We start from the raw sequence: 57,671 nt of genomic DNA on the forward strand, positions 1-57,671 counted from the left end.
AGAGAATATTAGGAGAACGAGCCGAGAATATTGAATTAGCGATCGCTGCTTATAATCAAGCACTGGCTATATATACCCGCAGCGCCTTTCCTGAAAATTGGGCAGGTACGCAAAATAATCTGGGGATTGCTTACGATCAGAGAATATTAGGAGAACGAGCCGAGAATATTGAATTAGCGATCGCTGCTTATAATCAAGCACTGGCTATATATACCCGCAGCGCCTTTCCTGAAGATTGGGCAATGACGCAAAATAATCTGGGGATTGCTTACGATAAGAGAATATTCGGGGAACGAGCCGAGAATATTGAATTAGCGATCGCTGCTTATAATCAAGCACTGTCTGTTAGAACCCGCAGCACCTTTCCTGTTGATTGGGCAACGACGCAAAATAATCTGGGGGCTGCTTACAAAAACAGAATTTTAGGAGAACGAGCCGAGAATATTGAATTGGCGATCGCTGCTTATTCTGCTGCACTCGGAGTTAGAACCCACAGCGCCTTTCCCCAATATCATGCAGAAGTTTTGTTCAATCTCGGCAGCTTATACCAAGACGAAAAACTATTTTACTCAGCTTATAATATCTTTGTTTCTGCCATTGTGACAGTCGAAGCTTTGCGGACAGATATTGTTTCTGGTGAAGAAGCCAAGCGTAAACAAGCAGAAGAATGGAATCAACTTTATAGAAGCATAGTGGAAGTTTGCCTGGAATTAAAAAGAGATACCGAGGCAATAGAATATATTGAGCGTAGCAAAACCCGCAATTTGGTAGAACTGTTAACCAAAGCAAAATTAACAACTCCAGAAAATTTGCCTTTAGTTGGTAGCAGCATCCACTTTGGAGAAATTCAAAAGCTCTTAGACAACAAAACTGCAATTATCCAGTGGTACATTTTTAATGATTGTTTTCGAGCTTTCATCATCACCAGTCACAACGATAAACCAGCAATCTGGCATTCTAGTAAAGAAAATTTAGATGCCTTGAGCGATTGGAAAAATAAATATCTAGATGACTACTACAACCTGGAAGACCAAGATAAAATTCAATGGCAGAATCAGCTAGAAGAACGTCTGAAAAAGTTAGCAGAAATTCTGCATCTTGAGGAAGTCTTAGACCAAGTACCCAAACAATGCGACAGATTAATCTTTATTCCTCATCGCTACTTACACCTGTTTCCTCTCCATGCTTTATCTGTCAAAGAATCATACCTAATTGACTTATTCCCCAACGGCGTAGGCTATGCACCCAGTTGTCAACTTCTGCAACAAGTTCAACTGCGTCAACGTCCTGATTTTCAATCTTTCTTTGCCATCCAAAACCCTACAGAAGATTTATATCAAGGCTACGAAAAAGATTTAGGAGCCGTTGGAGCCATCAAGAAACAGTTTGCTGATGCTCATATTTTGAAGCAAGACCAAGCCAACAAGTCAGCAATTCTGCTCGGCATTAATGAAAATATTCACAATGTTACACTAAATGAAAAATTGCTGAAAGCTAACTGTGCTTTTTTCTTCTGTCATGGATACTTTAACTTTGCTTCTCCCCAAGATTCTGGATTACAGTTAGCTGATGGAAACCTGACTTTAGCAGATATTATTACTCACTTCAAACTAGAAAACTGTCGCCTAGTCACTCTCTCTGCTTGCGAAACTGGTGTTACAGATTCCACAAGCACGAGTGATGAATACATTGGTTTACCCAGTGGATTTTTGTTAGCTGGTAGCACCAATGTAGTCAGTAGCCTTTGGACTGTCAGTGCTACAGCTACAGCTTTATTGATGATTAAATTTCACGAAGAACTACAGCAGCAAAGTAATATTGTATTAGCTTTAAATACAGCACAACGTTGGTTAAGGGATACGACAGTCAAAGGCTTTCAAGATTGGCTGATTAACTCCTCACTAACTTGGGGTTACAAGATATATTTAAAGAAATACTTTGCTGCTAATCATGAAAATGACTTAACCAAACCGTTTGAATCACCTTTTTATTGGGCTGCTTTTTGTAATATAGGTAAAGGAGTTTAGAAAATGTCAATTTCTAGAAATAGCATCGAAGCTTTTATTCAAGTGCTTGACTCTCAATCAAATTTGATTCCGACTCAAGACTGGAATGAATTGCAGCAACTATCGAGTCAGTTACCAGAAGACAATGAGGAAATTGTAGAAATCCTAGAAAATTGGTTGCAATCAGAATCCCGTAATCAAGTTCTAGAAGCTTACAAGCAAAACCTGGAATCAATCACTGACAAATTACCTATTAATGTAAGTGCAAACATAGGAATAGCTAATAGTAAATCACAGACTCCAGCCAATCAACCTAGTGAATCATCAAAGGAACTTGTAGATAACGCCATAAAAAACAATTCTCCTTTGTCTGACGATAAAAAACCACAACCAAAACCATGAAAAATTTTAGTAGCTTTGCTTAGAGGTTGTTTGAAAAGTAGTATGTTGTGATTTTAATCGAATTATTACCCCCCTTAATCCCCCCTTATAAAGGGGGGAAACAATAAAATCTAGTTCCCTCCCCTTTATAAGGGGAGGGTTAGGGTGGGGTAAAAAAATTTTATACATCAATCATGACTTTTCAAACATCCTCTTAACCCAAGCTACAATTTACAATAAAAATCTTAGCCAAAATAGTGAAGAATTTCAGCCTCAGCCTCTATGCTTTTCATCTCCGCCACACCCTAACTGAACTTCCCGGTGAAGTTGTGACAGATGCTAATCTCTTGTGGGAAAATCTGGTGAAAGTGGGTGAAGGTTCGCTAACTTTTGTTGGGTTGAAAGATTTACGCTCAAAGTTAATTTGTTATCAAAATGGTAAATACGACCCCAAGCGGGAAATAGGAAGAATACCAGAACGGTTAATTGATGCTCAAGATTTAGATTTGGGTAGTCTCCCCACACCAGAAGGCTTTAAAATTAATGCTAATCTTCAGCCTTTCTTGCTTAATGATACCTACGCAGTTGATTTAACTCTGGTTCCAGAACCATCAGACACCCCCATAGACATACCACAACTGCAACATTTTAAACCAAGTTCCCTACTACCATCTAATATTCAAGCATCTTTAGGACAAACATTATGGATTTATGGAGAAGTAGAGCCAACTGAAGATTGTGATACACTAGCTGAAAAATTAGCCATAGCCTTAGTAGCTGGCACAAATCTAAATCCTGTAAGAACACAACAAGGAAAACTGTTTGGTAGTCTTTTATTTGAATACCAAGCACTTGACCCAGATGAACCAGATAATCCTGCCAAACAATGCAATATTTTAATAGTCATTAATAATAGTCAAGCTGCAACAGCAACACTTGCAACAAAAGCTTATGAGTGGTTGCTAAATTTATTATGTAGCTACCATAAAATCCTTTATATTTATCAACAAGCTCGTCAACGCTATCGAGAAGCGAGAACAATTTATAGTAATTTAGAAAATAAAATTCAGGAATTTAACAGCCTGATATCTGAAAATCAAACACAATTATCTGGCTTAAAAAGCTTAATGGGAGAAATCCCCAAAAAAAGCTTTGATTACACCAGATGTTTGCAAGATTTACAAACGCACCACACAGCAATTACTACTAATATTACTAATTACAAAATTTGTTTAGACAAGATTCAAACTATTGATGGCGGAAATAGCCCGCAATCATGGCAAGATTTTATTAACAAAGACTGTAAAAAATGGCAAGAACAAATACAAACATATATTAACTATCTGACTCCAGGTAAAGAATTGTTTGGACAATTCGTTGATACAATTCGCGGTATAGTAGAAACAGAACAAACCGAGAGCGATCGCTCCCTAGAAAACACCATCCAAATACTAGGTATCGGCTTTGGCGGTGGTGCGATCGCCTCTGGTATAGTCACAACACATATTGATAAAATTAATCTCCCGTTAATACCAAAACATCCCCTTTACGCATCGTTAACTTTAAGCATCATTGCTACCTTGATATTTATCGCTTTAGGTTGGCTGATTACCAAACGAAAATAAAGTAAATTCTTCAAATAAACGATGCAAATAAAAGACATGGCCACAGAACAGTTACAAAACTCGATCCGTAATCTCCCGATAAATTGGGGGATTTTAAGAGCTTTTTGCCTTCCTTTTTAAAGGGGGTTGGGGGGATCAAAAGCCTGTAGGGCAACTCTAGAAGACTTGTGTATACACCGTAGCTCCGACTAGGAAAGGGACGGTTTTGCGTAGTAAAACCAGGGAGAGGTTTCTAGGCAATTAGGAGAATAACCAGGAATTTTGTGGATATTAAGAGTTAATCAACAGAAAGTAGTATACTCTTATGGGTTTGCGTAAAGCTATCCAAAAGTTTCGTCTAAAAACCAAGAATTTTGGGGTTGCTCTAAATGTTAAGTCCTGTAATCACAGTCAGTATATTTCAAAAACAACCCGACCCTAAAGTATTTTCAGCAGGCCAAGTCATCTTTGAAGAAGGACAGTCTGGTGATGAGATGTATGGAATTCTCGAAGGAGAGGTAGATATATTAGTCAATGGCAAGGTTGTAGAAACCATTGAAACAGGCGAAGTTTTTGGTGCTGGGGTACTTGTAGGAGTAAAAAGTAGAACTTACGCAGCTATTGCCAAGGTGGATACCAAACTGGGTTTCCTTGATGAGAAAGGGTTTCTTTTTGCCGTTCAGGAAACACCTGTGTTTGCTCTACAGGTGATGAAAAGTTACTCAGAGCGTCTGAGTCGCTTGCAACGTATGGTGTAAGGCAAGGGGCAGGAGGATGCAGTAAATAGCAAGGTCTTTTTCCAAGTAGCTTCTCTAACTTCTGCCTTTTTAGTGTCAAGATGCAAGATTTACCGGAGTTAGCAATGGCGCGTAAACGGTTGATTATCGAAATGGGGATGGGAATAGATCAGCATGGACAAGAACCGACAGTAGCAGCATCTAGGGCAGTACGAAATGCGATCGCTCACAATGCTTTACCTGGTGTTTGGGAAGTTGCAGGTTTAAGTCACCCCAATGAAATGATTATAGAGGTTCAGGTAGCAGTTCCATACCCAGAGCAAGTTAGGGAAGAAGAGGTACTCGCTGTATTACCATTTGGTCGAAAAACTTTGACCGTAGAATCTGGGGGGATGATAGTTCAAGGGCGGGCGATTCCCGAACTCAATGATAAAAATGACGAAATGTTGATTGCGATCGCTGCTGTTACAGTTCTAATCGAAAATGAGTAATTAAGGTCAATACCTAAAATCGGGACTTTAACAAAAAAAGAGTTCCCTGTTCCCTTTAATTTAATAAAATGACGCATCTCCAAGAGCAACACTGGGAAAAATTATTTGCATTCCTGACCATAGAAGGCCAGTCTATGTATGGTATATGGACTGTTTACTCCCCAGAAATGGAAGTCATTAAGTCTTCTCAAGGTATCAGGAATTTGCGTCCCAATGCCGATAAAACGATAATTACTCACACAAATCACTTCCCTTCCCCAGACGGGGGTACGTTAGAAAAACAATGGCAAATTGAGAAGGAAACTTGTAATCAGCCTGATGGATTATTGCATCCAGCAGACCCATCTAAAAGGGGATTAGCTCTGGTTGATTATGGTTCTAGTTCTTGGCTTCCTAGAAAACTCGAATCGGGGCGTAGTTTCTCAGTTGAGTTATTTTTTAAGCATAAAGATTGGAATACTAGCATAGCTAGTATCTATACAGAGAATGGTGATTTAGAGAAAATTCTACATCTGCGCGAACATTTAAATAGTTTTCCTAGCAGCAAGACAAGCGAGGAAATAACCAATCTGTCAGGAAATTGGATTGGCACAAAAGAATCTATTACCTCTGATTTAAAAAATTCTGATGCCGAAGAAATTCGCGAGATTATTTTAGACCCGACCAATGGCAAAAATGACACTTTCTACTTACCCGATGGTGTCGTTGTGAATATTCCTAGAAAATTGCGTGTAGGAGAGGCATTTGAGATAGTAGCCGGGAAGCTGGTTGCAGAAAATGAGTATAAACGCCTCACCGCAAAATACGATGATTCAGGTGCATTTAGATTGTTGATTTCTGAAGTGTTTCGCTTGCAAGATTAGCAGCTAAAATAGTTGGCTAGATAATTACCAGGCTTTACATTTTTTTGACATATTAGGATTAGTTTGAAAATCATAAAACTTAGAACCCCGAATTCTGTAATAATTTGGAAATATCGAAAATATAGTTATTTATAAATGATTTATAGCTGCTACCTTTACATCAGTTAGATTTAAAAAGTTGCTATTAAAAAATAATTTTTCTGTGGAGTAAATTAGGGTATATATCCTAATTTTTTACAATGCGGTATTCACTAATATAATGTATCTGACTTGACCAGTTTTACTTGAGAAATATTCTATCTTTAGGATTAAAGATTTGCTAATACAAAGGGATAAAATTATAGAACTATAGGGTTAGCGATCGCTCTAGCTGCTGTAGCGATACTTGCAGATGATTATAGAATTAGAATCGCAGCAATATCGCTTTCTGTAGCAGCAGTTGCAATCTCCGTTATGGCTCAAATACTCAAAACTCATTTTGAGCGTTCTTATACTCGTCACTAAAATAGGTACTGGGGACTGGGGACTGGAATCTTAATTATTTCCAACACTTAATCCCTAATCTATAATTTTAGTCACGATCGAGTTAGCGGCTCTGCGCTAAAGTAAAAATATTGGGATCAAAATCTCTGGCAGTAAGTTCAATACACCACTAATCCTTACCACTGCGGCGATAATGTCTCAAGAGCATAACGAATCACTCCAAATTCAGGAGATCACCAAACTAAAACCGAAACACTTTGCTGATTTAGTCAGATCGGCACAATTGGTTTTTGACCCCACAGCAGGAGTTTCGGGGAGAAATATCACAGTTGACTGGGAACAATTTGGAATTCCCCGTAATGTGGCGGACAATCTCAGATCGCTTGGTCAGCAGTACCAATATGCATCTCCTCACATCCCTGTTGAAGACATTTGGAGTAAATTAACTCCAGAAACTCGTATTTGGTTCGTTGAAAATAAAGATAGGTTGTGGCAGCTTGAAGAAGCTTTCCCAGCCCTTGACGAAGATTAAACGGCTGAACCATTGAAAGGAATACAAATTATTTTTAGGGGTACAACAATCGTTGTGCCCCTATCCTCTCTCTATAGGCATTTTTGTTTGAAGACAACACGCGGTAAATTTAACCTAGTACACTGTGGCGTCAGTTTGCCTACCTTTAACAAGGCGATTTTGCCCCTTGTACTAGTCTGGTTAATTGAGATGGTAGCTAGATTTACGCCCGCTGTAATAGTTATCTTGTGCGATCGCATTAGCTTGGGTACATAAGTTAAATTAATAAAAAAGCCTATATAGATGAATCAAAGCCTAAGTGTTGCTCCCAGCCTGGAAGAACACACTCATGAAGATCCTGTTGTTACCAAACAACAGCGATTTACGAAGCAACTAATTGTTCTTGTCTTGGAAATGCTTCTGGCATTACCTCTGGGTTTACTTCTGGCAAAGTTCCAAATTGGCAGGATTGCCTGGATATTTGGCGGGATTGCTGCTGGTACAGTGGTTCTTCAAGGGTGTCGAATTTTTTATCAATATTCCCCCCAACCTAACCGCACTGCGAGAAAAGTAGGAATGGCACTTGTAGGCTTAACTGTCGGCGCTTCTAACGCCCACGGTAATCTAGCTAGTGTTGCTTCTGGTATTCCCATATTTATTTTTCTTACCTTGTTTCTGCTGCTGACTGGAAGTTGTATTGGTTATATTTACTCGCGCCTTAGCAAAACCAACCTAATGACAGCAATGCTGGCTACAGTTCCCGGTGGTGTAGGAATTATGGCAGCGATCGCCGCCGATTACAACAAAAATGTTAGTTTGGTTGCCTTAGTTCAGGCAATTCGCGTCACCTCAGTAGTTATTCTAATTCCCTTCATCGCTAAGACATCAACTGGTAATTACTATCCACAAACACTTCCAATTAACACTGCTTGGCTCAATTTCGATCCATCTCAACTAGAATTACTTTTGTTAGTACTGGTAATTACTGGATTAGTAGTTTATCCAGCTATATTATTTAAAATTCCGGCTGGCGATTTCTTTGGTGCATTGTTGATTGGTATCGGGTTTAATCCTTTGCTACATTCGCTGCCTTTTGTGGGTGATATTAGCTTTAGTCCGCCGCCAATCATAAACTTATTGGGACAAATGCTCCTGGGAATTACTATTGGTGAGTATTGGGGAGACAAACCCAACTTTAGGAAGCGGACTGTCGGCTATGCCTTAATGTCTGTGGCGATGACCCTCATAGCCGGAGCGATCGCTGCTATACTGGCGATGCAATTAACCTCTTGGGACTGGTTAACCTGTCTTTTAGTCACAGCACCAGGAGGATCGGCAGAAATGATTCTGGTTTCCCTAACATTAAATCATAATGTTGAAATTGTCACAACTGGTCATTTAGTGCGGCTAATTGCGATTAATAGTTCTCTACCTCTTTGGGTGTTTTTGTTTCGCCGTCTGGATGAGCAACTTTCTGAACCAGTTTAATTATTTAAAGGGATTGGGGATTGGGGATTGGGGATTGGGGAGCAGGGGGAGCAGGGGGAGCAGGGGGAGCAGAGGAGGCAGGGGAAGCAGAGGAGGCAAGGGAGGCAGGGGAAGAAGAACTATTTATTGATTATTGACTAATGACCAATGACTAATGACTAATGACTAATGACTAATGACTAATGACTAATGACTAATGACTAATGACAAAGATGCAACTTGGATGCTGATTAGCTTATTCTTTTGTTATCCAAATACTAAGGATGCTTTAGATGGTTGCCCAAATCCAAGAACTTGAAGCGCAGCACTGGGTTAAAACTCGTTCTTCCCTCGACCCTAGCGAATCTACTTTCCTGATTTGGAAAGGTAAAATTTACGCCTTTATCCCCGGTGAGAAAAGACAACTTCTGTTTAAGATTTTGGGATTGAGTGTTAGCCGATGTATTCCCACAGCAGAAGGTAGCTGGGATTTTACTTCCAGGGAACTGACTTACTACCTGAATCCACAAACAGATGAGGTTTTGCCCAAATGGGAGAATCCTTGGACAGGCGAGACAGTTCCGGTGATTCATGTTGCGAATAATCCAGTGCAGGGGAATTTTAAGGGAAATTTTCCCGCACAAGTAGATGGTGACAGCACCACCTTCGTTTTTGATATATTTCCCTATTACCCCAATCCCTTAGCAGACGATCCAAAATTTGCCGAATACAGCCCAAATCCAATTTATCAGGCAGCGGAATTGTTTAAATTAACTGTGCCAACCGCAGATTTATTTAACACAGCCCTCTCCTCAGTTTCTCAACTCAAACTAAGTTGGGATCGGATTGGTCAATGGCTTCCCTGGATGAAAATGGGCGATCGCCCCGGACAACTTATTTACAGTGCTGTTGGCAGCAAAGTCAATGGTTTAACAGAACTGCCTCCAGTGCTGCAAGACGAAATTAATAACCGGATTCCTCTATATAAAAAAGCACCAAAAGCATTAATAGATGGGGAAGATATGACTTCCTGGCTGTATTTCCAAAAGCACTTTCCAGCTTACTTAGCTGGTGAAATCTTCCCGCTTCCCCAAGCAGAAGAATTTTGACCGAAGGCCCCCTTCCCCTTTTCCTCTTTTTGACAGCTAAGTAGATCGAACCAGGCTGGAGATTGCTTGTACTAACATCCTTGGCTCTACTGGCTTAGAGATGTGCTTGTGGAAACCTGCTTTTAGTGCCTGTTGCTGATTCATCTCCCCAGCGTAGGCAGTCAAGGCGATCGCTTTTATCTGTTCGCCTTGTTCAAACAAGCTTCTGACATACTGTATCAACATATAACCGTCTACATCGGGCATCCCAATATCACTAAGCAGCACATCGGGTTTGGACTGGGTGAGAACCAAGAATGCCTCGGTAGCTGAAGACACGGCTGTGACAATTGCCCCATACTGCTCTAGCACAAAAGCTGTCAATTCTCGCGTGTCGGTATCATCATCCACCACTAAAACGTTGACACCAGTCAAATCTAGAAACGGAACAACCAGCGTACTATCCTGATTCGTTCCTGGCTCGGTGGACATTAGCGGTAGCCGGATTGTAAAGGTTGCTCCTTGCCCAACACCTGGACTTTCTGCCCCAACTGTGCCACCATGCAGTTCGATTAGGTGACGCGCGATCGCTAACCCTAATCCCAATCCACCAAACTTTCTTGTGGTACTGCCATCTGCTTGGCGGAAATAATCAAACACGTAGGGAAGAAAATCAGGATGAATACCTTTCCCTGTATCGCTGACAGTAATTTGGGCAACAGAGCCAAGTTGTTCTAAACGAATATTTACCTGTCCGCCTTCAGGCGTGAATTTAATCGCGTTCGAGAGCAGATTCCAAATCACTTGTTGTAAACGAGTTGAATCACCCAAAACTTTACCAATGTTGGGTTCAAAGACTGTCTGTACTGAAATTGACTTGGCTTGGGCTGCTAGCCGCACGGTTTCTATTCCCGCTTGAATCGTAACAGCGAGATCGACTTGAGCAACATTAAGGCTGAGTTTGCCCCGCAGAATGCGGGAAACATCCAAAAGATCCTCAATCAGTTCTGATTGCAATTTGGCATTGCGTTGAATAGCTGCTAGAGCTTGCGCTGTCTTCGTTTCATCAAGCTTGTGGGTCTGAAGTAAATTAGACCAACCGAGAATTGGATTGAGAGGCGATCGCAACTCGTGTGACAGCACCGCTAAAAACTCATCTTTAACCCGGTTTGCAGCTTCGGCTTCTTCCCGCGATGCTTCTGCTGCCAACCGTGCTTGCTGTTCTGCTTCGTATAACCGGGCATTTTCCACTGCGATCGATGCCATTTGCGCTAACTGCACCAGTATGGCTTCGTCCGCTTCGGTGAACTCACCTTCATATTTGTCTGAAAGCTGAATCAACCCGATGTTATGTCCGTCTCGTCCCACCAGAGGTGCTGCAAGCCAGCCCCGCATCGGAGGGTGGTTTTTTGCCTCGTTGCCAAAGCCTCGCCAACTGGGATGGCTTTCAAGTTCGGCTTGTGTCATCCGCATTGGGTGATTTAGGTGACATACACAGGCGTAAATTCCAGACCCATCTGGCTGTTGCTCGTAGTTTCGCCACTGGGCATACTTATCTGATAGGTGAACGGCGTTAATTGCCTGTGCCCAGTTTTGGTTAACGATCATGCTGGCGACGGACTGGTGGGCACCAATAATCGATGCTGCCTGCTCGGTAATTACTTGCAGGACTTCTGGAACCGACAGCGCAGAACTGATTGCCAGCGCTGCTGTTGTCAATCCCTGCAATTGGTTAGCATAGTGTCGTTTGCGGGTAAGGAGTTGTTCGCGCTCGGTTTGGGCTTGTTTGCGATTCGTGATGTCAATTATAAATTCCACGCCCTCTTCTTCATTGAGACGTTTGGCAGAGAATAATCCCCACCAGCGCGAGCCGTCCTTGCGGATGTATTCCTTTTCGTAGGGTGTAGTGCTGCCAGTTGCTTTAAACTCTTCGATTGCTGTGAGGGAAAGTGGCATCCACTCCGGCGGTGTCATTTCGTCCCACCGCACCAATCCTTGCTCAATATCTTCACGGCTGTAGCCGCTCATTTGCAGGAAAGCATTGTTGGTTTCGGCGATCCTGCCGTTGGTGTTGAAGAAAATGACACCGACTGTTTCGATGGCGATCGCCCGACGCAGACGCTCTTCAGATTCGCGCAAGGCTGCTTCGGCTTGCCTGCCAGGGGTGATATCACGAGAGATGCATAACAACCGTTCGACTTGCCCATCGACTCCTCTAATCGGACTAACTTTGTTATCCCACCACTTCGGCTCGCCTGTTTGAGTTGGACGATAGCCTTGAAAAGTGCTGATTATGCCTGCTTTTGCACCATCAATTGCCTTCAGTGCGGCTTGTTTGTCGGCTCCTTCCCAGAACTCGACCCATGAAGAGTTGAGGAACGGTGTAATCTCATCAATGTTCAGCGCTGCCAGCCCCCCTGGACTCATATACACAATTAGCCCTGACAAATCCAATACTTTGATGCAGTCGTCGCTACTGTCAAGGATCTGCCGATTCAACTCTTCACTTTGGTGCAACGCCGCTTCTGCTAGTTTGTGATTTGTCAGGTCAATCAGTAACCCATCCCACGCATATCCTTCTGCCGTCTGCACAGCGCAGGAACTGCCCTGAACCCATTTGAGCTTACCCGATGGTGTGACGATCCGCCCTTCCCAACGCCAGGGTAAGAGGTTCTCAACAGCGCGAGCAATGGAGGTTCCAAATGACGGCAAATCCTCTGAATAAATTAATTCCACCAAGGAATTAGCATCTTGAAGAATTGTTTCTGGCTCTAATTCCAAAAGTTCGCGAGAGCCAGAATTCACCAAGGTAAACCGATGCGGGCTATTTGTGGGGGGCAAGTAGCGATAGACCATACCTGGCACGTTCGCAACTATTTCCTCGAACTGCGTTTGACTGTGGAGTTCTGCACGAGTCCCTTGCTCGTGGCGTACAGCTTCAAGAGCCGGCTGATGCGCCCGATGGATACTTTGTAAGGCAGAGGCAGTAAAATCTGCCAAACTGCTCATCAGCCGACGATCCTCAACATCAAACTGTCGCGCCTCATGATGCGACACAATCCAAAGAGTGCCTAATGGTTGATTGTTTACACTCAGCGGAATTAGCAATTTCTCAACAATCGGAAACTGGGGATAGTGCAGATAGGTGAAATAGCGTTCGGGATAGGCATACAGTTGCGGCTGCCTAGATTGAAGTGTGGTGCCACAGGGACTAAAATTACCTGGGGTGGTGGTTTGTTCTAAAAACTCTAATGCGCCTGCGATCGCTACCCAGCAAAATCTGGATTCCCCATTCGGATCTGTTTCCAGTAAACTGACTCCGGCTGTATCGGCTCGACATAAATCTATGGCAATTTTAACCAGAGTTTTGAGCGTGGATTGCGGCCGATCCATAAGTTGTTGACCGAGGATGTGGAGCGCTCGGTTTTCAGCCGCTAAATCTGGCTGTCTCGCTGGACGACCAGTCAGTGCCTCTGTAATCAAGACATCCGCTTCCGTGGCTGCCGGAGTATTGTTTTGGGATAAACGCATTATATATATACAACTCGGCCGTGTTTAACTAAAATCAAAAGGCTCAAGTAGTTATTAGACTTATAACAAGCTCAATAATACATCTCACTCAAAGCAAATAAATTTAATATTTAATTAATATCTCATTTAAGCTGGCGGCTGTATCTCGTTAAATTCTTTAATTGCTTTGATATGGGCTTCATTTACCTTTATATGCTCCTTTACTGCTTCTGAAAACACATCTGTTGAAGGATCTTCTGTTAGTCTGTGCGCCAAATCTTGAAATTCCTGCGCGTGCTCGTGCATGGTTTCTCCATAGGCTTCGATACGTTCTTTTTGTTCCGGCTCGATTTGGTCATCTGTTTTTAAACTCTTACCCAACTCTTGTACCTCTTTGCTGTGCTCAATTGATTTTTGAGCATGTTTTTGTGCCGTCTCTATAGTCTGCTTTGAAACTTCGTGCATAATGTTAATCCTGACTTATCGCCTTAAAAGAACTATAAAATAGAAGCTATCTCGCCTATCTATAACAGTTAGTTAAAAACTCACTAATATAAAAATTTTATATGCTAATGAAAACCTGGCTAACTAGCTAGAGATGGATGGGATTGGCGTTTAAACTAATCCTTCCGACTGCCGCGTAGGCGTACCCAGCCGTAGGCATCGCTATTGAAATTTCAAAAATTGGAGATAGTATGGCTGTTCCCAAACCACAACGAGAGCTTCTAGAACAGATTCTCGCAAAGTTGAAGACGGATAACCGTTTACTGGGTGTAGCAATCGGTGGTTCTTATTTGAGTAGAGAAATGGATCGGTATTCCGACCTGGATCTGATTATTGTTGTAGATGATGTTCATTATCAGCAAGTTTTAAAAGAGCGTCAGCTTTTAGCCAGCAAACTAGGGAAACTGCTAGCAGCTTTTACCGGCGAACACGTTGGCGAACCCCGATTATTAATCTGTCTCTATGACAGTCCTCTTGTACACGTCGATTTGAAGTTTTTGCTTTTACAAGATTTTCAAACAGACCGCATAGAAAATCCGATGATTCTATGGGAGCGGGGAAATCTACTAACCTTAGCTGTTTCAGATAATCCACAGAATTATCCACCTTTTGACCCGCAGTGGATTGAAGACCGCTTTTGGGTGTGGGTACACTATGGTGCAACTAAATTAGGAAGAGGTGAACTCTTTGAAGTGATTGATTTTCTTTCTTTTCTGCGCGGGCAAGTTCTGGCACCATTAGCCAAGGTGCAAGCTGGACTGCTTCCACGCGGTGTGAGAAATCTGGAAAGAGAAATTCCGGCTTATTTGAATGATTTTCGTCAAACTATTCCTGCTAAACACGAACAAGAAGAAATTGCGCGATCGCTCCAACACACCATTCGTTTTTACTGCCAACTTCGCTCTACATTAACAATCCCAGAGTTCATTATCCACTCTCAAGCCGAAGCTGCCTCTACAAAATATCTACAAACAATAATAGATGAGTTTAAAGTGCGCTAATAAAACTCAGGATTAATCCCCAACAAAGATAGAACCTCCTCCTGTGCTCTTCTGCTTCCTTCAATCAAATTTCGCCTCTTCACCTGAACAATCAAATAGATGTAAACCTAAGCGTTGGGAAAGTTCTTCACACACCTTGACTCCCCGCACACTATTACCACGTACATCCAGCAGCGGCGAAAAAACTCCAATGCCCATCTTATTGGGTACAACAGCAATAATCCCACCACAAATACCGCTTTTCGCCGGAATCCCAATTTTGTAAGCCCACTCACCAGCAAAGTTGTACATCCCACAGGTATACATAACACTCAGAATATCTTTGATGTAACGCTTATCTACCGCCCGTTCTTTGGTAATCGGGTTAATACCTCTGTTAGCAAGGGTAGCTGCCATCACCGCTAAGTCTTGACAATTCACCATCACAGCACACTGTTGGAAATAAAGATCCAGTGCCTCTTCAATGTTTCGGTCAATCATGCCAAAGTTGAGCATCAGATGCGCCATTGCCCGGTTGCGATGCCCTGTACTGCGTTCTGAGGTAAAAACTGAAATGTCAACGAACACGTCGCGGCCAATATATCGCCGAAACATATCCAGCATTCGGTTGAGGCGTTCGGTGGGGCCGGAACCTTTAATTAAGCTGGTGGTGGCGATCGCACCTGCATTTACCATTGGGTTATAAGGTCGCTTCGATTGCTCATCCAAAACAATCGCGTTGAATGCATCCCCCGTCGGTTCTACGCCAACTCTAGTCAAAACGTAATCCAGCCCATGATCTTCTAAGGCAAGTCCATACGCAAACACCTTGGAAATTGACTGAATAGTAAAGAGTTGCTCGTAGTCCCCAACCTTGTAAACCTGGCCATCTACTGTCACAATGCAAATGCTGAATAAGTCCGGATTTGCCTTGGCCAATTCCGGAATGTATTTTGCCACTGCACCCTCCCGCAGTGACTTGTACCGGGAATGCAACTCGTTGAGAAAAGCTTTTAATGGGGATGGATCTATTTCTAAATCTCCTTGATTTGCTTGGTTTGTCATCAGGCTGATTGCATTTCTCAAAATACCTACTATATATAGTAGGGGTGCAGCTGTACATCCCTACAACCGCAAAGATTTTTGAAAATACGATTTGCTGTAAAACATCATACTGGAGTAACTACTTAGCCATCTGGATACTAGTTGTCGTTTTTGATACAAATTACATTTAATCTCCAAGCGATCGCGAAGTTTTATTAATTTTTTTATCATTAATCCGGAAAAATATTAAGTTGAGTATCGACCTTTTTTTTATACTCAGTAATACTGTTATTTAAAGTTACATATATCACCATATTACGCCTAGTTACGGAGAGCAAAAGTCCTGATTAATCTAAGTAGAAAAAACTTTGAAAAAAAATATAAAGATATTAAGTTCAAATTAATCTGCATACTTCTTTCAGATGTAACTCCTTTGACCGCTTATTCATAGGGAAATCTGAATATTTCATTAAATAAGTATTTTTAAGTATTTATGCCGATGCCATTCCAGAAAATTTATATTAACTTCTTAGAGGAAATAGCCAAAATAGATGTTATATAGAATACACGGGTAGTTGCGAGCCTTTAGAACAGATGTGAATAGGGTATCGTCACTTTGGCGTGCAATAAGCATAAAGTTTTTTAATAAATTTTTGACTTGCCGAAAAAAGCGTTACATAGCCAAAGTCCTCACTTGAGAAAGGTTTCGCCCTTGAAATTGGAATTGGAATTTGAGCAAGCTGCCGAGAATTACGCTAAAACCCTGATCCCCAAGCCAAAAGGTTCGTGTTAATCTGTTGCAGTTATAAACAACAAAGTGAAAACGGAACGAGTTCGAGTTTTTCAGAAGGGAGTCATTTTCACTAGTGAAAAATCCCGCAAGTTATAAAACTTAAGTTCTACAGTCGCTTTAAAAACGGACGCATGAATCAAAGACATTTGTGGATTATTGTTGCCCTGTCTATGGCTGCTTTGGGCATACCCTCAGTCGGTTGCACTCAAACCACCAGGGGAAATGCGCTAGCTTCCCAAAAATCACCTGCCCCTGATGTGGTGAAGGTAGGAGAGTACCAATCCAGAGCAGGGAAACAAACCTTGGATGCTGTGATTACACAAATTCATCCTCACAACATTGGAGGACGTAAAGCGGCAACCCTTTTTATCCGAAATATACCTGTTCTCACCTTTTTGAGTTCTGTATCAAATACGAATTTTGAAACTAAAAAAGTTGGTGCAATTGGAAATACTGGGGGCGTACAAGGGTACGCCCTTATTGCTAGCAATTCACTACAGACAGTGAGTACTGGTAACGTAACAGATGTGAGTAACCAGAGTCGCTCTGTTGACAATGACCCGGTGCAGATAGCTGGTGTAATAGCAGCTAAAATCAACGAGTTGAATCGGGAAAATGTGGATGGTAGTAAGATTACCGTCAGCTGGAAAGCAGGGGAAAAATCGACTGCCAATCAAGCGCAAACCAAAAGCGCCCCTCTCCAGCAAAATGGCGATCGCTATGTAATCAAAATTAATGGCGAAGAATTGGTCGAAATCAACGAAGGTACGCGGTTAGCAGGTAGCACCAACGATCTGGCGCAAGATGCATTGCAAGCAACTAATCGTCTGCGGAGACTTCTAGGCAATGCATCTCCCTTAAAAGAGATTGCCAATTTACCAGTGCGTCTACCAGTATCAATACCAAAACTGCCTCAGCAGATTGCCGTCGGCAGAGTGCGAATCAGTTTTAGAGGCATGGCTTCTTATTACGGCTATGACGGTTCTGGTAATCGTACTGCTAGCGGTCAGAGATTCAATCCAGAAGGTATGACTGCCGCCCATCGCAGCTTACCTTTTGGTACGCAAGTCCGTGTAACCAACACCCGCAATGGTCGTTCTGTAGTGCTGCGAATTAATGACCGAGGCCCATTCATTCGGGGTCGAGTCATTGATGTGTCTGCTGGCGCAGCTCGAATTTTGGGAATGATGGGCAGTGGCGTAGCACCAGTACATATTGAAGTCTTGGGGAAATAATTGAGTAGGTTACAGGTTACAGGGAAAAGATTATTCCCTCTCACCTATAACCTTTCCCCTAACCCCAATCCCAGTTCCGTATCACTTAATTCCCCTAGTTCAATCATCTCTTCCCTCTATTTCAGATATAAACTAACGGGGGAGGGATCGATAAGAACTAGGGGTATTTTTGTGCGCCTGCTGACAACAGTCGCAGCTTTACGCTGCTATTTAACTAAACGCTGCTCAGAAAACAAGCTCATTGCGGTTACTGAGGATCTAAGACTAGATGAGATGACTAGCTGGTATCAGACGCCAGTCGGTCTGGTGCCAACGATGGGAAATTTGCATCAAGGTCATTTAAGCTTGATTCAACGGGCGCGGCAAGAAAATTCGACAGTGATTGTTAGTATTTTCGTCAATCCCCTGCAATTTGCTCCTAATGAGGATTATCAACGCTACCCCCGCACTTTGGAGCAAGACCAACAACTTTGCGAACAAGCTGGGGTAGATGCAATTTTTGCGCCAACTCCGGAAGAAATGGCAGTTCCCCAGAAGAGTATACAAGAATCAAAGGTTACACAAGTTATCCCCCCATCTGCTATGATAACAGGCTTGTGTGGTCGTTCTCGGCAAGGTCACTTTCAGGGTGTCGCTACGATTGTGACCAAACTTTTCAACTTGGTACAGCCTGACCGTGCCTACTTTGGTCAAAAGGATGGTCAGCAACTGGCAATTATTAAACGCTTAGTAGCTGACTTAAATTTGTCAGTAGAAATTGTTGGTTGTCCAATCGTGCGGGAAGCTTGCGGTCTTGCCTTCAGTTCTCGTAATCAATATTTGACTGCAATGGCAAAAGAGCAAGCAGCGGCATTATATCGCGGCTTGCGACGAGCTGAAGCTGCTTTCATTGCAGGCGATCGCAATAGTAACAAGTTGATAGCACTAGTACGGCAAGAAGTGGCTATAGTCAACACGATTTTAGTGGAATATATTGAATTGGTTGAACCGACTACGTTAATGTCTTTAGAAAAAGTTGAGGAGGAAGGAATGTTGGCGATCGCAGCTCGTCTTGGGTCTACACGTTTGATTGACAATATCATATTGCGCGATCGTCAACCCATCATCGCCATTGATGGCCCAGCCGGGGCTGGAAAATCCACAGTGGCGCGTCAAGTGGCAGCAAATCTAAATTTAGTGTATTTAGATACAGGAGCGATGTACCGGGCTGTAACTTGGTTAGTACTGCAAAAGGGGATTGCCATTGATGATGAGTGTGCGATCGCTGAATTAACTAACCAGTGTAAAATTGAACTTACTCCTACCCAGGATTTACAATCAAGCGTCCGGGTTTGGATTGACGATACTGATGTTACCCAGGTAATTCGCACGATTGAGGTCACATCTCAAGTATCTGCGATCGCGGCACAAAGCGCTGTCCGTCAAGCACTGGTTAAACAACAGCAAAACTGGGGTAAAAAGGGTGGTTTAGTAGCTGAAGGTCGGGACATCGGCACTCATGTATTCCCCGATGCCGAAGTGAAAATCTTTTTAACCGCTTCTGTAAGCGAACGCGCCCGTCGCCGCCAAGAAGACTTTAACAAACAAGGCCAACCCGAAGTGAGTTTAGAGCAGCTGGAACGGGATATTGCCGAACGTGACTGGAAAGATAGTACGCGCAAAGTTTCACCTTTGCAAAAAGCAGCCGATGCGATCGAAGTTCAAACCGATGGTCTGAATATTTCTGAAGTCACAGCACAAATTGTTAATTACTACCAGCAACGTTTATCTCAGTAGCGATCGCCGCTATTTGCTGTTAGTTTTATAGTTCAAAAGGGTGGTAGATGAGTCATGATTCACTTACCATCCTTAAAACTGCACCCAGAAACTGCCCAAAAGCAAAATATTAAATAATTTTACTATCGGCTATCTTCATTCAAAATTTATTCTCGTATTATAAATTTTAGATTATTTTAATTACTAAATCATCACGCTTTCGACTGATCCCTCACATCAAAATTAATCCTGCTACAGATAGAAGCGCGAAAGCTTTAATTGCTAAATGCTAAGTAAAAGGCAGTTTTGCTGAAGGCAGAAGGACGGCAGTCGATCCACTTGGGATAAACCCCTTCTCGGCGAGAGGCTTCTCTTTCAGAGACGCTAATGCGAACGTCAACGCGTAGTGTCTCGGAGAAAATACCGCACAGGCTGCAAAAGTTCAAAGCTGCTCAGGAAGCTGATTTCACTCGTTGGCATTTTACATTTAATTACGCCTATTTACTTAATTACTTATTGGTCTTATTGGTTTTTAACTAAGAAATATTAGCCATTTTTATTTATAATGATTATTTACTAGTAATTTGACTTATTTTACTTATTAGACAAGTACTTTGTTTTTATCTTCACTTTGGTAGTAAAATAACGATGTTAAGTTTTATGTTTCATCATTAAAGACATAGAACCGCAAAAATAAAAGCTGTTAATTTCCTAAGCTTCTGTAATAGCTTAAAACTGGAAACCGGTAAAGAGAGGATTTGACACAATGGCATTTGTACAAGACCCGCTACCCTTCGACAAGAATGCTCTAGAGCCACATGGCATGAAAGCTGAAACTTTCGACTATCACTATGGCAAGCATCACAAAGCTTATGTAGACAACCTCAACAAGCTTACTGAAGGTACAGAACTTGCTGATAAGTCTCTGGAAGAAGTAATCAAAATTTCCTTCAACGACTCCTCTAAAGCGGGAATCTTCAACAACGCTGCCCAAGTTTGGAACCACACCTTCTTTTGGAACTCCTTAAAACCAGCAGGTGGCGGCGCACCCAGTGGCGATCTCGCAGCGAAAATCGATAAAGATTTTGGTAGCTTCGACAAATTCAAAGAAGAGTTTTCTAACGCCGCCGCAACTCAATTCGGCAGTGGCTGGTCTTGGCTGATCGATGATGGTGGTACGCTGAAGGTGATCAAAACACCAAATGCAGAAAACCCTCTAGCTCATGGTAAGAAAGCACTCCTAACCTTGGATGTTTGGGAACACGCCTACTACATTGACTATAGAAACGCTCGTCCGGCGTTCATCAAGAATTTCCTAGATAACTTGGTCAACTGGGACTTTGCTGCTGAAAACTTGGCCAAAGCTTAATTAACTGTCAGTTAATTTACAAAAGTTTAAGCAGAAAGCCCACTAAGAAAAGGGAGAAGTTCTTTTTAATTTCTCCCTTTTCCGTTCTTCAGTGGCGGGATAAGCAGTCGCTTGAATAAAAGTAATTACATTAAAATCAAAATATAAAACATTATGGATAGCAAAGAACTAGCGCAATATATCGAAGCAACTAATAGCATTACTAAACCTTGGGTATTGGTACAATTACGTCTTAAGAAATTGCAAGAGCGTCGAGCTACCCTTACAAACGATGTCTACACCAAAGAATTAGAAGACATTTACCAAGACTTGATGAATTTGGGGGAATGGTGGCGTGGTATTGAAGATGAGGTATTTTAAAGTTAGGAGTTATGAGTTTTCCTAACTTTTAACTCTTGCACAGACGCGATTAATTGCGTCTCTACTCCTAACTTTTAACGCAACCTGATGGCTCAAGCTCTCGATCAAGTCGATTATGATACTCTCGATGCTGCAAAACGACGCTTCATCGATGCTGCAAAACGCACGCTTGGCTTTGCAAGCGCCTATGGCATCGTACCAGCATCGGGTTTAGGAGCAAGCGCTAACGCTTTCAGCTTCAATCTCGCTCCCTTTCTGGAGGCTGGGGCTAGAGAACTTTCTATGACACTTGTCCCGGAAGGACTGGGTACAGCAGACGATACCCGGCCTGACGACCTTTCGGAAGAAGAACTTCGACGATTCTGGTGGAACATTGGTATCAAAATCATCTCGTGTCTTACGAACGATGCCGCAACTTCAGGTATGCAGACTATACTTCTCGGTCTCTATCTGCCATCGAGTACTCCTGAAACGATTTTCACCCCCGCTTTTCTTGATGGGTTTCTTGATGGAGTAGTTGAGGGGTGCAAACGAGTTGGGTGTGTGTATCTCTCAGGAGAAACTCCTCAACTAAAAACGAAGATGATTCCAGGTCGCCTTGACATTGCAGGTTCGGTTTTTGGGGTTATGCCGGCTGGTGTCGCTCCCATTGATAGCTCGCGTTTGGATGCCGGAAATACCATTGTACTGGTCGAAAGTTCGGGGCCCCATGAAAACGGCTTTACCCCACTGCGAAAGCTCGCTGAGTCCCTCCCTGATGGCTACAGAACAAAACTTCCAAGTGGGCAGGAGTTCTGGGAAGCGATGAATGCCGCTTCGTATTTGTATACACCACTCGTGCAAGCAGTGCTTGGCGAGGGAATTCGTCCCACTGCGATGGAGAACATCACTGGACATGGCTGGCAAAAGCTGATGCGGTCGGTGAAGCCGCTCCGGTACGTCATTGAAACGATGCTCCCAGTGCCGGAGATATTTACGTTTGTTGAGGGTCATCTTGAGGGCGGGGCTGCGACAATGCTTTCGGTGTTCAATTACGGAGCAGGATTTGCATTCTATACAGAGTCGGAGCAGGATGCAGAGAGGATTGTTATGCTTGCAAGAGAACATAAGCTTACGGCCGTAATTGCCGGAAGGGTTGAAGCCTCTCTTACCCGCGAGGTAGTGGTAGAACCGCTGGGAGTCACCTTGAAGGGAGATTCTTTTGGAATTGCGCGAGGGGTATAGTGATTCAGGAGCGTAGGCATAGCCCGTCGTAGACATCGCTAGTTTTTTTGGAGCTATTGTAGACTCACTTATGCAATCGCACAAGTCATTACTAGTTAGACAAAAGATGTAATTACTGAGCTAAATGACATTTTTTACACACTAATTTTAGTTGCATTTTAGGCTTACTAGAGATAATAGCTTTACTAAGCCTTTAGTATCTAAGTCTTTCACCACAGATGCTCTAGACGCATTGATGAGATTTACGATGCAATATTTATTACCACTTAAAAATAAAGTAGTCCATAACACCCATGACTACTGAGGTTAAGATTTGCTAACGTAGTCTTAACATATTGAAAAATTTGCTGAGAAAGCTGAGAAAGTAGCAGCCAACACTAATTTTTAGTGCTGTATCTTTCTCATCTGTAGATGTGCCGTTTTAGTGTGTTAAAAAGATATATTTTTGTTCCGAGGGGGTTATGGCTGTAAATTTGGCCCGTACTACTGCTTCCACAGAACTTTTGAAGCAAGTATTCCAGAACATTGATGCACAAAGTTGTCCGAGGTTATTCAACTTTCATATGCACACCGTCTACTCGGATGGAAGGTTGCAGCCGAGTGGTTTGATGGAGCAGGCGATCGCAATTGGACTAAAAGGATTAGCCATTACCGATCATCATGGTATTATCGGCTATCAAGCAGCACTTGCTTGGTTAGAAGACTGGAAGTGGAATAATCCTGGTGCAAGCACTCCTTACCTGTGGAGTGGTGTGGAAATTAATGCCAACCTTTTGAATATAGAAGTTCACATTTTGGCTTACGCTTTTACACCAGAACACCCTAGTATGAAGCCCTATCTCCAAAGAAGGCCGACTACAGGACAAGAATATCAGGCAAGTAACGTGATTGCTGCTATTCATGAAGCTGGAGGATTGGCAGTTCTGGCTCATCCTGCTCGTTACAAGCGATCGCATTTTGACTTAATTCCAGCTGCTGCCCAAAACGGTATCGATGGCGTGGAAACTTTCTACGCCTACAATAACCCTAACCCTTGGAAACCCAGCGTATTGGAATCAGAACAAGTGCAAAAGTTGGCTGATGAATACTTTCTTTTCAATACCTGTGGTACTGATAGCCACGGTTTGAGTCTGCTACAACGCTTGTAAAGATGAATCAATTTTTTTAAATCTCCTGGTTCAATCTGCCAGGAGGTTATCTTTTTTTGGATACTCAATAGTCAATTTGTTTTATTAAAGTTAATTTCAAGAGATTGAGAAGCTATCTTGATTGTCTCTTTGGCAGCTTTTTCCTTACGTTCGCTGTAGCGGTCTGTGAGATAATCAACTTTGTCACGCAATAGCAAGGTAAATTTGTAAAGTTCTTCCATGACATCGACAAGGCGATCGCGGTAGGGCGAATCCTTCATAGTGCCGTCTTCATTAAACTCCTCGTATGCTTTAGCCACTGAAGATTGATTCGGGATAGTAAACATCCGCATCCAGCGCCCAAGAATTCTTAATGTGTTGACAGCGTTGAAAGACTGAGATCCGCCACTCACTTGCATGACAGCCAGAGTTCTCCCTTGAGTCGGACGAACGGCCCCGATACTGAGCGGAATCCAATCAATTTGGTTTTTCATAATGCCAGAAATCTGACCGTGCAGTTCTGGGCTAGACCAAACCTGCCCTTCTGACCACAGGCTTAATTGGCGCAACTCCTGCACCTTTGAGTGGGTGTCAGGTACGCTGCCGTAAATCGGCAGTTCGCGGGGATCGAAAAACTTTACCTCTGCGCCAAATTCTTCAATGATGCGTGCTGCTTCCTCTGCCAAGAGGCGGCTATAGGAACGCTCGCGCAGGGAACCATACAAAAACAAAATTCTGGGGGAACGATCAAATGTCGTCATGGTAATTGCTTATTTTCCTCCAAATCTCGCAATTTAACATCAGGATTTGCGTGTTGGATTTTCTGTATACTCAATTAGTTGAGTCACCCGTTCTTTAATCTCATCGCGGACTCTAGGAAAAATTTCTAGTTGCTCTGCTGGATCGTCTAATTGCCAGTCTTCAAATACTTCTCGCATAACCCACTCTGGCGGCAAATTCACGCCACAGCCACACAAAGAAATCACTACATCAAAGTCTTGCGCTTGAAAATCACTGAGGGGTTTGGAGTGTTGAGCGGTAATGTCGATACCAATTTCTTTCATGGTGGCGATCGCTTCTGGTCTGACCTGACTTGCTTCTAACCCAGAGCTAATCACTTCAATTTTTCCCTTCCCAAAGGTTTTAGCAAAGCCTTCCGCCATTTGAGAACGAGCAGAATTCTTTTTGCAGACAAACATCACACGTTTCATCGTTCAACTCCTCCGAATAATTTGACTAAATTTAAAAGGTTCTCGATTCAGATGGCGAAAAATAACGTTTTTCAAACCAAAAAGCAACATTAACAAGACCAATCAATACAGGCACTTCCACGAGAGGCCCGACGACGGCAGCAAAAGCAACACCCGAATTAATGCCAAATACAGCGATCGCAACTGCGATCGCAAGTTCAAAATTATTTCCTGCCGATGTAAACGCTACACTTGCGGCTCTAGAATAGTCTGTTTTAACGCGCCAAGCCATGTAAAAGCTGACCAGAAACATGATCGCGAAGTAGACAATCAGCGGAATTGCAATCTTCACCACATCTAAGGGGATCTGAACAATCAAATTCCCTTTCAAGCTGAACATAACGACGATTGTAAATAACAGAGCAATCAGTGTGATGGGGCTGATTTTAGGTACAAATTCCTCGTGATACCACTGCTTACTTTTCACTTTTACTAAGAAGTAACGAGTGAAAAATCCAGCTAAAAAAGGAATACCAAGATAGATAAACACACTTTCAGCAATCTCAGCAATGCTGACATTAACAACACTGCCTTGTAACCCGAATAGTGGCGGTAATACAGTGATGAAGAACCATGCATAAGGACTATAAAAAATGACTTGAAAGATACTATTGAAGGCAACCAATCCAGCCGTATATTCTGTATTGCCTCGTGCCAAGTCACTCCACACAACTACCATTGCAATACAACGAGCTAATCCAATCAGAATCAATCCCGTCATGTATTCTGGATAACCGTGCAAAAAAGTAGCCGCCAGCGCAAACATCAGAATTGGCCCAATTATCCAATTCTGAATTAGTGACACACCAAGAATTTTTCCGTTCCGAAATACATCCCCTAATTCTTCATACCGCACCTTGGCTAGGGGCGGATACATCATCAAAATTAACCCAATCGCAATTGGAATATTGGTTGTTCCTATTTGGAACTGGTTGATAAAGGCTTCTACGCCAGGAAAGAAATAGCCTAGACCAACACCGATAGCCATTGCTAAAAAAATCCACAAGGTTAGGAAACGGTCAATAAAAGAGAGGCGTTTTGAAGTTTTTTTGTTCATTACAATTAACCCCGTACATGAATGCAGGAGCTTTGAGCAGGAATTTCAGATTATTCAATCCAACATCCAAAATTGAAAATCTAAAATTCGTGAGTTATATCAAGAGTATATCTCCATCATTTCAAAAAAAATTGATTTGTCAATGCCTATAAAACTAAAATTAAACAAAATATTACAAAAAAAAATTGATGAGTATTTAAGGATCGCAGGGGGGACGAATAGGTAATATGGGGCTAAAGCGGCGGAATTCTGCTAAATACTGCTCTAAGACAGCAAACTGCGGTAGATTGAGGCTGTAGTAAATCCAGCGCCCTTCTTGACGAGCGCGAACTAAACCCGCTTCTTTCAAGGTTTTGAGGTGAAAAGACAGTTTAGATTGAGTGGTTCCCAGGTGGTCACACAGGTCACAGACGCATAGTTCTTGAGAGCGCAGCAGTTCTAATACCTGAATCCGTAGGGGGTCAGACAGGGCATGAAAGCCAGCAGCGATCGTATCAGGAGTGAAGGTGCTATTAGAAGCCATCAACTTTTTTTGAAGTATTTCTTTATGGTAAAGTCTAAATCATAGGTTAAACAATACCTTTACCAAAAAGAAAAGTAGGTCTATAGTCGATTTTTAGTTGGAATCACAATCATCGAGAAATAGGGTACTTCATCTGGATCGACTTCATCCAGGGGTATGATGCGTTGCTGTGATGTTGATGCCCGCTCAATATATCTTGCCCGTGATGCTAGCCCTAATTTATGCAGAATATCTCGTACTTTGGTAAAGTGACGACCTAGCTTCATAATTGCGGCAGCATCGGTCATCAGTAGATGTGTAGTCAGTTCTTCTGCTGGCAATGGCGCGGGTAAGACTGTGAGAATATCGGTGTAGTAAGTGAAAGGTACACCCAAGGCTACCGGACAAGCCATCAGCGAAGAAACTCCGGGGACAACTTCTGTTTCGTACTGGTCACATAACCGCGTGAAGAGGTACATGAATGAGCCATAGAAAAATGGATCGCCCTCGCATAGCACTACAACATCTCGACCCGCTGCTAAATGGTCGGCGATTGGTTCAATTTCCTTGTCATAAATAGACTTGGCCTTTTCCGGCTCCAAAGCGCGGGGGAGGTGAAATAGTACCTCGATTTGATTGCCAGGAAGATACTGCGCCACGATCGCTCTAGCAATACTTTCTTTATCTGTGGCTGATTGATAGGCTACCACAGGAGCGGCACGCAATAACCGCAATGCTTTCAAAGTCAATAGTTCGGGATCGCCTGGGCCGACACCAATTCCATACAGCCGACCTTTGGTTTTCATATTCATTCTTCCTCCGTTGCCAGGGCGTTTACTGCTGCGGCTGCGATCGCACTCCCACCGCGCCGACCATGTAAGGTTAAAAATGGTACATTCCTGCTGTCTGCTGCTAATGCCGCTTTCGATTCGGCTGCACCGACAAACCCCACTGGAAAGCCCAAGATAATAGCAGGCTTGGGCGCTCCTTCATCGAGCATTTCTAATAGCCGGAATAGTGCTGTGGGCGCATTGCCAATTGCAATAACTGCTCCTTCGAGGTGCGATCGCCATAATTCTAAAGCTGCCGCCGACCTTGTAGTACCCAGACGCTGGGCAAGTTCTGGCACTTCCGGCTCGTTGAGGGTACAGATAACTTGATTATTTGCAGACAAACGTCGCCTGGTAACGCCATCGGCAACCATCCGGCAATCGCACAGAATTGGCGCTCCTGCTGCTAGTGCTGCCCTTGCGGATTGTACTGCTGTTAATGAATATCCCAAGTCAGTGACAATATCCGTCATTCCACAGGCATGAATGAGACGCACAGCAACTTTTGCTACATCTGGTGGCAGCACATCTAGATTCGCTTCTGACCGGATGATTGCAAAAGAATTGCGGTAAATTTCGTTGGCATCTCGGATGTAGTCGGGCATTCGATTTGGGATTTTAGATTTTGGATTTTGGATTAACAAATAAAAATCGAAAGGTTCAGATTGCCGACTTCTCTAAAAAGTTGGAAATCTTGTTATTTACAAATGATTTAGGAATAATATTAAATAACTGGTGTAATTGGGCGATCGCATATCGATTAGCAAATTCCCCAAAGGACTCATTAGAATTTAGACGTTGAATTTTATATACATATAGCATCCGCTCTATTAATGCAGGTAGTTCGGCAAAAGTTAGATTTTGATATAGTTCGCGTCCGAATTTCTCCTTGCTGTCACCAACATAAACGTGATAGCCTTCGACAGTTCCATTGTCAGCCTCAATGCTGACACCAAGCAGAGTAATATCACTCTTGCTATGCTGGGCGCAGGATTTTTCGCAGCCGCTAAAGTGGATATTAACAGGGCAATCCAGAGTAAGGCGAGTTTCAAGATACTCTGCCAATGCCAACGCATGATCTTTGGTATCTGTGGCAGAAGAGGCGCAACCCTTTTTTCCAGAACAGGCAACTAATGCACTCTTGATGTTAGTTGTTGAGGAATTTAATCCTAAGAAAGCAATTTCACTTTGGACATCAGCAACCCATTGCTGGGGAATATCAGTTAGCAGCAGATTTTGCCAAGGAGTTAGCCTGAGAGTTCCACTGCCATATTTTCCTGCTAAATCTGCTAAACCCCGCATCTGGCTACTCTCCAATCGCCCAAGGGGTAAGACGACACCAATGTAAAATAAGCCTTTCTGACGTTGGGGATGGATGCCTATATGCCGATATTTCGCATCTGACCTCTCCCCCAACCCCTCTCCTGCAAGGAGAGGGGAGAATTTCTCCCCCTTCCCTATTAGGGAAGGGGGTTGGGGGGTTAGGTCACTGCATAAAAGAGAGAAAGGTAGACGCTGCTGAACTTCCGGGAGATAATTTTCACAACCCAAAGTATTCAATAACTCTAAGAGACGTAGCCGACGCTTACTTGTAGTATTACTATGAGCTAGATAGACATCCGCCAAAGCTGCCAAGACGGGCAAACATTTCTCTGGTGGTAACAAAATTCCCATATCGCTGGGCGGTTGTCCTTTTGCGCCGACACTGAGATGGAGGCGGAAGTAAACATTACTGTCAACTAAGACAGCAGCAAATAGGATATCATTCAAGCGATCGCACACCCGAATTATCCCACCACCATCAAAACAAACGCTAAATTTTGCCGACAGCCCCGAAAGCCCCGGATGTGCAGCAATATAATTATCCCAATCTTGGACAAAAGGGCGAGTGTCGATTAATTCTAGCGGGTCGATACCAGCAGTTGGGCTGGTCATAATATTACGGATGTGGTCTACAACCGAATTACGAGAACCCAGTCCCATATCCTGTAGGTGTTTCAGAACCTCAGCATTTATCCCCGTGCGGATTTCGCGGACTTGTAGATTAGCTCGATTAGTCACATCTACATAGCCGCCACCGTGCTGTTCTGCTATATCTGCGATCGCACGGCACTGCTGACTACTAATAATTCCACCTGGTATCCTAATGCGAGATAATATACCATCGGCGGCGGGTGTAGCATAAAACAAGCCAGGACAAGTGGCAAATCCTGAAAGCAAACTTGTAACTCCTTCCCCGTGCAACGCAGGGAGTAGACGGTGAGTGTGTCTTTTCTGACATCTTGAGAGTTGGCATTCTGACTTGGGCGATCCCATCACAGCTGCGGCACAGTCCCGGAATTTCACCGGAGTTTCCCAACTCCAAGCTTTAGTAATTTAGCACGAGAACGTAGCCAGAAACTTTAATGCTTCATATTTTGAATCAACCTATCCACGCCCAAAAGCGTGAATTCGATGGCTCATGTAGTAACTGCCTAATTAGTTTAATAAAAAGACTTCTCCCTGGTTTTACTACACAAAACCGTCTCTTTCTGAGTCAGAGAGGGACAAATTTGAACGAAAAACATAATTTTGAGCCACTTTCCAATAGCGCGAGAACCGCTTGAGGTCAATATAGCCATCATAGTCAAAAAATGGTTCTACTTCTAGCACTTCTACTGCTATAGAACCCTCCATTTGATTGCAGATATCATTAAACCGGGGGCTGGGACTGTTGGCTGTGACAACTAAATTAGCATCATGTTCTTGAGCAAAAGCTAAAATTTCTTTTGCCACATCACCACGACGGATAACAACGGGTAACTCCAGCAAACATTCGTAGATGAAAGCGATGCGTTTGAGACTCAGTTGCCATTCCTCTATCAAAGCCTCGTCCCAAACCCAAATAGCTGGGGCATCGGGATATTTTTGTAGTACAGGGTTGTATGGGCTGAGGCAATCTCCATGTATCCAAACAATTGGTTTAGTCATTAGTCATTTGTCATTAGTCATTTGTCATTTGTCATTTGTCATTATTCTCTTCCTTGTCCCCTCCTACTCTCCCTGCTTCCCTGCTTCTTCTTTCCACGCTGCCAACTTTGGCTATTGGCTTGTTTGCTAAATTCCCCTTTAGGAAAAAGTCGCTGTTCTAATTCTTCATAACTGCCTTCAAAATCACAATGACCGTAAAGCGGACATTTTTGGCAATAAATGCCTTTGGTATAGCGTTCTAAGTTCTCACGATTGAAAAAATACGGTTTCTGGCTAAAGGTGCTGGCAACCCATTGCCATGACATATTATTACTAGCAGGATCTCCATCTAAAAGGTGTTCGAGAAACCATTTAGCTCCCGCTTGCCAACGAATACGCAGCCAATGGACAATGTAAGCTGCTAGCCACATTCGGGCGTGGTTATGTAGATAGCCAGTTTCTCTCAAATCACGGCTAAAACTGTCGATGCAAACCCTACCTGTGGTTCCTTGTCTGATATCTTGCGGCAATTCGGGTGCATATTCAGCCACAGTGTAACCAGTTTTGTACTCTTCCTGGTCTTTCCAGATTCCATCTCCTAATTTGACATATAACCTTTGCCAGTAGTCGCGCCAGCCTAACTCGTTAATTAGTTTTGTAGCATCATTTTGGTGCTGTACCCGTTCAAGGACATAATCTCGAATTTCTCGCAAACTCAAAACGCCATAGCGGATGTAAGGCGAAAGTCGCGTGACTGCACCTGCGAAAAAATTACGTGTTTGGGCGTAGCTTACTGGATCAATTTTTTGCAGCGCTTCTTGTGCAGCTTTGCGTCCTCCCACAGTTTCGCTGATGTGGTCATCGCGTTCTGCTGCACCTGGGAATTGTTCGCGGAGATAGGCTACCAACTCATCGCGGTTGGTAAATTCGCGTTGCATATCTTTAGACATGGGGACTTTGAAGGGTAAGAATAGATAAACAAAAATACTTGGAGGTTAAGTCATTATTATCGCGGATGAATATAAGCGATCGCTCTCAACCTTATGAGAGAACTTTTTTATAAGCAAATATAAATGGGTGCGTAGGCATAGCTTGCCGCAAGCATCGCTTTGATACTGATTTTCTTCAGGTTATCAGTAAGTAAAGCTAAAATATCAGATAAATCTGTCACTTTTCAAGACGATGAGCCTGTGCATCAATCCTAACTGCCAAAATACTGACAACCCTGATAATCTACTGCGCTGTCAAAGCTGTGGTTCTGAATTACTACTAGAAGGATGTTATCGAATAACACGACCTATAGGCAAAGGTGGCTTTGCTAGAACATTTGAGGTAAGCGACAGTGGGAAGCTAAAAATTTTGAAGGTTCTTATACTAAATCAAGCTAAAGCGGTATCACTTTTTCAGCAAGAAGCTGAAGTTTTAAAGCGACTAAATCATCCAGGAATTCCTAATGCTGAGGAATATTTTCAGTTTTTTCCTCAAAATAGCCAAGAGCCAGTCCACTGTTTAGTAATGGATAAAATTGATGGAGAAAATTTATACGAATGGTTAGAAAAACGTGGTAATCGTCCCATCAGCGAAAAGCAAGCAGTCCTTTGGTTAATACAGTTGGTGAATATTTTGCATGAAGTACATCAGCAGCAGTTTTTCCATCGGGATATAAAGCCTTCAAACATTATGCTAACTGCCGATGGACAATTGGTATTAATAGATTTTGGTATTGCGCGGGAAATTACAGGAACCTACGAGAAAAAACAAGCAGCAGGCCAAATCACAAAATTTGTTTCTGATGGCTATGCTCCATTAGAGCAAATCAATGGTCATGCTGTTCCGCAATCGGATTTCTTTGCCTTGGGTCGTACTTTTGTGCATTTGCTGACAGGAAAGTATCCTCTTGAACTAATGGATGATCCTTATGGCGATCCATATACTGCTGATCTAAACTGGCGTGTTGAGGCTAATCAGATATCTCCTTTGTTAGCAGATTTTATTGATCATCTGATGATGCGCTCGGTAAAGGATCGCCCAGCGAATACCCAGGTAATATTGGAAAGATTGGCAGAAATTAATAAGACTTTATATCCAGCAAAATTAACGAAATCAGAGTCAGGAAAACCATTACCAACACTCAATGGGCAAATATTGTATTTAGAACGCACTCTTGGTAGTTGGTACTCTGGACACTCTGATGTTGTTCGGACTTTAGCAATTAGTCCAGATGGGCAGACTTTGGTTAGTGGAAGTGATGACAATACAATTAAAATATGGAACCTGTATAATGCTGAGGAAATTAAAACAATTACACCGGATTCAACACAAGTATTTGCTCTAGCAATTAGCCCAGACGGGCAAACTCTAGTTAGTGATAGCGACGACCCAGAAATTAAGTTATTTAGCATGACAACGGGTGAAGAAATTCGCACAATAATTGGGCATTCAGAATTTATCACTTCTTTAGCAATTAGTCCAGACGGACAAATGTTGGTTAGTGGCAGCCATGATAAAACAGTAAAAGTTTGGAATTTGCATAATGGAAAAGAAATTAATACTTTAGCTACATATTCAGAACATGTGACTTGTGTAGCAATCAGTCCTGATGGTCGTACTGTGGTTAGTGGTAGTGCAGACAAAACAATACAGATATGGCCAAAACGCATTCTAACTGGGCATTCAGAGTGCGTTAATTGTATTGCCATTAGTCCAGATTCTCAAATACTAGTTAGTGGTAGCGATGACAAAACAATAAACCTATGGAACCTCAACACTGGGGAGAAAATTTGTGCTCTACTAGGACATACAGGACTAGTTTTGAGTGTAGCATTCAGTCCTAACGGTAAGAATTTAGTGAGTGGCGGTGATGACGGAAAAATTAAACTTTGGGATCTTAATACCAAAGAAGATATTTGCACTCGTAATGGACATTCAGGTGGTGTACATGCACTTGTGTTTAGCCTTGATGGACAAATTCTTATCAGTGGTGGTGGGGACAATATGATCAAGATGTGGCGAATATATTAGTTTGAGACTAGAGTAATAGAGCTTTTTATGTAAATTGAGAAGCCGCTAATTAATTTTAGACCCCGCTCAATGAGATGTGATCGCTCAATAGCTCAATATATGTACAATTCTAAAGCGATCGCAATCTCTCACACTTCCATCATGAGCAACATTCCCCAAATCGGACAACCAGCGCCAGATTTCTCCACACCTGACCAAAATGGCAATGCAGTCACTCTTGATGACCTCAGCAGTCAGTGGGTTGTCCTCTACTTCTACCCCAAAGATGACACACCCGGTTGTACCACCGAAGCCAAAGATTTCACCGAGTTGTATCAAGACTTCAGCGCACTAGGAGCGAAAATCTTAGGCGTGAGTCCCGATTTGGGTAAGTCCCATTGTAAATTTATCAGCAAACATAACTTGTCAATCACCCTCTTGAGTGACTCAGAACATATTTTGATCGAAGCCTACGGCGCTTGGCGCTTAAAAAAATTTATGGGCAAAGAATATATGGGTGTTGTTCGCTCAACTTTCTTAATTTCACCTGATAAAATTATTGTCTATGCTTGGCCGAATGTGAAAACCAAAGGTCATGCTCTGGCAGTTTTAACTAAATTACGGGAATTAGCAGCCACATAACGCGACTGAATGCAGGTATAGTTATAGCAATGCTATGTGAAATTGCTCTAGAAACTGCCAGCGTGATGATTAAAGCAAGGAACTAGACTTTTTTCGCCATTTGAAATAAATATGATTCAAGTCATCCAAGCCCAAAATGTCACTCTTGCCTACTTAAAGGAAAAATTTGCTTTATATAAATCTGAAGATGAGCAATTTTTTACAGAGTGGTTTGACTACATACCTAAAATTTCCGAATTAGAAAAGCAATCCTTAGACAGAGTTAAAAATAACTATCTCAATGTGCTTGAAAATGCTCCTCTTTTAGAAGAAGCAGTAAAATTGGTAGTATTATCTCCGTTGCTAGATTTAGCTGGTTTTTATCGTCATCCTTTTTATATTGCTACAGAAGAAAGTGTAGAAATTAGCGAAGAAGTTATCATTGACAATGAAGTAAATACAGAAGAGACTAAAGAAATTATCAAAGGCAAAATTGATGTCTTAGTTCTTCAAAATCAGCTATGGTTACTAATAATTGAATCTAAGAGGTCTAGTTTTTCCTTGGCAAAGGCGATTCCTCAAGCACTGACTTATATGCTGGCAAATCCTCACCCTGAAAATCCCGCATATTCCTTAGTTATGAATGGAGAAGATTTCCAATTTATAAAGTTGGTAAAACAAGATAAACCAATTTATGCCTTATCTGAGAGATTCACTTTATATAGACGCGAAAATGAATTATATAAAGTTTTAAATGTATTAAAAAAAATAGGTCAAGTTGTAAGTTAATTATCTTTGCTATTCCTATCTAGGTTAAAACTGGAACAGTGTCATAATAGTTATATTGCATCTTTTAAAGTAGTTATGGTTCAATTTATCCAAGCACAAAATGTCGGGCTTGCCTATTTGGAGGAAAAATTTAGTCTACAGCTAGCCGAAGATGAGGCATTTTTTACAGAATGGTTTAAAAATTTACCGGAAATTACAGATTTAGAAAAGCAAGATTTAGATAGAATAAAACTTCATTTTATCCGCTTAGTCAAGCGTCCTCCTTTGTCAGAAGAAACGGTGAAATTAGTAATTTTATCTCCTTTACTAAATTTAGCTGGATTTTATGATGAGCCTTTTTATATGAGAGGCGAGGAATCAATAGAAATTTCTGCAAAAGATGAAGGAGAAATCATTAGAGGTAGAATTGATGTTTTAGTTATTCAAGAGCAATTCTGGTTGTTAGTAATTGAATCTAAAAGGTTTAGCTTTTCTCTTTTAGAAGCTGTACCTCAAGCACTTGTTTATATGTTGGCTAATCCTAATCAAGACAAACCTACTTTTGGATTAGTAACAAATGGTAGTGATTTTATTTTCCTGAAACTTACCAAAGAGAATCAGCCAAAGTATGCTATGTCTGACCAATTTACACTTTTGAAACGAGAAAGTGAATTGTATCAGGTTCTAAGTGTATTAAAAAATTTGAGTCAAAGTTTGAGTTAATAATTATGTCTATTCGTCCTATATACCTTGATTGCCACGCTACTACAGCCGTAGATGAACGGGTATTAGCAGCAATGCTCCCCTACTTCACAGAACACTTTGGCAACCCATCTAGTATCGGTCATGTTTATGGTTGGGAAGCAGAAGCTGCTGTCAAACAAACGCGAGAGATTTTAGCAGCAGCAATTAACGCCACTCCTGAAGAAATTGTTTTTACCAGTGGTGCAACAGAAGCGAATAATTTAGCTATTAAAGGTGTTGCCGAAGCTTATTTTAAAAAAGGTCAGCATATTATTACTGTTGCTACTGAACATAGTGCAGTTATTGACCCTTGTAATTATTTAAAAACTCTCGGTTTTGAAATTACTATTCTCCCTGTCCAAAAAGATGGATTAATTGATTTAACTGAATTAAAAAAAGCTTTCCGTCCGGAGACGATTTTGGTGTCGGTAATGGCTGCAAATAACGAAATTGGCGTGTTGCAGCCTTTGGCAGAAATTGGAGAAATGTGTCACGATCGCAACATCATTTTCCACACCGATGCAGCCCAAGCTATTGGTAAAATTCCCTTGGATGTGCAAGCGATGAAAATTGACTTGATGTCGCTAACCGCACACAAAGTATATGGGCCAAAGGGCATTGGGGCGCTGTATGTCCGCAGGCGTAACCCCAGAGTGCAACTAGCTCCCCAGCAGCACGGCGGCGGACACGAACGCGGGATGCGGTCTGGGACATTGTATACACCGCAAATTGTCGGCTTTGGGAAAGGTATAGAAATCGCTTTGGCAGAACAAGCAATAGAAAACCAACGCCTCACCCAGTTAAGGCAAAGCTTGTGGTCACAGCTTTCCCAAATTGAAGGAATTCATCTCAACGGACATCCTCAAGAGCGATTGGCGGGAAACTTGAATATCAGTGTTGAGGGGGTGGATGGAGCCGCACTTTTGCTAGGATTGCAGCCAGTAATGGCGATTTCTTCTGGTTCTGCTTGCTCGTCGGCAAGTACTGCACCCTCCCATGTTCTGACAGCGCTGGGACATTCAGAACAGCTAGCTTATGCCTCAGTGCGGTTTGGTATTGGACGGTTTAATACCCAAGAGGAAATCGATCGAGTGGCGAAACATGCGATCGCTACCATTCAAAGTTTACGTAATACCAATTTAAAAAATATTTGTAACAGATAGGTATCCCCTCGATCGTTTGGGATAGCAGAAAAGGACAGTAAAACAAGCTTCCTGATACATAGATAGTTTAAATTACACTAAAAATGATGAAGTTAATCTTAATCATAACTTCAGCATTTTTTCATTTTTTTTACAATAACAGAGGAATTGTTGCAGATATAAGAATAGATAAAGGATTAAGATCGATAGCAGGTAGGCATAAAGAAGATTATATCCATCTATTAACAAATCCTATTTTCAGACTATTACCTTAATAATTTAGGCAGAGCAGGCAGGCAAAAGTGTTTTCTAAAAAGGTGCAGAGCTACATTAATCAAATCATAGTCGCCCCCTCAGAAATACAAGAGGATGAAAAAGTATTTTTCCAGCAGGCGGATACTATTCCTCTGATGATTTGGATGACTGGATGCAATGCACTTTACTGTTACTTCAATTCCAATTGGCTGGAATTTACTGGAACATCATATCTAACAACAGACACGTCTGTACCTGCGCGAGGAGATGAGATCGGCAATATCTGGACTTGTAGCGTCCATCCAGAAGATAGACAGCAATGTGAAGATATATACTTAGGAGCATTTGCTGCCTATGATTCGTTTCAGAGACAATATCGCCTGCGTCGGGCTGATGGCGAATATCGCTGGATTTTAGATACAGCCGCGCCACGGTTTGCGGCAGATGGCAGCTTTGTCGGTTATATCGGTTATTGTGTAGATATAACAGAAGTGACAATAGTGGAAAGCCGACCTATCCTGGCAGAAAGCTGCTCGGCGTCTATAAATTTTTCTAGTTGTCCACGTAGATTCACAGAAGAAAAACAGGCAACAGAATTAACAAAATTACTGGAGCAACTGCAAGCTGAAACTGCAAAACGCCAAGCAGTTGAAGTACAGTTACGCCAAAAAACATCAGAATTTGCAGCAATTTTGCAAGTACTTCCTGATTTATACTTTCGTCTCGATGCTGATGGAACTATCCTGGATTACAAGCAAGGATTGATGCAGAATCTGGATATTACAACAGAAGATTGTCAGGGCAAGAGTTTGCGAGAATGCCTACCGACTGCTATAGGCGATCGCTTCCAGCAAGCAATAACTCAAGTACTTGCAACTCAATATGAAGTCAGTTTTGAATATACCTTACCGCTACCAGAAGGGAACGATAATTTTGAAGCTAGGTTCTTACCATTACCAGACCAGCAAATCATAGTTCTTGTCCGCGACACCACCGACACAATACAAGCAGCATTAATAGAAAGCAATGTCAAGTTTCGCAGCATTATCGAAAACGCTAATAACGTTATTTTTTCGCTGACACTTGAAGGGATATTTTCCTACGTTTCTCCTAACTGGACTGAAATTTTTGGGCATGATATTGCAGAGGTTGAAGGCAAATCCTTTGTTCCCTTTATACATCCTGATGATGTCTCTATCTGTACCGATTATTTTCAAAGAATTTTGACAACAGGCAAGAAACAAGATGCAATTGAATATCGGATAAAACACAAAAATGGTAGTTGGCAATGGCATACAAGCAACTCATCTGCTATCAGAGATGCCAATGGTAATGTTTTGTACTTCGTTGGTATTTGCCATGACATTACCGATCGCAAACAAGCAGAGGAAGCTTTAGCAGAACGAGCGCGTTTAGCAAATTTTCGTGCCGATGTAGACGCCGCCCTTACCCAGAGTGACAGCTTACAGAACATGATGCGCCGTTGCACTGATGCTTTAGTTGAACATCTCGATGCAGCCTTTGCTCGCATCTGGACGCTGAACAAAAAAGACAACGTATTGGAGTTGCAAGTCAGTTCTGGGATGTATACCCACATTAATGGGCCCGATAAATGTGTGCCAGTTGGTCAATTCAAAATTGGTTTGATTGCCGAAGAGGGCAAACCCCACCTAAGTAACTCTGTAGAGACAGATCCCCGTGTAGGTAACCAAGAGTGGGCACAGCGAGAAGGTATGGTCGCCTTTGCTGGCTATCCTCTGATTGTTGAAGATGAAACTGTAGGGGTAATAGCCATGTTTGCCCGCCAAACAGTTACAGAATCAACTTTCACAGCACTGGAATTTGCCGCCCAAGAGATTGCCATTGGCATCAAGCGCAAACAAACAGAAGTTGCACTCAGAGAAAGCGCCCAGCGAGAAGCACTACTCAATCGTCTTTCTAACCAAATTCGAGCTTCTTTGGATCTTAATTACATTGTGGAAACCGCAGCACAGGAGATTCGCAACTTATTCCAGATCGATCGCTGCGCCTTCTTTTCCTATCGGCAAGACGCTGAGGTTCCCTACTGGGAGAAAGTATATGAGGCAAAAAGTTCCTTTTTACCCTGTCTGCTTAACCCGCAAGAAGCAACTAATGCAGAAATCGAACTAATCGCAGCCAAAACCTTGAATAGAGAAATTATCCGCATTGATAATGCTGAGACTGTGGGCGATTCTATAGCACGGCAGTTTTTGCAGGATTTTGGTTTTACTGCCTTTATGTCGCTGCCCGTACACACCCAATCTAGTGAAATTGGCACATTTAGCTGTGGTTATTGTAGTGGCTTCCGCCCTTGGCTAGACAACGAAGTAGAATTATTACAAGCAGTTACAGTTCAACTAGCGATCGCCATTGACCAAGCTAAACTTTACAGCCAAAGTCGCATTGCTGCCCAAACTGCCCAAGACAAAGCCCAACAACTAGAAGCGGCACTGCTAGAACTTCAACAAACCCAAGCGCAACTGATTCAAACTGAAAAAATGTCCAGTTTAGGACAATTGGTCGCAGGTATTGCCCACGAAATCAATAATCCTGTCAATTTTATCTACGGCAATATTACCTACGCCCGTGAATATACTAAGGATTTACTGCACTTGGTAGAGCTTTATCAACAGAACTATTCCCCACCAACACCAGAGATTCACCAACAAATCTACGCCATTGATTTAGACTTTCTCAAGCAAGATTTGCCCAAAATTCTGGATTCTATGAATATGGGAGCCGAACGCATTCGGCAGATTGTCCTATCTTTACGCAATTTTTCTCGCCTTGATGAAGACGGCACCAAGCCAGTGGATATTCATGAAGGTATTGATAGCACCTTGCTGCTGTTGCAAAATCGCTTGAAAGCAAAATCAGGACATGCTGAAATCCAAGTAATTCGAGACTACGGCAACCTACCACCGATAGTGTGTCACGCCGGACAGATGAATCAGGTGTTTATGAATCTGTTGACAAATGCGATTGATGCTTTAGAAGAGTCATACCCTGCGGGAAGGCGAAGCGCCTATGTCATTAGTCACTTGTCATTAGTAAACAACACCGAACAAATGACTTTTCCCCAAATTCGCATTCGCACCCTCATCCAAGAAGACCGTGTAATTATTAAGATTACCGACAATGGCCCTGGCATGACTGAGGAAGTACGCAAACGGCTATTTGACCCCTTCTTTACTACAAAACCCGTCGGTAAAGGCACGGGGATGGGGTTATCAATTAGTTACCAGATTGTTGTAAAAAAACATGGCGGGCAAATCCAGTGTATTTCAACACCGGGAAAAGGTGCCGAGTTTGCGATCGCGATACCACTCAACCTGCAACCCAATTGATAGATATTACGCAATCTTAACCAAAAATTAATCAAAACTTAACCTATTGGTTGTTAACTAAGATTAATTAACTTTTTGCTGCAACATTTGAACCCCCCCCAACAACCTGAAATTTACAGGAATTGGGGGATTATTTCTTCTAATACAAAAAGTAGGACTAGAAATGTTGCAGTTGAATCGTTTAAAAACGTTGTAATAGTAGTAGTATCTTTGCGTAGGCGTAGCCCAACCCAAGCGATGTCTACAATGGGCGTAGCTGCGGCATCTTTGAAAAAAATCCCTGAGTACAGATAAAATAGAAGGCTGGGATGATACAACCTCAAAGTCAAAATAGTATCACCTACACACGCGTTATCCATCTAAGTCATGTAATTGACATAGATATCCCCCAATGGTCTGGCGACCCTCCAGTAGAATTTGAAACTGTGGCTGAACTGAATAATGATGGCTATTACTTGCGCCGTTTCTCCTTGGGAGAACATAGCGCTACCCATATCAATGCCCCTAACAGTTTTCATAGTTCTGCTGTAGGAATTGACCAATACCCAGCCCAGTCTTTGGTTGTACCTGCGGTGGTTATAGATATTCGCCAAGCCACAGCGGTTAATCCGGATTATGCCCTGACTATTGCTGATGTTCTGGCTTGGGAAGAACAATACGGTGAAATTTCTCCGGGCTGCGTAGTTATATTGAATACTGGTTGGCAAAAAAAGTGGTTAGATAAAAGTGCATTTTTAAATCATGATGCTCAAGGAATTGCCCATTTTCCAGGGTTTGGCAGCGATGCAACTAAATTATTACTGGATGAACGGCAAATTGCTGGTGTGGGAATTGATACTCATGGTGTAGATCCTGGGCAGGATAATACTTTTGCGATTAACCGCTTAGTTTTAGAACAACCGCGGATTGTGTTGGAGAATCTCACCAATTTGGATCAACTGCCACCTAAAGGTACTACTCTAGCGATCGCGGTTCTTAGATTGCGTGGTGGCTCTGGTTCTCCTGTTGGTGTCTTGGCATTAGTCCCTTAATTTTTATATCGATATTTCTATCTCACACCAATTTCCTAAACTTGAGGATAACCTAGAAAGCAAGCAAACTTAGTACAGCTTTGTGTAAAATCGTAGCGTTTTTTAACGCAGAGGAACGCAAAGTAAACGCAAAGGTACGCAGAGTCTTGCGAAATTTTCTTGGCTTATTGTTTCTTTCTTTGTGTCCTTTGCGTCCTTTGCGGTTCGTTTCTCATATAGTTTGACGCATCTTCATACAGAAGTAGTATTAGTACACAAGTTTCACTCGATCATCAGCCGGGGATTTTTAAGATGACAACTCCGCTATCTTGCCGCAATTATATAGACGGTCAATGGTTAAGTGCTGTAGGAGAAGCAACTCTAGAAAGTCGCAACCCTGCCGACAAAACCGAAGTGGTTGCCACATTTCCCCGTTCCCAAACCAAGGATGTAGATACAGCAGTAGCCGCCGCGCGTAAAGCTTACCACAGTTGGCGCAAAGTTCCAGCCCCAGCTAGGGCAGAATACATCTTTCGCGTTGGAGAAATATTACTCCAGCATAAAGAAGAACTTGCCCAGCTAATCAGTCGGGAAATGGGTAAACCCCTGACAGAAGCCAGGGGAGATGTGCAAGAAGGTATTGACTGCGCCTTTTACACTGCTGGCGAAGGACGGCGACTATTCGGGCAAACTACACCATCGGAAATGTCTAATAAATTCGCCATGACTGTGCGGATGCCTATCGGAGTTTGTGCCTTAATTACTCCCTGGAATTTCCCTGTGGCAATTCCTTGCTGGAAAGCTATGCCAGCTTTGGTATGTGGAAATACAGTCATCCTCAAACCAGCCGAAGATACCTCCGCCTGTGCAACTAAATTGATTGAAATTTTCCAACAAGCAGGTTTACCACCAGGAGTGATTAACTTGGTGCATGGTGTAGGAGAAGAGGCGGGGAAAGCTTTAGTTGAGCATTCTAATGTTGATTTGGTGTCGTTTACCGGTTCTTCAGAAACGGGTGCCTATGTTGGCGCTACTTGCGGACGCACCCACAAGCGCGTCTGTTTAGAAATGGGTGGTAAAAATGCCCAAGTGGTAATGGAAGATGCGGATTTAGAACTTGCTCTCGATGGTGCAGTGTGGGGTGCATTTGGAACAACTGGGCAACGTTGTACGGCTACTAGTCGCCTGATTTTGCATCGTGATATTAAAGAAAAATTTACTACCATGCTCTATGAGCGTACCAGTAAGTTACGCTTGGGTGCTGGCAATGATACCGACACAGATATTGGCCCGATTATCAATGAAAAGCAACTCCAACAGGTGAGCAAGTATTTGGATATCGCTCGTGAGGAAGGAGCAAAGGTTTTAATTGGTGGAGAAATTGCCAGTGAAGGTTCATTGAAAAACGGTTACTTCTTTCAACCAACTATTTTGGATGATGTAACTCCTGATATGCGAGTCGCGCGTGAAGAGATATTTGGGCCAGTGGTGGCATTGATTGAGGTTAGTTCCTTTGAGGAAGCGATCGCAATTCTCAACGATAGCAATTACGGTCTTTCTTCTTCAGTTTACACCCGCGACATCAACCGGGCTTTTACTGCTATGCGCGACATCGAAGCAGGTATCACCTATATTAATGGCCCCACTATTGGGGCAGAGGTACACTTGCCCTTTGGTGGTGTGAAACAAACCGGTAACGGACACCGCGAAGCTGGAACTACTGCCTTGGATGTTTTCACAGAGTGGAAAAGCGTCTATGTTGACTTCTCTGGAAGTTTGCAACGCGCTCAGATAGATAACCGCAGTTAATTTCGCAATACAGCGATTTTCAGTTAAGTAGACTATTAAAAAAGACCTAACCCCCAGCCCCTTCCCTACAAGGGAAGGGGAGTAAGCCTTTTAGAAGAGAGAATCTAAATAACACGCATTGGATTGCAAAATTTGTAGTATCCCCTTGACATTATGTAGCGCTTGTATTACATTTGTAGTATGAGAAGAAAAGACTTCCAAAGGCAAAACTAAAACCTTTCACAAGCTAGACAATTGCATAGATGCCACTGTTTGGGGCCGCGATTGGTGTTCGACTGCTCCGAAGCCAACAAACGGACGGTTGCAGGATTCGGGTACCCTACCCTTCGGGAACGCTCCGCGAACGGGAAGGCAAAGCCTACAATTCCCGACGGCTCCATTTGCTTTGACTTTGATTGAAGTTGCAATAACCTCAATTAGAGCATCGCAATCGTGCTTGGGTCTGTAGCTCTAACGGTAGAGATCCCAGATGTCACTTGTGCCCTAACAGAAAAAGCTTACATACTAGCTCAATAGTAGAGCTATCGTCTCTAAAACGATAAGTTGCAGGTGCGATTCCTGCGTGTGTCACCACAGCTTTTTCAACTTGCACGAGGTGTGAGTGTAACTCTCACAGGGAGGGTATCGGTTCAATCCCGATCAGATCCACTAATATCAATTCGTAATTAAAAGAAGAGGTGATTTTAATGGTTCATATTCGATTTGAAGGACGTTCTGTTGATGTCCCAAAAACCCAATTGGGAATTGCAGCAGGGATGAATGATGTGGCAGTAAAGGAGCGGGTTGCTCGGCATTTAGATGTGAATAGCGATCGCCTTTCTGCTTACGTAATCGATCGCCGTCCTAGTGGCGATTTGATCGTCCGCCCTGAAGCTGTCTATGGTTAAATTTCAGAGTCATCCGTGCCCTAACACAAGAAGCATACATACACATTGATAACGGCCCTAAGGTAGTAAAGTTCGAGCGATCGGATTAAGCGAAGCATGATTTCTAAGTCTCTCGCAGATTTAGCGTGCGTGCCCACTGCCAATATTTGGTAAGAGCGGCCGTAGCTGTAAAAAGCTTCTTGAACTTGCACGGAATGATTTAAGACTTAATTCCGCGCCCTAACTTGTAAAGCCTACACACTCCGGCAACGGAATGCAGGTTCAAATCCTGTCGCTCCCTTTGATGGGAGCGTAGCCAAATTGGTATAGGCAATTGTGAAAACTGCTTTGCTAACTTGTGCGGAATTTCAATTATTTGAATTGTATTTATCTATAACCTTTACTCAATACAGAGGTGAGTTCAATGATGTTAGCTAACTCATGTTTAATAACAACTCAATTAGAAAAACTGCATTTAAACAACGTGAGATATGAGCGAACATCGTTTGAGCGAGATTGTAATTGAGCGTCCTCGCGGTGGGAGGAGAATTAGCCTCAAAAAGATGACTGGCTTTAAGAAGCAATTATACAAAATCACCGAGGATGCAAGTCAGGATGGATTGTTGAATCCCTACCTGATTAAACCAATAAAAAAATCCAAATATCTTTCAGATCATCTCGGCCCTCTGCGTCGGTTTTTGCGCTCAAAAGTCGGACAGCCTTGGAATGACGTTTACAGTCAACTGTGTCAACGACTAGATCCCAGCACAATGGCAGGACAGCATGTTATCGATCATGTGTGGGACTACGTTGAACGGCATGTGGAAATAATTGATGGTGGTTTTTATAGCAAGCCTTATCAAGGGTATCGAAATCAGCTAAATACAAGCCATCGCGATCGCTTCTATATCCATCCTGAAACTAGAATTCTTTGTGCAGTCGAGACAGTGCCTCGAAAGCAGAAGCAAAAGCAGGAACAAACTGATATTGTCATCATTGATAATTATCATCAATACCAGAAGCTAAACGAGATTTGGTATTTCATTACCTTTGAAGATTTGCCATCGCCACCTATTCATTATGTGACGGATGCTGTCAAAGGTATAATTCATCGTTCTGTGGCATATACAGGTCGAATGATTTACGCTGTTAGGAAACAGCAGTGTAACAAGAAAGAAATTCGATTTATTTTAAATCAACTTTCTAAAACCTAAAAATTTCACTTCGTGCCCTAACTGAAAAAGCTTACATACTAGCCGAATGGTAAGGCACTTGACTGAAGAGCAAGCAACTACGGGTTCAAATCCCGTGTGTGAATCAACAGCTTTTTCGACTTGCACGAAGCGATATTATAGCGCTTCTCGGTTGAGCCCAATACAGACCTAACCCCCAACCCCTTCCCTACAAGGGAAGGGGAGCAAGATTCAAAGCCTCTCTCCTTTTAGGAGAGAGGTTTGGAGAGAGGTCAGAATGTATTGCATCCACGCGAGAACCGCTATATTTCATTAATGATTGATGAAAACTTCTCTTTCGGTATTTTCTTCGTGTCTTTGTTGAGTTGCAAAAATTACTTTTTTAAACGAACCGCAAAGGACGCGAAGTTGAAGAAAAAGACAGAGAATTTCACATACTAATTAGGATTGCTACATAGTTATTGGCAGTTGTTGCCGCGCCCCGATCGCAGAAGCTTACATAACTCTGCACAAGTTATACACAATGCTTCTACAACTTGCGCGGTGATATCACCTCGCGTGCAACATCTGCCTCCTCATCCATCACAACTAGAGGAGGTTCATAATGAATACCGCAGAACGTGACCTGCGTTTGGAAATGCTCAACAGTTTGCTCACAACTCCTCATCGCAAGCTTGAGCAAGTCGCAGAAATTCATCAGTTAATTGTTGAACTCGATCCCATCTTCTACGGACACCTGGCAGTTTGGTATCAGCTTCATGGTGATGTCCGCGACCACAAGGAGGTGTTTGTTGCTCATTTGCTAACTAGCAATTTAACTGAACACCGAGATGCTGGATTTATGATGCTGCAAGAGTTTCCACCCTATCAAGTGGCTCGTGTGGTGGACTTCATGAAGCAGCAGCAGAATAAACTGCCTCGTTCCGCTCGCACTGCGGTACGGCGTTATCTAAAAGTGCGGGAGAGCAATCCGGCTCTGTTCGATCGCGCTGCGCTCAGAGGTCGTAAGGCAATGAAGCACTTATATGCTTCGCTGCACATCAAGCCAAATGAGCGGGCAAATGCGATTCTCTTCCGCGATACTCCTCCAGAGGGTTCCTTAGCAAATGTGCTGAAGCAGCTTGCTAAGGCAGAAAGTGCCGCAGAACAGGCACGGCTAATTGTGGAGTTCAACATTCCCTACACGATCGCAGTTGGTGCAATCAAGCAACTTACACCAGTTGTATTGGTGGCGTTAATCAACAGCATGTCTCCACAAGAAGCGATCAACAATCTCAAGTCTCTCCAGACTAGGGGTGCAATGGATCACCCAGAAGTTAAAAAGCTGATTGACTCAAAGTTGGAAGCAGCTTCTAAGAGTGGGCGTGTCTCAGCATTCAAAGCACAGATTGCCACAGACGCGGGAGATTTTGACGCAGACACCGTTGCCCAACTGGAAAAGGTGACAAACGAACAGGTGAAACGGCGTGGTGCGATCGCACGTCCAACTGCTTTATTGGTGGACAAGTCTGGTTCAATGGAAAATGCGATCGCGATCGGTAAGCAACTCGCTGCCCTAATCTCTGGTATCACTAAGGCAGAACTGTTTGTCTACGCTTTCGATACCATTCCTTACGCTGTTACAGCAAAAGGCAAGGAGTTGAGCGACTGGGAGCGTGCCTTCCAGCACATCAATGCAGGCGGTGGTACTAGCATCGGTTGTGCATTGGAAGCAATGCGGAAGAAGAAACAGGTGGTTGACCAAATCATCTTGGTAACGGATGAGGGCGAAAATGCGGCTCCTTACTTCGGTGAAGTCTACAAGAACTACTGCCGGGAATTGGCGATAATGCCTAATGTGGTGATTGTCCGTGTGGGTACTCATTACAACTGGGTGGAGAGTCAACTGAAGCAGCAGCAAGCACCTGTAGATACGTTCACTTTCGCCGGCGACTACTACAGTTTGCCGAACATCGTCCCACTCCTGACGCGCCCCTCTCGCCTGGATTTGCTGATGGAGATTCTGGATATGCCGTTGCCTGTAAGAGAGGATAAGTAGGGTTAAAATAAAAACACTGCTCGTTCATATGAATGGGCAGTGTTTGCTGAAAATTCTACAAATTTAGACATTCATAATGTAGATGTAACCTTCTCGATATATCTTCTTCTTGTTAGGGTTTTTAACAAAATTGAGTAGATAGTTTCGCAAATCAATAATTTCCCTAAGCCCTGAAAAGACAGGATTAATTTCCATTGAGAGAAGACTTTCGGCAGAAATTTTTGTAACGTTGTTTGTCAGGTATATAGCAATTCCACTACATAATTCTTCAAGAGAAGTTTTGTCTAAATCCTTAACTTTACGTACATAGGCTTCAGCAGCCACCTCTCTCAATAATGTATTAGTTTTACTTTTATATGGCTCAGAATCTAAATTGCTCTCAGATATTTTAGTTTCATCACTATTAGACTTTTTTCCTTTTGAAGTTTTTTTAGCTGCTTCCTTCTCAACAACAGCAACTAGCTCTAGGTTTGGGATGAAACAATCAATTAGCTTTTTAACTTCTGGAACTGAGATTACAACTGGATTACCTACAAACGCTTCCGGGTTATAGAATATTTGAGAGTCTTGCTGTTCTAGATTTAATGCAAAAAGTAGGTGGTAGCTCATGATTCGTATGGAGTAGAGTCTCTAGCAACTATAGTGATCCTGATTTTTTTGCCTTTATATTTCTCAACAGCCTCGTATACGGTTTTTGTAGCACTAAGGCAGCGAACAATTAGTTCATCTCCACCTTCACGCACATGAGTCCCTACAAGCGCGTCAAGAATTGGCCGAGTTAGACGACGATGTTTGAATTCCAAATTAATATCGTAAGTAGCCATCAGTAGTCTCCATTGATAAGGATATTTCTGATGCGTCCAGCGACATTCCTTGCCCCTGCCTCTGTAGGAGCATCAATGCGAATAACACAATCAATTCCGCCATCTCGACCGAAGCGTTGGTCAATTGTATCAGTACTAAGCAAAGAACCAGAGAGATCCCTAAATTCAACCGTTTCAAAATTACGCAATCTTTTTATTAGTCGTTTTAGTTCTTCATGCTCAAACTTATAACCTTCCTCACTGGGTGTTATCTTTTCTACTTGTTTGAAAAAATTTTGCTTAACCCATCCGACAATAAACTGAATTACCATTACTGTTAGTAAGTTGTTAAAGACGAATTTCCCTATAACTTTAGGGTTCCCATCACTTATCTCAAAATCTCAATACTACCCCAGATATTTTTAACTTCAACCCAAGGAGGCAATTAATGATAAGCGGCATGAATGAAATATGTAAAGTCGTAGCGATCGCTCTACTCCAAAATCTCTCTTTTCATCTCTTCCAATTTTATGTAGTATGTTGTATTATATTAATATCCTGCGTGCCCCAACTCTTGGAGCCTACATACTAGTACGAGAGGAAAAGTAACACTGTCAAATACAGTGGGCGTGTGTGAACGGGGAGTACGAAGAACCTGGGAGGTAGGCTTAAAAGTAGCCATCCTTGAAAGAGTGTGTAACAACTCACCAGCGGAGTCCCTCTAGTAACTGAGAACACGCAATGCTCCACCAACTTGCACGCAGGAATTTTACTACTTCCTAAGTAGGAGGCTATTGATTAACAAAATAAAAATTAACTTCAAGTTTTTGACTTTAATACTTCTATAGCTTTAAATCCTTCTATAGTCTGACCTAAAAATATCATGGGAATAGCCAAGCCAAACGGTTTACCTGTTTGAATCAAATTGTAAATGGCAGTTAAAGCATTTAGCGACATCAATCCTACTGCAATACCTAGTGCAATTTTTGATTTACGTTGGACAAAGAAACCTAGAACTAGATAGAGTAAACCAAAAAATAAAAAACCAATTCCTAATATTAGATAATCAGGCAATCGACTACCAGCAACAAAGAATATTATGCTTAGGAAAATACACAAAACTCCAATTGCGTAAACTGCACGGTAAGCAGATGCTAACTTTTTTCGGGATTCTGATATTTGTTGTATTTGGGTAGTCATTATTTTTCTATTTTTTGGGGTTGATTGAGCACAAAATATGTTTTTTTATATACTCGATTACTAGCAATAATCTTGAGTAATTATGCGTAAAGAGAGATAATGATGACTGACATCCGTAAGCTAATCAACCAAATTGCGATCGCAGAAGCGCAATTACATACCACCCAATTCCTTGCGCCTTGTGTAAAAGGTGGACGAGTTCGCACACGGGTAGCTGGGATGATCTACACCTTCAATCCAAAGCCTAGTAAATTTGAAGGTTGGGGCATCTTTCAGGCTGTGGATGAAAAAACAGCAACGGTTGTAGAAGAAGCAGACTTACCCCAAATTGCAGAATACCTGCAACACTTTCCCCAAATACGACTGCGGTTAGCACACCAACTGCAAAAACAAACTTGGTTAGCATACCCGGTTAATGAAGTAGATATGCGTCAACGGTTAAAGGTAGTTAAGCCGATCGCAGTCCACTTAGTAACCGAAGGTGTCGCCTTTGAGCAAATCATTGCCCGATGGAATGGACAGTCATGCTGGTTTGAGGAAGTCGATCGCCGTACCGATCCGATAATTGTTGAAACTCTGCAATCTGCTGTTAAGCAACTCATTGCTGCTGAAGAATTACAGTTTAAGGGTATTACTCCAGAAATCCGCACAGTGTATGAATTAGCAACGCGGCGCATTGAGGGCTTTACTCAACCCCAACAGGATGAAAAGCGATTGAGAAAGGCATTGCAAATGGGTGGCGGTACCTTAAATCAATTCCACGATCGCAGCGATTACTGGACAGTCGATTGGACAACTGCTGATGGTGTTCGCCATAATAGTGCGATCGCAAAAACTGACTTGACAGTTGTCAGTTCTGGCATTTGCCTGAGTGGACGCGATCGCGATTTTGATTTGCAATCCTTAGTAGGTGTGATGGAACAACAAGAGTAGTGAGAACAATGAGCATCTTTTTTCACGAACAGCTTTACCGCAGCAATGCTGTGATGGCCAAACTAAAAAATTATCCTGTAACTATTTGTGGGGCTGGAGCATTAGGAGCTAACATTGCAGAAAACTTAGCTCGGTCTGGTTTTGATAAACTTACAGTAATAGATCGCGATCGCATTGAGGAGCGTAACCTTTCAACTCAGCCTTACTACCGTTCTGATGTTGGAGCGTTCAAAGCGAAAATCTTGGCAAACAATTTATATCGAGCAATAGGTACTAAAGTTGATGCCAAAACAAAGGAGTTAACACCAGCAAATACAACTCAACTACTCCAAGACAGCCAGCTAATTGTCGATGTTTTTGACAATAGCGTGGCACGTCAAGCAGTGAAAGATTATGCTGAAAAATTAAGCATACCTTGTCTTCATGCTGGGCTAGCAGCAGATTATGCAGAAGTGATTTGGAATGACGTTTATCGCGTTCCTTCGGAGGTTAATGATGATGTCTGTGATTATCCCCTGGCACGAAACCTGGTGATGTTAACCGTTGCTGTGGCGTGTGAAGCGATCGTTTCATTCGTTGCCACAGCAGAACAGCGTAACTTCACCATCACCCTGAAGGATCTAACTGTTCAATCTCTGTCTTTGTAGATTGCGTAGACGCTCTTAGCGGCTTGTTGCAGACATCGCCCATCTAAATTTACAACATTAACCAGCTAGATAGCTGTGTATCTTATCCTTCTGTCTTCGTAGAGTACCCAAAGCTTGTTGCTCTATCTGTCGCACTCGTTCTCGACTAATATCCATACGTTGACCAATCTCCACTAGAGAAAGTTCATTTCCATCTGTTAAACCAAAACGTAAAGATAATACTTCTCGTTGCTGAAGAGATAATTTGGACAATAAAATTTGAATGTTTTGTTGGAGAAACTTTTGGTCAGCGTATAATTCTGGGGAGAGTCCGTCATCCTCCAACATATCTTGTAATTCTGTATCTTTTTCTGAGCCAACTCGCAATTCTAGAGAGACAGGTTGACGTGCTAAGAGGAAATAATCTCGAATTTGTTTGGGTTCTAAAGATAGTTCTTCGGCGATATCAACTGCGGTAGGAGTACGACCTAATTTCTGAGTTAGTTCGCGTTGAATACGCTTAATTTTGTTCAGTTTTTCTGTAATATGAATAGGCAACCGGATAGTCCGTCCTTGTTCGGCGATCGCTCGTGTAATTGCCTGACGAATCCACCAATAGCCATAAGTTGAAAACTTGTACCCTTTAGTAGGGTCAAATTTCTCAACTCCTCGCTCTAAACCTAAACTTCCTTCTTGAATTAAGTCAAGAAAATCTAGGTTATGTCTTTGATATTTTTTAGCAATAGACACTACAAGTCGCAGGTTAGCCCGAATCATTTTTTGCTTGGCTTGATGTCCTTGATGTAGCTGTTGCAGCAGTAATTGTTCGCCAATATTTATATTTTCAATCCACTCTTGCTGTGTCGGTTGACGTTTTAATCGAATAGCTAATTCTTCTTTTTTAGCAAGTAAAGCCATCATTTGTTGAACTTGTTTGGCAAAATTAATCTCTTGCTCCTGAGTTAATAAAGGTATACGCCCAATCTCGCGAAGATAAGTACGCACTGCATCAGCAGTATATAAAGGTTTCTCATTTTCATTACCTCTTTCTAGAGACTGGCTAGATAGATTATTCATAGTTATTTGAACCTTCAAAAATACTGGTTGCTTTAGAGGGAAATGAATCTCACTTTCAGATAATTAGTGTGAAATTCAAAAATGAAATTAGAATGCAATTCTTAATTTTGATGATTAAGCTGCTGAGGTTAATTTGACTGGAATCAGTTTATACCTGGACTTTAAAAGGTAAAAGTCAAGAATTTGTCTAGATTTTTCTGGTTGTTGTCACCTATAATATTATTTCGCCAAAGCTAATATTGTTTAAGTTAAGAGCTTGATGTGACAGGAGCTTGTCAAAGAATTGAAAAAGTTATGTCTGTCCAAATTCCAGCGGATTTCAATTTGGTGAAATACACAACCTAAGTCTCAAAACCAAGGAGAAAGCCTATTTTACTTCATAATTCTGCTGTAAGTAGCCAGACATGATGTAGATTATGACGTGTGAAAGTACTTTTTGCTTCCTTCTGTCTCTTTACAGTCCTACCCTAAGTCAAGTCACGTTCTGGGAATCTAAGTAAAGAAAATCATTCCCTGTAGTGTTGACATGGAGATATTGATTTTTCCCTTCCTCCGTTTGGAAGCAGTAGGAATACCTCTGGAAACTGCTTCTGCAATGGGTTTTGCAGCACTGGAGACAATGGATTCTGCCTTCATTACACCTTCGCGATCGCACCGAAACCTACTTATCTTTATATCTTAAAAGACTGCGATCGCTCTTAAGTGAAATGATGACTTTTCTAATCCTTCTCGGATTTTGGCCTTTTCCGACCAAACAAACTAGTCATACTTAATCCAGTAACCAATAATCCCAATAATCCTAGTCCGTTCAAAATCGGGTAGATTCCCTGTAAACCAAAGATTTCACCACGATGAATCGAAAGCAGTAGACTACGCCCAACTCCAAAGTTAGCTGACCACTCACCTACCAGGGTAGCTGCAATACCAGTTAACAATGTTACAGCAAGCGGTAAAGCCAAAATAATCGCCAGAGTCCGGTGGTACTTGCGAAATGAACGCATTATCCAAAATCTCCAGTGGAAACTATAGCAGTTTGCAACTTGATGAGGTACAGAACTATTTGTTTTAAAGCCAGATATAAAGACTGTTTTCCTACTGTTATCATATCCGGCTGATTAGTGATGATTCCTGCACCTGTGCAAAAATCTGAAAACTCTTTCTCCCCCAGCAAGAACTGCGATCTTAATGATAAGTCTTTAACCAGACAAGATATATCTCCTGTCTTTTGACTCCTGCTCTATGTTAGTTTTCTCTCACTTTTTAGAAACAGTGGCGATATTTGTGTCAAGTGTTTGTAAGCCTTTAAGAGCTTTCGCTTTATCTTTTGCTTTCAGCGCCCCCTTCACCTGGGTCGCAGTATCTTCAATTACATTATAGGTTTTTGAAGATTTAGTTTTGACACCATCCTCAACCTTAGACCAAGAGTTTTCAAACTTATTAAATTCCTGTTGAGCTTTGTCAAAGTTTCCGGCTGACACCGCAGTTTTTGTATTTGAAACTACACCGACCAAAGTATTAAAACCTCCCTGTGTAGTAACAGGTGTTTTGGATACTGCTGTCGCCGCAGTGGTTTCAGTGGTGGTAGGAGTCTGGGTAGCAGATTTTTGCTCGCTGTTGCATCCTACTAATGTCAGTAAGGCAATTGCAGTAACGGGGATGATGTAGACTAAGCGTTTCATAAAGACCTCTTGAATAATGATAAATCGCCAAGTGCTGACGGTATCAGCTACTATATCAGCTAAAGTTGCTGGAGACGTAGGAAGATTTTATCCAGGTTGTCGTTCTGTAAAAATTTGTAATATTATATACATGATTTTACTGCAACGGGTACATCAAGGCTGTTTTTGAAGTTTATGCCCGATCGTTCTTGATTGGTAGCAAGGTGCGATTTGTTACCTGGTTTCTGATTAAAAAAACTTGAATGCAGTTAACAAATTCTTGTAACTCTAAAATTAAATTAGTAGCATCTCCAAGGTCTTGATGGTCAGCCAATCCTTCTAGTTTGTCAGCTGCTAGGTACATAGTTGTGGCTCCAATGTTGACACTAGCACCTTTAAGGTGATGAGCTTCTCGCGTAATTTGCTCAAAGTCATGAGATGCGATCGCTGCTTTAATTATCTCTAAACGGGGTTCAATATCTTCAACGCATATTTGTAATAAATTTAATTCAAATTCTGCGTCATTTCCCGATATCCGATGCAATTGTTCCCAATCAATTGTTAGGTCAGTGGAAAATGTCTGTTCATACACACCTGCCTCTTGTTGGGAGAGGATCGTGCCTGCCCAACGCTCCAGGGTCGCAGCCAATTTTTCTTTAAACACTGGCTTACTTAGATAGTCGTCCATTCCTGCATTGAGGCACATTTGTTCGTCTTCTTTCATCGCATTAGCCGTCATCGCAATCACCACAGGACGACGACGCAAGGCAAAAGCCTCCTCTTGCCAACGATGAATTTCTTTTGTGGTTTCTAAACCGTCGAGAATTGGCATTTGGCAATCCATTAGAATCAAATCGTAAGGAATTTTTTGTAATAACTGCAAAACTTCCCTTCCATTAGCAACGACATCGGCTTTGTAACCCAAACTCTGGAGTTGCTTCAGGGCTACTTTCTGATTCACCAAATTATCTTCAGCTAAGAGAATTCTTAACTTGGATTTAGTAGAAGCCTTAAGGGAAGAGGAAATAAGAATGCCTGAATCTGTACTTTGGATTTCTTCAGCAGCCTCTAGCCTCCAGACTCTAGCCCCTTGTTCTGATTCAGACCGAGTTTCTAAAATAGTCATGATGGTATCGAGGAGTCGCGATGGCTTAATGGGTTTGACCAAATAAGCAGCAAATCCCATTTTGAGCGCCTGCTGCATTTCATCCCGTTGATTAGTAGAGGCGAGCAGAATCAAAGGTATCTCAGCAATTTCAGAATTAGCTTGAATTTGTTCCTCTATTGTCATGCCATTAGTTTGAGACATTTGCATATCAACCAAGGCGACATCATAGGTTTTTCCCTGCTTACAAGCTTTTTGAATAACTTTGAGAGCAGCAGCAACACTGTCAGCTCGATCTACCTGCATTCCCCAATGAGTAGCTTGATGGGAGATAATTTTGTAATTAGTACTGTTGTTATCCACCATTAACAAGCGGCGATTGTGCAAAAGTCCGCGATCGCATTTTGGTAAAACAGGCTTAACTTGCTTGGTAAAAAGCACCTCAAACCAAAACTTAGATCCTTTCTCCATCTGACTTTCTACCCCAATCACTCCTCCCATCAAGGTCACCAGTTGTTTGCAGATGGCTAATCCCAAACCAGTACCACCATACTTGCGAGTGGTCGAAGCATCCACTTGGGTAAATGGCATAAAGAGTTTGCGTTGGTCTTCAGGGCTAATGCCAAGACCCGTATCTGCGATCGCAAAATGGATGGTGGCTGTAGTAGAAGAAAGCGAACGCAATTCGGCTTGCACTAATATTTCGCCAGCGCTGGTGAACTTGATAGCGTTGCTAATTAAGTTCATGAGAATTTGCCGCAGCCTACCAGCATCTCCTTTGAGGAGGGTGGGGACGTTGTGCTCAATCATGGCGGCAATTTCTAATCCTTTGTTATGGGCTGAGGGAGCCAATAATTCCACCACTTCTTCCACACAAGTGGATAGGTCAAAATCTAGAGTTTCGAGAGCCATCTCTCCAGCCTCAAGTTTGGAAAGATCCAAAATCTCGTTGATTAAACTTAAAAGGGCGTCTCCACTACTACGAATTATTTCAATAAAATCTCGCTGTTCTGCATCTAAGGGAGTATCTAACACCAAACTGGTCATTCCCAATACAGCGTTCATCGGCGTGCGAATTTCATGACTTATATTTGCCAAAAAGGCACTTTTAGTGTGAGAAGCTAATTCGGCTTGACGACGGGCAATTTCAAGTTCTTGTCGCTGATGAGTTTCTGCTGCCAACAGTTGGGCTTGGGCTAAGGCAATACCTACTTGGTCGGCTATTTGCCGCAAAAGATCGGTTTCAAAGTTAGACCAGTGATGGGAATCGTCACACTGATGAACTATCAGCAAACCGCGAAGTTCTTCTTTGACCAAAATGGGCACAACCAAATTGACTTTGACCCCAAACTGTTGCATTAATTCCAGATAGCTTTGTTCAACTTCCAGCAGATCCAAGTTAGCCAGCCCCAAAACCCGTCCTTGACGGTATTGCTGTAGATAATACTGTTGTAGATATTCCGCTTGGAAGTAAGGGGGGGTGATGTTTTGCTCTTTGATTGCTGGTAAGCCAGAAACGACTGCTTCAATAACCGTGGGTGCAGACTCATCTGGCAAAAGCTGATAAATCAAAACTCGGTCAGTCTGGAGAATCTTTTGTACCTCCTCGACAGTGATTTGGAGAATTTCTTCGATTTGCAAAGACTGACGAATCTTCAGGGCGATTTCGGTAAATAGTTGCGTTCGCAAGTTTTGGCGTTGTATTTCTTCTTCAGCCTGTTTACGCTGAATAAACTGCCCCACTTGTTCGCCAATGGAATTCATTGTTTTTGCCAAATCTTGGTCGTGTGGCTGAATTTCACAGTTGAAACAAGTAATAACACCGAGGATTTTGTTACCGCTGCGGATCGGAAAACCAAAAGCTGCATGTAGCCCTACTTGAGCAGCAATTTTGAAGCTAGGGAAATTAATATCTTTAACGAGATCGGCGATCCAAACAGGTTCAGAACTAGCCCAAACTCGACCAGGTAGCCCAATTCCTGGTGCAAAGGTGGTTTGCCGATTTAGTGCTTCAAAATCTTGCACCTCAAGGGATGTTTTATGCCACATATCAAGAAAACACAGCACATTTGTTTGCGGATCAACCATCCAAATTTCACCCAAATCCCATCCTAAACTTTCGCAGATCCCTTGGAGAATTTGGGGAGTGGCAACGCCCGTCGTAGTGGAATCTGCTAAAACGCGGGTTGCAGCATATTGTGCAGTTAGATGCTGCTGTACTCGTTTGCGATCGGTAATGTCAATGCCAGTGCCAACAATGTATTCTACTGCTCCTCCATAGTCTTTTAAGAACGTATTCGACCAGGCAATCAGTCGCCGACTGCCATCTTTCATTACCCAACAGTTTTCGTACTCTAGGAAACCTCTACCAGTTAGCAATTGCTCAAAAATTGCTTTGACTGACTCCACCTCTTCAGGAAGTAGGAACAAGTTCCAGAAATGCCTCCCCCTCACCTCATCGAAGGAGTAACCGGTTATTTGCTCGCAAGCTTGATTGAAACGAACGATTTGCCCTTGAGAATCCAGAACTATTACCAACGCGCCGACTGTATCAAGAACTGCTGAGATAAAGTTGCGTTCTTGGTTTAAGGTTTCTTCTGTCCTCTTGCGCTCGCTGACCTCACGATAGATGAAGTAGTAGACTACAGCAAGAACGATAAAACTTAGGCAGATGGCGATCGCAAGTGTCATAATTGTGTTACGACTCCTAACTTTTTTTGCTTGTGACTGCTGCTGAAGTTGTCCCTTTTCATCGTTTTCAATCTCATGGATCGTCTTGCGGATATCACCCATGAGATTTTGTTCGTCATTTTTCAGTAGTACTTGCAATGCCGCCTCTAATCCTTTGTTCTGGCGCAAGTCGATAGTCTGTTTTAGTTCAGTAACTTTAGCCGTTATTAAAAATTCAAGCGTTGCGATCTGCTTTCGTTGGTTCGGTCGATCTGCTGTTAAATTTTTCAGCTTGGCAATTTCTCGATCGACGTTAGCAAGTGCTGTTTGATAAGGTTTTAGATAAATTTGTTTTCCAGTCAAGATGTAACCATTTTGTCTAATTTCAGCATCCTTGATCTGGGACAGTAGTTCTTCTAAGTTGTTAATTATTTTATAAGTATTTTTTACTATACTGCGATTATTGGTAGATACTTTTGTATTTTGATAAGAAACCACACCAATCAGAACTAAAAATGCCGACGCCAAACCAAATCCTGCCACAATCTTTTTGAAAAATTGCTTGCGTACCCACTGCGCCTGTTTGCTTTTGTTGGTAACAAGTACCAAACTTGCTAAATTTCGACGCAATTCCAGTTGCTTGATGACTTGACGACTTAAGGTTC

51 protein-coding genes, 1 tRNA gene and 1 riboswitch (1 of these 53 running past the window's edge) are annotated in these 57,671 nt (G+C 42.3%); of the genes, 32 read left to right on the forward strand and 20 right to left on the reverse strand.

Annotated elements, in window-relative coordinates:
* From V7L01_RS23380 to V7L01_RS23420, 9 genes are all read left to right on the forward strand, one after another.
* The coding region (locus V7L01_RS23380) for a CHAT domain-containing protein (protein ID WP_335038889.1) at positions 1–2,027 on the forward strand (2,027 nt) is incomplete at its 5' end.
* A gap of 3 nt (positions 2,028–2,030) precedes the next feature.
* A complete protein-coding gene (locus V7L01_RS23385; protein WP_335038891.1) occupies positions 2,031–2,408 on the forward strand; it encodes a hypothetical protein in 378 nt (125 codons plus the stop codon).
* Between the two features lie 236 nt (positions 2,409–2,644).
* Positions 2,645–4,012, forward strand: coding sequence for a hypothetical protein (locus tag V7L01_RS23390; RefSeq protein ID WP_335038893.1), 1,368 nt, complete (start codon positions 2,645–2,647; stop codon positions 4,010–4,012).
* Between the two features lie 368 nt (positions 4,013–4,380).
* On the forward strand, positions 4,381–4,749 hold the full coding sequence (locus tag V7L01_RS23395) for a Crp/Fnr family transcriptional regulator (RefSeq protein ID WP_335038895.1): 369 nt from the start codon (positions 4,381–4,383) through the stop codon (positions 4,747–4,749).
* A gap of 104 nt (positions 4,750–4,853) precedes the next feature.
* Positions 4,854–5,219 (forward strand): Lin0512 family protein, encoded by a 366-nt coding sequence (locus tag V7L01_RS23400; RefSeq protein WP_335039104.1) that lies wholly within the window; start codon positions 4,854–4,856, stop codon positions 5,217–5,219.
* Between the two features lie 68 nt (positions 5,220–5,287).
* The gene (locus tag V7L01_RS23405; RefSeq protein ID WP_335038897.1) at positions 5,288–6,082 is read left to right on the forward strand and encodes a DUF3598 family protein; all 795 of its coding nucleotides are present in this window, start codon (positions 5,288–5,290) and stop codon (positions 6,080–6,082) included.
* A 676-nt stretch (positions 6,083–6,758) separates the two neighbouring features.
* Positions 6,759–7,097, forward strand: a complete 339-nt coding sequence (locus V7L01_RS23410; protein ID WP_335038899.1) for a hypothetical protein — start codon at positions 6,759–6,761, stop codon at positions 7,095–7,097.
* A gap of 282 nt (positions 7,098–7,379) precedes the next feature.
* Positions 7,380–8,564, forward strand: coding sequence for an AbrB family transcriptional regulator (locus V7L01_RS23415; RefSeq protein ID WP_335038900.1), 1,185 nt, complete (start codon positions 7,380–7,382; stop codon positions 8,562–8,564).
* A gap of 272 nt (positions 8,565–8,836) precedes the next feature.
* A complete protein-coding gene (locus V7L01_RS23420) occupies positions 8,837–9,652 on the forward strand; it encodes a DUF1838 domain-containing protein (RefSeq protein WP_335038902.1) in 816 nt (271 codons plus the stop codon).
* Positions 9,653–9,688: 36 nt separating this feature from the next.
* Here V7L01_RS23420 and V7L01_RS23425 read toward each other — a convergent pair whose 3' ends face one another.
* Positions 9,689–13,162, reverse strand: coding sequence for an ATP-binding protein (locus tag V7L01_RS23425; protein WP_335038904.1), 3,474 nt, complete (start codon positions 13,160–13,162; stop codon positions 9,689–9,691).
* A 126-nt stretch (positions 13,163–13,288) separates the two neighbouring features.
* Positions 13,289–13,606, reverse strand: a complete 318-nt coding sequence (locus V7L01_RS23430; RefSeq protein WP_335038906.1) for a hypothetical protein — start codon at positions 13,604–13,606, stop codon at positions 13,289–13,291.
* A gap of 230 nt (positions 13,607–13,836) precedes the next feature.
* On the opposite strand from V7L01_RS23430, the gene V7L01_RS23435 reads away from it, so the two are divergent.
* Entirely contained in the window at positions 13,837–14,646 is an 810-nt protein-coding gene (locus V7L01_RS23435; protein ID WP_335038908.1) for a nucleotidyltransferase domain-containing protein, read from the forward strand.
* A 60-nt stretch (positions 14,647–14,706) separates the two neighbouring features.
* Here V7L01_RS23435 and glsA read toward each other — a convergent pair whose 3' ends face one another.
* Positions 14,707–15,690 (reverse strand): glutaminase A, encoded by a 984-nt coding sequence (glsA, locus tag V7L01_RS23440; protein ID WP_335038909.1) that lies wholly within the window; start codon positions 15,688–15,690, stop codon positions 14,707–14,709.
* Positions 15,691–16,593: 903 nt separating this feature from the next.
* Between glsA and V7L01_RS23445 the strand changes: the two genes are divergently transcribed.
* The 6 genes from V7L01_RS23445 (at position 16,594) to V7L01_RS23470 (ending at position 23,553) form a co-directional block, all read left to right on the forward strand.
* Complete coding sequence (locus V7L01_RS23445) at positions 16,594–17,697, forward strand: septal ring lytic transglycosylase RlpA family protein (protein WP_335038911.1); 1,104 nt, start codon at positions 16,594–16,596, stop codon at positions 17,695–17,697.
* Between the two features lie 171 nt (positions 17,698–17,868).
* Positions 17,869–19,473, forward strand: a complete 1,605-nt coding sequence (locus tag V7L01_RS23450) for a bifunctional pantoate--beta-alanine ligase/(d)CMP kinase (protein WP_335038913.1) — start codon at positions 17,869–17,871, stop codon at positions 19,471–19,473.
* 745 nt (positions 19,474–20,218) lie between these two features.
* The gene (locus V7L01_RS23455; protein WP_335038915.1) at positions 20,219–20,821 is read left to right on the forward strand and encodes a superoxide dismutase; all 603 of its coding nucleotides are present in this window, start codon (positions 20,219–20,221) and stop codon (positions 20,819–20,821) included.
* 153 nt (positions 20,822–20,974) lie between these two features.
* A complete protein-coding gene (locus tag V7L01_RS23460; RefSeq protein ID WP_012412689.1) occupies positions 20,975–21,181 on the forward strand; it encodes a hypothetical protein in 207 nt (68 codons plus the stop codon).
* A gap of 87 nt (positions 21,182–21,268) precedes the next feature.
* Complete coding sequence (locus V7L01_RS23465; RefSeq protein ID WP_335038917.1) at positions 21,269–22,405, forward strand: AIR synthase related protein; 1,137 nt, start codon at positions 21,269–21,271, stop codon at positions 22,403–22,405.
* Positions 22,406–22,866: 461 nt separating this feature from the next.
* Positions 22,867–23,553 (forward strand): PHP domain-containing protein, encoded by a 687-nt coding sequence (locus tag V7L01_RS23470; protein WP_335038919.1) that lies wholly within the window; start codon positions 22,867–22,869, stop codon positions 23,551–23,553.
* Positions 23,554–23,624: 71 nt separating this feature from the next.
* On the opposite strand, the gene arsH is transcribed toward V7L01_RS23470, so the two are convergent.
* The 9 genes from arsH to V7L01_RS23515 all read right to left on the reverse strand — a co-directional run bounded on the left by arsH (position 23,625) and on the right by V7L01_RS23515 (position 31,070).
* Positions 23,625–24,293: an arsenical resistance protein ArsH gene (gene arsH / locus V7L01_RS23475; RefSeq protein ID WP_335038920.1), complete on the reverse strand. Its 669-nt coding sequence runs from the start codon at positions 24,291–24,293 to the stop codon at positions 23,625–23,627.
* A 39-nt stretch (positions 24,294–24,332) separates the two neighbouring features.
* Complete coding sequence (arsC, locus tag V7L01_RS23480; protein ID WP_335038922.1) at positions 24,333–24,743, reverse strand: arsenate reductase, glutathione/glutaredoxin type; 411 nt, start codon at positions 24,741–24,743, stop codon at positions 24,333–24,335.
* Positions 24,744–24,774: 31 nt separating this feature from the next.
* Entirely contained in the window at positions 24,775–25,839 is a 1,065-nt protein-coding gene (gene arsB / locus V7L01_RS23485) for an ACR3 family arsenite efflux transporter (protein WP_335038924.1), read from the reverse strand.
* A 196-nt stretch (positions 25,840–26,035) separates the two neighbouring features.
* Positions 26,036–26,362 carry an ArsR/SmtB family transcription factor gene (locus tag V7L01_RS23490; protein WP_335038926.1) on the reverse strand — a complete coding sequence of 109 codons (327 nt, stop codon included), beginning with the start codon at positions 26,360–26,362 and terminating at the stop codon, positions 26,036–26,038.
* Between the two features lie 80 nt (positions 26,363–26,442).
* Positions 26,443–27,147 (reverse strand): precorrin-2 C(20)-methyltransferase, encoded by a 705-nt coding sequence (locus tag V7L01_RS23495; protein WP_335038928.1) that lies wholly within the window; start codon positions 27,145–27,147, stop codon positions 26,443–26,445.
* A gap of 2 nt (positions 27,148–27,149) precedes the next feature.
* Positions 27,150–27,776: a precorrin-8X methylmutase gene (locus tag V7L01_RS23500; protein ID WP_335038930.1), complete on the reverse strand. Its 627-nt coding sequence runs from the start codon at positions 27,774–27,776 to the stop codon at positions 27,150–27,152.
* 55 nt (positions 27,777–27,831) lie between these two features.
* Positions 27,832–29,391 carry a precorrin-3B synthase gene (gene cobG / locus V7L01_RS23505; RefSeq protein WP_335038932.1) on the reverse strand — a complete coding sequence of 520 codons (1,560 nt, stop codon included), beginning with the start codon at positions 29,389–29,391 and terminating at the stop codon, positions 27,832–27,834.
* A gap of 62 nt (positions 29,392–29,453) precedes the next feature.
* Positions 29,454–29,546, reverse strand: a riboswitch (adenosylcobalamin-variant (AdoCbl-variant) riboswitch).
* 136 nt (positions 29,547–29,682) lie between these two features.
* Complete coding sequence (locus V7L01_RS23510) at positions 29,683–30,141, reverse strand: hypothetical protein (RefSeq protein ID WP_335038934.1); 459 nt, start codon at positions 30,139–30,141, stop codon at positions 29,683–29,685.
* 41 nt (positions 30,142–30,182) lie between these two features.
* Positions 30,183–31,070, reverse strand: a complete 888-nt coding sequence (locus V7L01_RS23515) for an FAD-binding domain-containing protein (protein ID WP_335038935.1) — start codon at positions 31,068–31,070, stop codon at positions 30,183–30,185.
* A gap of 232 nt (positions 31,071–31,302) precedes the next feature.
* On the opposite strand from V7L01_RS23515, the gene V7L01_RS23520 reads away from it, so the two are divergent.
* The 12 genes from V7L01_RS23520 to V7L01_RS23575 all read left to right on the forward strand — a co-directional run bounded on the left by V7L01_RS23520 (position 31,303) and on the right by V7L01_RS23575 (position 46,934).
* Complete coding sequence (locus V7L01_RS23520) at positions 31,303–33,141, forward strand: serine/threonine-protein kinase (protein WP_335038937.1); 1,839 nt, start codon at positions 31,303–31,305, stop codon at positions 33,139–33,141.
* A 141-nt stretch (positions 33,142–33,282) separates the two neighbouring features.
* Complete coding sequence (bcp, locus tag V7L01_RS23525) at positions 33,283–33,762, forward strand: thioredoxin-dependent thiol peroxidase (protein WP_335039106.1); 480 nt, start codon at positions 33,283–33,285, stop codon at positions 33,760–33,762.
* Positions 33,763–33,873: 111 nt separating this feature from the next.
* Positions 33,874–34,530, forward strand: a complete 657-nt coding sequence (locus tag V7L01_RS23530; RefSeq protein ID WP_335038939.1) for a type I restriction endonuclease — start codon at positions 33,874–33,876, stop codon at positions 34,528–34,530.
* Positions 34,531–34,605: 75 nt separating this feature from the next.
* Positions 34,606–35,232, forward strand: coding sequence for a restriction endonuclease subunit R (locus V7L01_RS23535; RefSeq protein WP_335038940.1), 627 nt, complete (start codon positions 34,606–34,608; stop codon positions 35,230–35,232).
* A 5-nt stretch (positions 35,233–35,237) separates the two neighbouring features.
* A complete protein-coding gene (locus tag V7L01_RS23540; protein WP_335038941.1) occupies positions 35,238–36,416 on the forward strand; it encodes a cysteine desulfurase family protein in 1,179 nt (392 codons plus the stop codon).
* A gap of 296 nt (positions 36,417–36,712) precedes the next feature.
* Positions 36,713–40,018, forward strand: a complete 3,306-nt coding sequence (locus V7L01_RS23545) for a PAS domain S-box protein (protein WP_335038943.1) — start codon at positions 36,713–36,715, stop codon at positions 40,016–40,018.
* Between the two features lie 308 nt (positions 40,019–40,326).
* Complete coding sequence (locus V7L01_RS23550; protein ID WP_335038945.1) at positions 40,327–41,049, forward strand: cyclase family protein; 723 nt, start codon at positions 40,327–40,329, stop codon at positions 41,047–41,049.
* Positions 41,050–41,340: 291 nt separating this feature from the next.
* Complete coding sequence (locus V7L01_RS23555) at positions 41,341–42,837, forward strand: aldehyde dehydrogenase family protein (protein WP_335038946.1); 1,497 nt, start codon at positions 41,341–41,343, stop codon at positions 42,835–42,837.
* Between the two features lie 686 nt (positions 42,838–43,523).
* Positions 43,524–43,724 carry a hypothetical protein gene (locus tag V7L01_RS23560; RefSeq protein WP_012407952.1) on the forward strand — a complete coding sequence of 67 codons (201 nt, stop codon included), beginning with the start codon at positions 43,524–43,526 and terminating at the stop codon, positions 43,722–43,724.
* A gap of 470 nt (positions 43,725–44,194) precedes the next feature.
* Positions 44,195–44,917, forward strand: coding sequence for a hypothetical protein (locus V7L01_RS23565; protein ID WP_335038948.1), 723 nt, complete (start codon positions 44,195–44,197; stop codon positions 44,915–44,917).
* 32 nt (positions 44,918–44,949) lie between these two features.
* A tRNA-Phe gene (locus tag V7L01_RS23570) sits at positions 44,950–45,018 on the forward strand.
* 482 nt (positions 45,019–45,500) lie between these two features.
* Positions 45,501–46,934, forward strand: coding sequence for a vWA domain-containing protein (locus V7L01_RS23575; RefSeq protein ID WP_335038950.1), 1,434 nt, complete (start codon positions 45,501–45,503; stop codon positions 46,932–46,934).
* A 63-nt stretch (positions 46,935–46,997) separates the two neighbouring features.
* Here the strand turns inward: V7L01_RS23575 and V7L01_RS23580 are convergent, their stop codons facing one another.
* The 4 genes from V7L01_RS23580 to V7L01_RS23595 form a co-directional block, all read right to left on the reverse strand.
* The gene (locus V7L01_RS23580) at positions 46,998–47,543 is read right to left on the reverse strand and encodes a hypothetical protein (protein ID WP_335038953.1); all 546 of its coding nucleotides are present in this window, start codon (positions 47,541–47,543) and stop codon (positions 46,998–47,000) included.
* Positions 47,540–47,758 carry a hypothetical protein gene (locus tag V7L01_RS23585; RefSeq protein ID WP_335038954.1) on the reverse strand — a complete coding sequence of 73 codons (219 nt, stop codon included), beginning with the start codon at positions 47,756–47,758 and terminating at the stop codon, positions 47,540–47,542. Before V7L01_RS23585 ends, V7L01_RS23580 begins: the two co-directional genes overlap by 4 nt.
* The gene (locus V7L01_RS23590) at positions 47,758–48,069 is read right to left on the reverse strand and encodes a hypothetical protein (RefSeq protein WP_335038956.1); all 312 of its coding nucleotides are present in this window, start codon (positions 48,067–48,069) and stop codon (positions 47,758–47,760) included. The genes V7L01_RS23585 and V7L01_RS23590 overlap by 1 nt, the downstream gene beginning before the upstream one ends.
* A gap of 487 nt (positions 48,070–48,556) precedes the next feature.
* Entirely contained in the window at positions 48,557–48,937 is a 381-nt protein-coding gene (locus V7L01_RS23595; RefSeq protein WP_335038958.1) for a hypothetical protein, read from the reverse strand.
* 102 nt (positions 48,938–49,039) lie between these two features.
* Here V7L01_RS23595 and V7L01_RS23600 point away from each other — a divergent pair, with 102 nt between their 5' ends.
* Both V7L01_RS23600 and V7L01_RS23605 read left to right on the forward strand, forming a co-directional pair.
* A complete protein-coding gene (locus V7L01_RS23600; RefSeq protein ID WP_335039108.1) occupies positions 49,040–49,870 on the forward strand; it encodes a hypothetical protein in 831 nt (276 codons plus the stop codon).
* Positions 49,871–49,878: 8 nt separating this feature from the next.
* Positions 49,879–50,517, forward strand: a complete 639-nt coding sequence (locus tag V7L01_RS23605; protein ID WP_335038960.1) for a HesA/MoeB/ThiF family protein — start codon at positions 49,879–49,881, stop codon at positions 50,515–50,517.
* Positions 50,518–50,574: 57 nt separating this feature from the next.
* On the opposite strand, the gene V7L01_RS23610 is transcribed toward V7L01_RS23605, so the two are convergent.
* Positions 50,575–51,573, reverse strand: coding sequence for an RNA polymerase sigma factor, RpoD/SigA family (locus tag V7L01_RS23610; protein ID WP_335038963.1), 999 nt, complete (start codon positions 51,571–51,573; stop codon positions 50,575–50,577).
* A gap of 526 nt (positions 51,574–52,099) precedes the next feature.
* Here V7L01_RS23610 and V7L01_RS23615 point away from each other — a divergent pair.
* The gene (locus tag V7L01_RS23615) at positions 52,100–52,255 is read left to right on the forward strand and encodes a hypothetical protein (protein WP_335038965.1); all 156 of its coding nucleotides are present in this window, start codon (positions 52,100–52,102) and stop codon (positions 52,253–52,255) included.
* Positions 52,256–52,292: 37 nt separating this feature from the next.
* Here V7L01_RS23615 and V7L01_RS23620 read toward each other — a convergent pair whose 3' ends face one another.
* Together V7L01_RS23620 and V7L01_RS23625 are read right to left on the reverse strand one after the other, a co-directional pair.
* On the reverse strand, positions 52,293–52,574 hold the full coding sequence (locus V7L01_RS23620; protein WP_335038967.1) for a peptidase: 282 nt from the start codon (positions 52,572–52,574) through the stop codon (positions 52,293–52,295).
* 252 nt (positions 52,575–52,826) lie between these two features.
* The gene (locus V7L01_RS23625) at positions 52,827–53,252 is read right to left on the reverse strand and encodes a DUF4363 domain-containing protein (protein ID WP_335038969.1); all 426 of its coding nucleotides are present in this window, start codon (positions 53,250–53,252) and stop codon (positions 52,827–52,829) included.
* A gap of 16 nt (positions 53,253–53,268) precedes the next feature.
* Here V7L01_RS23625 and V7L01_RS23630 point away from each other — a divergent pair, with 16 nt between their 5' ends.
* Positions 53,269–53,421 (forward strand): hypothetical protein, encoded by a 153-nt coding sequence (locus tag V7L01_RS23630; RefSeq protein WP_335038970.1) that lies wholly within the window; start codon positions 53,269–53,271, stop codon positions 53,419–53,421.
* Positions 53,422–53,424: 3 nt separating this feature from the next.
* Here V7L01_RS23630 and V7L01_RS23635 read toward each other — a convergent pair whose 3' ends face one another.
* Positions 53,425–57,671 carry the 3' portion of a GAF domain-containing protein gene (locus V7L01_RS23635; RefSeq protein ID WP_335038972.1) on the reverse strand. It continues 439 nt past the right edge of the window, so 4,247 of the gene's 4,686 nt are visible here — the last part of the coding sequence; its start codon lies off the right edge, out of view — the gene reads right to left on this strand; it ends in the stop codon at positions 53,425–53,427.

It is taken from the genome of Nostoc sp., from assembly GCF_036917095.1.
In the GTDB taxonomy this organism is placed as follows: domain Bacteria; phylum Cyanobacteriota; class Cyanobacteriia; order Cyanobacteriales; family Nostocaceae; genus Nostoc.

Excerpts from the sequence above, each read along its gene's own strand:
- V7L01_RS23410 (WP_335038899.1), top strand. The coding sequence starts at position 6,759 with ATGTCTCAAGAGCATAACGAATCACTCCAAATTCAGGAGATCACCAAA.
- arsC (WP_335038922.1), bottom strand. The coding sequence starts at position 24,743 with ATGAAACGTGTGATGTTTGTCTGCAAAAAGAATTCTGCTCGTTCTCAA.
- V7L01_RS23560 (WP_012407952.1), top strand. The coding sequence starts at position 43,524 with ATGGTTCATATTCGATTTGAAGGACGTTCTGTTGATGTCCCAAAAACC.
- V7L01_RS23530 (WP_335038939.1), top strand. The coding sequence starts at position 33,874 with ATGATTCAAGTCATCCAAGCCCAAAATGTCACTCTTGCCTACTTAAAG.
- V7L01_RS23455 (WP_335038915.1), top strand. The coding sequence starts at position 20,219 with ATGGCATTTGTACAAGACCCGCTACCCTTCGACAAGAATGCTCTAGAG.
- glsA (WP_335038909.1), bottom strand. The coding sequence starts at position 15,690 with ATGACAAACCAAGCAAATCAAGGAGATTTAGAAATAGATCCATCCCCA.
- V7L01_RS23415 (WP_335038900.1), top strand. The coding sequence starts at position 7,380 with ATGAATCAAAGCCTAAGTGTTGCTCCCAGCCTGGAAGAACACACTCAT.
- arsH (WP_335038920.1), bottom strand. The coding sequence starts at position 24,293 with ATGACGACATTTGATCGTTCCCCCAGAATTTTGTTTTTGTATGGTTCC.
- V7L01_RS23630 (WP_335038970.1), top strand. The coding sequence starts at position 53,269 with ATGATAAATCGCCAAGTGCTGACGGTATCAGCTACTATATCAGCTAAA.
- V7L01_RS23520 (WP_335038937.1), top strand. The coding sequence starts at position 31,303 with ATGAGCCTGTGCATCAATCCTAACTGCCAAAATACTGACAACCCTGAT.
- V7L01_RS23400 (WP_335039104.1), top strand. The coding sequence starts at position 4,854 with ATGGCGCGTAAACGGTTGATTATCGAAATGGGGATGGGAATAGATCAG.
- V7L01_RS23610 (WP_335038963.1), bottom strand. The coding sequence starts at position 51,573 with ATGAATAATCTATCTAGCCAGTCTCTAGAAAGAGGTAATGAAAATGAG.
- V7L01_RS23495 (WP_335038928.1), bottom strand. The coding sequence starts at position 27,147 with ATGAAAACCAAAGGTCGGCTGTATGGAATTGGTGTCGGCCCAGGCGAT.
- V7L01_RS23540 (WP_335038941.1), top strand. The coding sequence starts at position 35,238 with ATGTCTATTCGTCCTATATACCTTGATTGCCACGCTACTACAGCCGTA.
- V7L01_RS23585 (WP_335038954.1), bottom strand. The coding sequence starts at position 47,758 with ATGGCTACTTACGATATTAATTTGGAATTCAAACATCGTCGTCTAACT.
- bcp (WP_335039106.1), top strand. The coding sequence starts at position 33,283 with ATGAGCAACATTCCCCAAATCGGACAACCAGCGCCAGATTTCTCCACA.
- V7L01_RS23445 (WP_335038911.1), top strand. The coding sequence starts at position 16,594 with ATGAATCAAAGACATTTGTGGATTATTGTTGCCCTGTCTATGGCTGCT.
- V7L01_RS23460 (WP_012412689.1), top strand. The coding sequence starts at position 20,975 with ATGGATAGCAAAGAACTAGCGCAATATATCGAAGCAACTAATAGCATT.
- V7L01_RS23425 (WP_335038904.1), bottom strand. The coding sequence starts at position 13,162 with ATGCGTTTATCCCAAAACAATACTCCGGCAGCCACGGAAGCGGATGTC.
- V7L01_RS23565 (WP_335038948.1), top strand. The coding sequence starts at position 44,195 with ATGAGCGAACATCGTTTGAGCGAGATTGTAATTGAGCGTCCTCGCGGT.
- V7L01_RS23575 (WP_335038950.1), top strand. The coding sequence starts at position 45,501 with ATGAATACCGCAGAACGTGACCTGCGTTTGGAAATGCTCAACAGTTTG.
- V7L01_RS23580 (WP_335038953.1), bottom strand. The coding sequence starts at position 47,543 with ATGAGCTACCACCTACTTTTTGCATTAAATCTAGAACAGCAAGACTCT.
- V7L01_RS23615 (WP_335038965.1), top strand. The coding sequence starts at position 52,100 with ATGGAGATATTGATTTTTCCCTTCCTCCGTTTGGAAGCAGTAGGAATA.
- V7L01_RS23385 (WP_335038891.1), top strand. The coding sequence starts at position 2,031 with ATGTCAATTTCTAGAAATAGCATCGAAGCTTTTATTCAAGTGCTTGAC.
- V7L01_RS23600 (WP_335039108.1), top strand. The coding sequence starts at position 49,040 with ATGACTGACATCCGTAAGCTAATCAACCAAATTGCGATCGCAGAAGCG.
- V7L01_RS23595 (WP_335038958.1), bottom strand. The coding sequence starts at position 48,937 with ATGACTACCCAAATACAACAAATATCAGAATCCCGAAAAAAGTTAGCA.
- V7L01_RS23620 (WP_335038967.1), bottom strand. The coding sequence starts at position 52,574 with ATGCGTTCATTTCGCAAGTACCACCGGACTCTGGCGATTATTTTGGCT.
- V7L01_RS23535 (WP_335038940.1), top strand. The coding sequence starts at position 34,606 with ATGGTTCAATTTATCCAAGCACAAAATGTCGGGCTTGCCTATTTGGAG.
- V7L01_RS23405 (WP_335038897.1), top strand. The coding sequence starts at position 5,288 with ATGACGCATCTCCAAGAGCAACACTGGGAAAAATTATTTGCATTCCTG.
- V7L01_RS23625 (WP_335038969.1), bottom strand. The coding sequence starts at position 53,252 with ATGAAACGCTTAGTCTACATCATCCCCGTTACTGCAATTGCCTTACTG.
- V7L01_RS23515 (WP_335038935.1), bottom strand. The coding sequence starts at position 31,070 with ATGTCTAAAGATATGCAACGCGAATTTACCAACCGCGATGAGTTGGTA.
- V7L01_RS23490 (WP_335038926.1), bottom strand. The coding sequence starts at position 26,362 with ATGGCTTCTAATAGCACCTTCACTCCTGATACGATCGCTGCTGGCTTT.
- V7L01_RS23470 (WP_335038919.1), top strand. The coding sequence starts at position 22,867 with ATGGCTGTAAATTTGGCCCGTACTACTGCTTCCACAGAACTTTTGAAG.
- V7L01_RS23510 (WP_335038934.1), bottom strand. The coding sequence starts at position 30,141 with ATGACTAAACCAATTGTTTGGATACATGGAGATTGCCTCAGCCCATAC.
- V7L01_RS23435 (WP_335038908.1), top strand. The coding sequence starts at position 13,837 with ATGGCTGTTCCCAAACCACAACGAGAGCTTCTAGAACAGATTCTCGCA.
- V7L01_RS23500 (WP_335038930.1), bottom strand. The coding sequence starts at position 27,776 with ATGCCCGACTACATCCGAGATGCCAACGAAATTTACCGCAATTCTTTT.
- V7L01_RS23550 (WP_335038945.1), top strand. The coding sequence starts at position 40,327 with ATGATACAACCTCAAAGTCAAAATAGTATCACCTACACACGCGTTATC.
- V7L01_RS23395 (WP_335038895.1), top strand. The coding sequence starts at position 4,381 with ATGTTAAGTCCTGTAATCACAGTCAGTATATTTCAAAAACAACCCGAC.
- V7L01_RS23555 (WP_335038946.1), top strand. The coding sequence starts at position 41,341 with ATGACAACTCCGCTATCTTGCCGCAATTATATAGACGGTCAATGGTTA.
- V7L01_RS23465 (WP_335038917.1), top strand. The coding sequence starts at position 21,269 with ATGGCTCAAGCTCTCGATCAAGTCGATTATGATACTCTCGATGCTGCA.
- V7L01_RS23430 (WP_335038906.1), bottom strand. The coding sequence starts at position 13,606 with ATGCACGAAGTTTCAAAGCAGACTATAGAGACGGCACAAAAACATGCT.
- arsB (WP_335038924.1), bottom strand. The coding sequence starts at position 25,839 with ATGAACAAAAAAACTTCAAAACGCCTCTCTTTTATTGACCGTTTCCTA.
- V7L01_RS23590 (WP_335038956.1), bottom strand. The coding sequence starts at position 48,069 with ATGGTAATTCAGTTTATTGTCGGATGGGTTAAGCAAAATTTTTTCAAA.
- V7L01_RS23605 (WP_335038960.1), top strand. The coding sequence starts at position 49,879 with ATGAGCATCTTTTTTCACGAACAGCTTTACCGCAGCAATGCTGTGATG.
- V7L01_RS23420 (WP_335038902.1), top strand. The coding sequence starts at position 8,837 with ATGGTTGCCCAAATCCAAGAACTTGAAGCGCAGCACTGGGTTAAAACT.